Origin of the sequence: Streptomyces sp. MMG1533 (assembly GCF_001279775.1) — a bacterium.
Taxonomy (GTDB): Bacteria; Actinomycetota; Actinomycetes; order Streptomycetales; family Streptomycetaceae; genus Streptomyces.
The window spans coordinates 56,121-111,575 of record NZ_LGDG01000028.1 but is presented as its reverse complement, the minus strand read 5'-3'; the positions used below and the strand labels follow the sequence as shown (position 1 = coordinate 111,575).

Below are 55,455 nucleotides of genomic sequence, written 5' to 3'. Positions count from 1 at the left end.
TCATCACGGCCCTCCACCAGGTGCTCGACAAGCCGCAGATCCGTCTCTTCGGCAACGTCGACTACCCGGCCGACATCAGCCTCGACGATCTGCGGGCGTTCTACGACGCCGTGATCTTCTCCACGGGCGCGACGGCCGACCGCGAACTGTCCATCCCCGGCATCGAGCTCGACGGCTCGTACGGCGCGGCGGACTTCGTCTCCTGGTACGACGGTCACCCGGACGTGCCGCGCACCTGGCCGCTGGAGGCCGAGAAGGTCGCCGTGCTCGGCGTGGGGAACGTCGCGCTCGACGTGGCGCGCATCCTCGCCAAGACCGCGGACGAGCTGCTGCCGACGGAGATACCGCCGAACGTCCACGAGGGTCTGAAGGCCAACAAGGCCCTGGAGGTCCACGTGTTCGGCCGCCGTGGCCCGGCGCAGGCGAAGTTCAGCCCGATGGAGCTGCGGGAGCTGGACCACTCCCCCAACATCGAGGTCATAGTCGACCCCGAGGACATCGACTACGACGCGGGCTCGATCGAGACCCGACGCGGCAACAAGCAGGCCGACATGGTCGCCAAGACCCTGGAGAACTGGGCGATCCGCGACGTCGGCGACCGACCGCACAAGCTCTTCCTGCACTTCTTCGAGTCTCCTTCGGAGATCCTCGGCGAGGACGGCAAGGTCGTCGGCCTGCGCACCGAGCGCACCACGCTGGACGGCACGGGCAACGTCAAGGGCACCGGCGAGTTCAAGGACTGGGACGTCACCGCGATCTACCGCGCGGTCGGCTACCTCTCCGACAAGCTGCCCAAGCTGCCCTGGGACATCGACTCGGGCACGGTTCCGGACGCGGGCGGCCGGGTCCTTGAGGAGAGCGGCGAGCACCTGCAGTCCACGTACGTCACCGGCTGGATCCGGCGCGGCCCGGTGGGTCTGATCGGCCACACCAAGGGCGACGCCAACGAGACGGTGTCCAACCTGCTGGACGACTTCGCGAACGACCGTCTGCAGACGCCGGGTTCGCCCGAGCCCGAGGCGGTGGACGCGTTCCTCGCCGAGCGGGAGGTCCGCTTCACCACCTGGGAGGGCTGGTACAAGCTGGACGCCGCCGAGAAGGCGCTGGGCGAGCCGCAGGGCCGCGAGCGCGTGAAGCTCGTCGAGCGTGAGGACATGCTCAAGGCGAGCGGCGCGTAGTACGACGGCGACGGCCTCGACGGTGCCGGATTCCCTCCGGTCCGTCGAGGCCGTTTTCCGTCCTACGACGGCCGGGCGGGAGTAGGGGCGGGCCCGCTCTCAGCGCGTGGTCAGGTCGCGGCCGCCCACTACGGCCAGCGCCGCGACCAGCACTGCGAGCACTCCCGTCTGGCCGAGGACTCCGCCGAGGTACCCGTCAGTCATGGAGACGTCGAGCCACGGGTACACCGCGGCGACGCGGACAGCGAGGATCAGCAGACCCAGTACGGCGAGGGCGACCCCGCCGCACGCGGTGCTCCGGTCCGTGCGGCGGCTGCGCCACAGGAGCCAGCCGAGCGCTCCGACCGCGAAGCAGGTGGCCGGTGCCCAGACCGCGTCGGCCGCGATGGGCAGCAGCACAACGGAGCCACCCATCACCACACAGCAGGCCGTGAAGACGAGCCCGGGCGCACCGGCGGGCAGGGCGGCGGGCGGGGCGTCGCGGTGGTGGCCCGCACAGAGCGCCAGCGCCGGCAGCCACGCGAAGAGCGCGGTGGCGGTGGCGTACAGCGGCTCCGGCGGGACCGCCTCACTCATCAGGGGGCCGACGAGCGGCCACAGCGTGGGCAGCGCGGCGAGCAGTACGGCCGCCCGGGCGAGGCGTCGGCGGTCGTGCAGGAGCGCGAAGTAGCCGGCCGTCCACAGCAGGGGCAGGATCCACTCGGCGCCGGCGACGACTGCGGCGGGCAGTCCGCGCGTGGTGAACTCCGAGAGGAACATGTTCCACTGGGCGGGGCCATGGGTCGAAGCCCAGGTCAGCGACAGGCTCCGGTCCGCGACCGCCCAGGCCGCCTGGAGCAGCACGGCGAACAGGGCGAAGAGGCGGACGGCCGATCCGAGGCGCTCGTAGGGCCGTGGCACACCGGCGGTGCCCAGCCTGCTGCGCAGCGCGAGGGCGGCGATGCTCGCCACCTCGCCGAGCGTGGGCCGGCTCTGGTCCTGGGTGTCCCGGTCGACGTCCCACAGGTAGATCTCGACCATCTCCTCCTCGCGCTCCCGGCGGTAGTACGCGGGAAGCAACCGGAGGACGGCGCGGTAGCGCGTTTCGAGCAGCGTCGTCATGCGAGGCCTCCCGCGAGTCCCGGTCCGGCGGCGGTTCCGGGGGCGCGGCGGCCCTCGGCGATCCGCTCCCTGGCCGCGCTGGCGCCGGCCGCCATCCGCTCCGCCTCGGCGGCGAGGGCACGGACGCCCTCATCGGTGAGGCGGTAGTAGCGCCGGAGCCGGCCCTCGTGCACCTCCTCGCGGTCCAGGACGATCAGCCCGTCCGCGGTGAGCCGGTCCAGCACTCCGTACAGCGTGCCGACGCGCAGTTGTACGGTGCCGTCGGACAGATCCTCGACCTCCCGCAGGATCCCGTACCCGTGCCGCGGCTGGTCGGCCAGGGCGGTGAGGACGAAGAACGCCGCCTGGGTCATGCTCCTCATTGCCATGCAGCCAGGATATATCGGCTCCCGATATATCCTGGCTGCATGAGTAGGCGCGGGCGTGTCCGTGTGTCACGGCCGCCGACACGGGCTCCGGGGACAACGTCCCGGGCGGGGGCCTGAATGGGAACCATGGGCGTTCGGCAGGGACGACAGGTTCGGCGGGCTTCGGGACGTTCACCCGCCGGCCGCCGTGCCGTGGTGAACAGGGCCCGCCCCAATGCGGATGGTGGGCGGGCCCTGTTCGGGGAGCCATTGTGGTGGGCCTGCCATGGGCGGGGCAGGAGTGAACGACTGTCGATCGGTGCGGACGATTCGCGCCCCGAGTGCGCTCGCTACGGGAGGATCGAGTCCACGTAGCCGCCGTCCACGCGGACGGCGCCGCCGGTGGTCGCGGAGGCCTGCTCGGAGCTCAGGCAGACCACCATGTTGGCGATCTCCTCGGGCTCGATCAGGCGTTGGAGCAGCGACTGGGGGCGGTGGTCGCGCATGAACACGCGCTGCGCCTGCTCCCAGGGCAGGTCGCGGTCGACGAGTTCGTACACGAAGTCCTCGACACCCTCCGTGTGGGTGGGCCCGGCGATCACGGAGTTGACGGTGACGCCGCTGCCGGCCGCCTCCTTGGCGAAACCGCGGCCGACCGCGAGCAGTGCGGCCTTCGACATGCCGTAGTGGATCATCTCGGCCGGGACGACGACGGCCGAGTCGCTCGCGATGTACAGGACGCGGCCCCAGCCCCGGTCCCTCATCCGGGGGAGATACGCGCGGGTCAGCCAGACGCCTGCCAGGACGTTGATCTCGAAGTAGCGGCGCCATTCGTCGTCGCTGATCTCCAGTGCGGGCCTGGGGCCGAAGATGCCGAGGTTGTTGACCAGGATGTCGACGTCGGGGAGCGCGTCGACCGCCCGGGCGGCGCCCTCCTCGGTGCCCAGGTCCGCCGCGACGGGCACGAACTCCCCGTCCGGCACCTGCGACCGCAGCTCGTCGACGCTCTCGTCCAGCCGGTCTGCACGGCGTCCGTTGACGCCCACGCGCGCCCCTGCGCGGGCGAGACCTGCGGCGATCGCCGCGCCGATGCCCTGGGAGGGGCCCGTCACCAGCGCGGTGCGCCCCGTCAGGTCGAGGTGCATGAGGGCGCTCCTTCTCGCGCGGTACGGTCGGCCGTTGTGCTCCTGCCCACGGTCGCCGACGATCCACGTCACCGCAGGCGGGAACATCACCGCCGGACACGCGCCCGTCCACGGGCCGGACCCCCGGTTGATCTCCACCCGCCTGCGGTGACGATACTGAGACTCGCACCCGCCCCCACTCACAGATGGATCCATGCCAAGCACCCCCAACGACCGCCCGACCACTCCCCCCACGATCTGGCCGGCCCGCGGCCGCCATCTCGGTCCGGACGCGGACGACGTGCTCCGGCGCCGACTGCGGCGTCTCAAGGAGGACCAGGTCCTCGACGACTTCCTGGCACCGCCCGCGACCGAGGACGCCCCGGAGCGGATCTTCGAGGCCCGATGGCGGGTCACGGGTGAGGTGACCGTACGCGCCCGGCTGACGCTCGCCCCCGGAGCGGGCGACGGGTCCGAGTGGACGCTGGTGGCAGAGGCGGAAGAGCCGTGGCACCCGTCGTGGCCCTCTCCCGCCACCATGTTCTGGCCGGACACGCCGGACGCCGCCTGGGACCACGAGGCCGCCACCGGCCTGCCCTGCCGGGACCTCAGCCTCCTGCCCTCGGACGACAAGGTCATACGGCGCCTGTTCAAGGACGCCGTGCGCGGCTGGGCGGTCCACGTCGTCGTCCACGAGGCCATGACCACCGACGAACGCGGCCGCCGCCCGCTGACCCGACTGCTGCCGCCGAGTCTGCGGCACCGGGTGGTCGAGCACCGGGCGGCCCCGCACCAGCTGCGGGTCGTGAACTGGGCCCTGCGGGATCTCGGAGTGGAAGTGCCGCGCGGCGGGGCCGTGGTCCTGCCCGGGCACCCGGTGCCGCCCGGCTACGGCGACGGCGACTTCTCCGTCCGCAGCGTCTTCCTCGACGGCTCGGAACCGACCGAGCTGATCGAGACCGTGACCCGTTACGCCGCGCTGCCGCAGCCTCTGCCGGCCGGTGCCGACGAGGCGATCACCGCGCTGCGGGAGCAGTGGCAGCTTTTGACCCTGGAGGAGGAACTCGCCCGCGAGCGCGGTCTGGTGGCCATGTACGCCGAGGCGCTGGAGGCCATGACCAAGTCCCGGGACCTGTACCGGGAGGCCGCCGAGCGGGCCAACGAGGCGCTGGCCGCCTTCCGCGAGTCCGCGCCCGGCCCGGCGTACGACGAGTCGACCGGTGCGCCCGCCGGATCGCCGTTCCAGCAGCTGACCCGGACGTTCGAACGTCTCAAGGTCTCCACCAAGGCGCTGCGCCCCGCCCGTGCGGACAGCGACGGCGAGGGCCCGGCGGACACGTCCGGGCGCGAGGTCAGCTGAAGAGCGGGAGACGCTCTGCGTCAGGCCCCAGAGCGAGGCGTTCCGCCACCGTGAGGGGTGCGCGGCCGGTGGCGGCGCGAGCGTAGTGCTCGTCGCCCCACTCCAGCGGGACGGGCCGCCCCAGCAGGCCGTCCAGCGTGGCGCGTACGGCGGCCAGGCCCGTCGGCGCCGGCCCCGGGGCCGTGGGCAGCCGCGTGACGAGGTCTAGGTGGTGGATGCTCGCCTCGACGGCGAGCGTGAGCATCAGGTCCCCGGCGGTCAGGACGTGGCCCTGCGTGGTGACGCGGCCGTCGGACCGGGCCGCCGCCGCGGCCGTCACGGTGGCCGCCGTGGTCTCCAGGTACAGCTCCTTCAGCTGACGGAAGTCGAGGAACATACTGGCGCCGACCCGGTTCCAGCGCCGCCCGTTGGCCGCGCCGACCGGATCCGGTGCCCAGTCCTGCCAGTAGGTGACGGCATCGCGGTCGGCCGGCTCGGAGGCGGGCGTGTGCAGCGCCACGAGGGCGCGCTGGGCGTCCCCGGCACAGTGGAACACCAGATCACGGACCGCCCAGCCCGCGCAGTCCGTGGGCAGCCAGGACTCCTCGTCCCCGAGGGGACGGACCACGGCCGCGAAGGCCTCGTAGGCGGCTCGCAGCACCTCGGCCGGGTGGGAACGGGTCACGTGATCCGCAGTCATGACGGCAGCCTAGGCAGGCGGCGTCGGGGCACGCAGCGGGGTTTCAGTCGGCGATGCCGTTCGCCTCGGCCCTCGGCCGTTCCGCCGCGCCCCTGTCCGGTGGCTGCGGCAAAGCCAGGTGTGCCAGCAGGGCGGTGAGGGCGGCCGAGGACGCGCAGACGGCGGCCGCACCGACGAGCCAGTCCGGGGCGAGGGAGAGGTCCATGGCCCGGGAAAGCCCCGCCGAGTGGAACCGGCTCTCGAACAACTGGGCCGCGGCCGGCATCGCCGGCACCAGCACCGCCGCCACGAGCACCGGCATGGCGGGCAGCCGCACCGTCAAGAGCAGCCCCAGGGCGAGGCACAGGACCGACACGCCGAGGGCGAGCCCGTAGACGCGCACGGACGCGCCCTCCCGGTACGGCGGGAAGCAGAGCAGTCCGCAGACGACGAGGGCAAGGGCGACGACCCGGCCCGGCCAGAACCCGGGCTCGACCTGCTGCCCCCGGGCACGGCCGGACAGCGGGTCGGCGATGTGGTCCGGCCGGGCACCGCCCTCGGCGGATGCGGCGTCCCCGTCGGCTGCTCCCCGGCCCGGCCCGGCCTGTACCGACACCGGCGAGCAGAGGTCCGCCGGCCGCTCCACGGCGAGCCGCCCGATGAGATCCACGAGTTCCTCGACGGGCCGGCCGGTGGCGACCGCCCGGACCGTCTCCTGGCCGCAGTGCGGTTCCGGCGGCGTCCGGTGCAGCCGCGCCACCAGCCGGGTCACATCCTCCGGCGGACGGCACTCGGCCGCCGCGTGGATCGCCTCGTCCGCGCTTTCGGCGTCGCGCGGCGGCCGGGCCAGCAGGGCCGCCAACCGGGTGACGTCCTCCTCGGACCGGTCGACGCCGACCGCGCGCAGTGCGGCGGCGGTGGCCTGTGCGTACTCCGGCGATCGTTCGAGCAGCGTGACGAGGTGGACGATGTCCTCCAGGGACCGGTCGGCCACGGCGGCACGGACGAGTTCGCCGACCGGATCGCCGTACGACGACGCGACGGCGGGGCCGGCCGGTTCGGCGCAGGGTATGCCGGCTTCGTTCGAGGGGGCTTCTGACGGACGGGGCGTCATCTCGGCTCCAGGGGAAGGCTGCGGTCGCTCCTGCACCCCCGATGTGCGACAGGCGACGTTACGGTGACCATTACTAAGCGCCCCCGCCGAGGCGTGCCACTCGGGTGACCCACAGGTATGAGCGCCGGTTCGGCAGGCCATACCGGGGCCGTAACCGGGAATCCGACATGTGACGGGCGCTCGGTGCCGCCCGCCGGAGGAGGAGGGGGCGGGCCGTGGATTCCACCACAACGGTGATCGTCGTCGCCGCGGTGCTCGCGGTACTGGTACTGGCCGTCGCCGTGCTGCTGCTGGTGCGGCTCGTGCGGGCCCGGCGCAGTCTGCGGCGGGCGGGCCTGCCGACCGGGCCGCGCTGGGTCTTCTGGGGTGCCTTGCTGTACTTCGTGCTGCCGACCGACCTGCTGCCCGATCCGGTGTACCTGGACGACATCGGCGTACTCCTTCTGGCGCTGCGCACCATGCGCGCCTCCCCCGAAGCACCCGAGCGCGGTGCACCGAACGGGCCATGACTACGCACTGTAAGGAAACCAATCACCCGTTCGATTCGTATAAGTCTCTGGAAGCCCGAGGAAGTCGGCGGACCGAGCGAGGCCGCAGGGTGACCGTCGTTTGATCGAGCAGCACCGGCGAGGGAGAGACGATGCAACCGTTCGCGCTCAACTACGCACGTCCGGCAGCGGAGTTGGAAGCCACCACTCCGTACGTCTATGACTCCGGACTGCAGTTGAACGTGCTCTTCGACGGGCGGATCGCCGCCCGCGACCACGGCCTGATGAGGGAACTGGGGACCACGACATCCACCGCGGGCTCCAAGACCCACTTCGACGACTGAACACGGCGCGGCCGAAATGACCGTGTTGATTCTGACCTGCGAAGAGGACGTGACCGCCGACATGGTGGTCGCGCACCTCAACGCGACGGGGGTTCCGGTGGTCCGGCTCGACCCCGCCGACCTGACCGGCGGGGTGGCGCTGTCCGGCGAGTTCGTGCACGGCACCTTTCGGGGCCATCTGTCGTCCGGGGGGCGCCTGGTGAGCATCGGCGGGCTGCGGTCCGTCTGGGTGCGCAGGCCGGGGATCCCGGCCGCGCGGGCGGCCGCGCCCTCCGCCTGGCTGACCGAGGAGGCCTCACAGGCGCTCTACGGACTGCTCCGCGGCTGCGGCGCGCGCTGGATGAACCATCCCGACGCGGCGCGCCGGGCCCGCCACAAGCCCTGGCAGCTCCGGCTCGCCCAGCGGTGCGGTCTGCCCGTGCCGGCCACCCTCATCACGACGTTTCCGCAGGCCGCCCGCGAGTTCGCGGACCGCTACCCGGACCTGGTGGTCAAGCCGGTCTCCGGCGCGCATCCGCAGGACCCGCCCCGGGCGGTGCCGACCAGCCGCGTCGCCCCGGACACCGACTTCGCTGCCGTCGCGTTCGGCCCGACGCTGCTGCAACGGCGGGTCGCCAAGCGGGCCGACATCCGCCTGACCGTCGTGGGCGAGCGGATGCTGGCCGCCCGCAAGGCGGTCCCCGACGACGCCGACCCCGGCGAGGTGGACGTCCGCTTCACGCCCAGCACCGTGCCCTGGTGCCCCGTCGAGGTGCCGCCGCGTGTCGCCTCGGCGGTGCAGGCATACGTCCGGGACGGCGAACTGGCCTACGGCGCCTTCGACTTCGCGGAGGACGCGGACGGGACCTGGTGGTTCCTGGAGTGCAACCAGTCGGGGCAGTTCGGCTTCGTCGAGGTGGACACCGGCCAGCCGATAGCGCACAGCGTCGCCGAGTGGCTGGCCCGACCGGGCCCGCAGCCGCAGGCCCACGTCAACGGCGCCGACTCGGCGATGCGCTGAGTTCGGGTCAGTAGGGGCGCGGGCCGGGCAGGGCCGCACGCTGCCAGCCCGCGCCCGGGGCGGCCTGACGGTCGTTGGGGAGGGAGGGGGAGCCGAGGGAAGGGCCGAGGGAGGACTGCAGCGGTCGCATGACGTATTCCAGCTCCCTGCTCACCCGCTCGGCCTCCCTGCGTACCTGGGCGGGAACGTCGCCGCGCTCCGCGACGAGTCGGTCGTAGATGGGGGAATCCTGGAACACCCGTCAACGCGCCTTTCGTGTCACTGCCCATGCACTTGGGCACGACTGTCGAGTGTAGGCGCCCCCGCACACCGACACGCACATTCCGGCGGAGGGCTTGACGTCAACGCCGGTTGCCGTTAGCGCTCAGGCCCCGGTCGTGGAGCCCGGACGGACGATCATGAGAACGGTGACGGTCGCCCACAGCAGGTTGAAGATGCCGGTGAACATGGCGAGTTGCACCGTGCCGCTGCGCTCCACGCTCTTGTGCTCGGCGAGCTCACCGAGGAGTTCCTCCTGTCGGGGCAGCACGAAGGCGACCAGGACGCCGGCGGCCGCTGCGGTCAGGGCCATGGACGTGGTGAGCCAGCCGTCGCCCAGGACGCCCATCGCGGCCGCGGTGGCGAATCCGAGGACGGGGACCGCAAGGCCGATGGCGGAGTACACGCGGCAGATGCGGTGCAGGAGCCGTACGGTGCCGATCCCCGCCGTGTCGGGTCCGTCCGCGTCGACGGGGACGCGTCTCACGGCGGGCGGAAACATGCTGGCCGCGACGGTGACGGGGCCGACGGCCACGATGGCGGCCAGGACGTGCAGGGTCAGCAGGAACTTGGTCATCGGGTGGCGTGTCCTTCGGTGCTGCGAGCGACGGTGCCCGCCCAACCTAGGAAACGCGCGGGTGATCACACAGGGGCAGAAACGACAGGTTCCAACGGGTTCTCGCCAATGCCCTGGGCAGGGGCTTCACTCCCAACGCCCACCAGCAGACAGGGTTTACGGCCCTGGCGGGAACCCGCCTATCGTGACGGTCATGCACACAGTGGCGATCCTTGCTCTCGATCACGTGGTGCCGTTCGACATGGCGGCGCCCATGACGGTGTTCGACTGGACGCGGCTGCCCGACGGGCGCCGTCCGTACCGGGTGCGGCTGTGCGCGGAGTCGCCGGAGGTGCGCTCGGACGGTGGTTTCGGCCTACGGGTCGAGTGGGGTCTGGAGGCGCTGGCGGACGCCGACACGATCATCGTGCCGGGCTGCTCCGAGGATGCCGGGCCGCCTTCCCCCGCGGTGGTGGCGGCGCTGCGGCGGGCCGCCGAGTCGGGGACGCGGATCGCGTCCGTGTGCGTGGGCGCCTTCGTCCTGGCGGAGGCCGGACTGCTGGACGGGCTCGGTGCCACCACGCACTGGGTGGCCGCCGATGTGCTGGCCCGCCGTTTTCCGCAGGTCGACGTGCGGCCGGACGTGCTGTACGTCGACAACGGGCAGATCCTGACGTCGGCCGGGGCCGCCGCGGCCATGGACATGTGCCTGCACATGATCCGGCGGGATCTGGGCTCGGCCGTCGCCGCGCACTCCGCCCGGATGTCCGTCATGCCGCTGGAACGGGAGGGTGGGCAGGCCCAGTTCATCGTGCACGAGTTCCCGCCCGTACCGCAGGGCTCGACCCTCGAACCGCTCATGGAGTGGATCGAGGACCACCTGGCCGACGAGATCACCCTGGCGGGGATGGCGGCCCGCTCGGGCATGAGCGAGCGCACCTTCAGCCGTCGCTTCCGGGAGCAGACGGGCACCACGCCGTTGCAGTGGCTGCTGCGGGCGCGGGTGCGGCGTGCCCAGTTTCTGCTGGAGAACAGCGACCACCCGGTGGAACGGATCGCCCGGCAGGCGGGGTTCGGTTCGCCCACCGCGTTCCGCGAGCGCTTCCGCCGGGTGGTCGGCACCACCCCGCAGGCCTACCGCGCCGCGTTCCACGCGAAGACGGATGCCGTCCCGGCGGCACGCTCCTAGCCCTTCGGCCGCCGGGACGGTACGGCGTCACACGGCCAGCCGCAGACCGTTCTCCCCGTCCGGGTCGGTGGTGGCGGCCGGCGCGCGCCCGGCGCCGGCGAGCAGGGCGTCCGCCCTGCCGACCGCGTCGCGGATGTCGCTGGTCCCCATCATCACGCACAGCGTGTAGCTGACGTCCTCCAGTTCACGTGCCGTGGCCTCCCTTTCCCGCTCCGCCTGAGCGATCCGCAGCGATGCGTAGCGAGTCAGCAGCTTCCTGACGACCTTCGGGTCCGGAACGAGCACGTAGCGCCCCTCTCTCGATTTTTCGCTCCGTATGCCCGAACCGCGGAAGACCATTCATGTTCAGCACCTTCGGGGGCGCATTTGGCGCATTTTCGCTACGTTCCGACCTGCGCCCCACGTGCGCGGCAGCCCGCGGCTCGTACGCCCTCAGGCCACCTGTCCGCTGTGCAGTGCCGTGTACGCCCCTCCCCTGCGCAGGAGTTCCTCGTGTGTGCCGATCTCCTCGATGCGGCCGTCGCCCATCACCACGATGCGGTCCGCGCCGCGCACGGTCGACAGGCGGTGCGCGACCACGAACGTGGTGCGGCCGTGCAGCAGCCGGGCCAGCGCCTCCTGCACCAGCGCCTCCGACCTGGTGTCCAGCGCCGAGGTCGCCTCGTCGAGGATCAGGACCCGGGGGTCGCGGATCAGGGCACGGGCGATGGCCAGACGCTGGCGCTGCCCGCCGGAGAGCCGGGCCCCTCGTTCGCCGACCAGTGTGTCCAGTCCTTGCGGCAGCCGGTCGACGAACTCCAGCGCGTTGGCGTCGCGCAGAGCGGCCCGCACCGTCTCCGCGTCCGCGTCGGCGTCGTCCATGCCGTAGGCGACGTTCTCGCGGATCGTGCCGTCGAAGAGGATCGACTCCTGCGGCACCACCGACACGAACCGCCGGTACGTGCGCAGGTCCAGGGTGTTCATGTCGGCCCCGTCGAGCAGCAGCCGTCCCGAGGTCGGCCGGATGAAGCCGATGACGAGGTTGAGGACGGTGGACTTGCCCGCGCCGGACGCGCCGACCAGGGCGATGGTCTCGCCCGGTGCGACGGACAGGGTGAAGTCCCGTACGGCGGGCCGGCCGCTGTCGTACGCGTGGCCGACGCCTTCGAAGGTCACGGCGCCGCGCAGCGCGGTGAGGTGGGCCTTGCCCTCGTTGTCCTCCAGTTCGGGGGCCTGGAGGACCTCGCCGACCGAGCGGACGGACTCCAGGCCCTTGGTGATGACCGGGGCGAGGCCTGCCAACGTTGTCGTGGAGTTGGTGAGGGTGGTCAGGAAGGCGCTGAGCATGACGACGTCGCCGGCGGTGACGCCCCAGACGTCGTAGTACGACACCAGCGCCGCGCCGGCGAGGACGAGCACGCCCACGACGTTCAGGACGACCCAGGCCAGCGAGCCGAAGCGGCCGTTGACGAGGTCGAGGCGCATCCCGGACGTCAGGACCCGGTGCAGGGTGCCGTCCATGCGGCGCAGCGCCTTGCCCTCCAGGCCGTGGGCGCGGGTGACCGGGATGAGCCGGGTCATCTCCGTGACCCGGGAGGAAAGGGTTTCGACCTCGTGGCGGAAGTGCTCGTTGTGCGTGCGCAGCCGGGTCCTGAGGCGGGCGACGACGAGGGCGGCGGCGGGCACGACGACGAGGAAGACGGGGACGAACTCCGGTGTGCGGACGGCGATGATGACGAGGCCGCCGACGAGCACAGTGGTGGCGCCGAGCCCGGTCTCCGCGGTCTGCTGCACCATCTGCTCGACCGTCTCGACGTCGCGCACCACCTTCGCCTGCAGCACACCGGCGCTGACACGGGAGTGGTAGCCGATGGAAAGCTGCTGCATGCGCGTGCACAGCGCGGACCGCAGACCCGTGCCCATGCGGCGCACGCTGCCGTACAGGAGACGGACGTAGAGGATGTGCAGCGGGTAGTTGACCAGCAGGATGAACAGGATGATCCCGGTGCTCGTCCAGAGCTCGGAGATCGGCCGACGCTGGACGACAGTGTCGATGATGGACGCGGTGATCAGCGGCAGCAGCCACACGGGACTGTGTTTGACCGTGAAGATGCCCACCGCCGCGGCCAGGCGGTGTCGGTCGGCGTGGAACAGGTAGGCGAGGGTGCGTATCGGGTGTTCGCCTCGGTAGCGATGGTCGAGGGGTCTCTCGAGCGACGACGCCATCGGCGGTGGTCCTTCCCGGTTGCCGTCTTGGGGCAAGCGTTGCGAGGAAAGCACTGTGGGGCAAGCGCTTTCTCCCCCTGTGGACCATGACTACACCAGGCAGGGGAAGGCGTTTCCGGGAGGGAGGCGGCCGCGTGGTGGCGGGCCGCCGCTCGTCACTCGCCGAGCGTGCGGGCCAGTTCCGTGGTCGCCCGGGCGATCTCGGTGTCCTCCTCGGCCATCAGCCGCCGCAGGGCGCCACGCCGCTCGTGGACGGCCTGCCGCGCCTCGCGCTCCCACACCACGGGGTTCTCGCGGTGGTTGAGCAGCTTGGGGTAGACGGCGGCCGTGCTCTCCCACTGCCGGGCGTCGGCGATGCTCCGGAGCAGTTGGATGATCTCCGCGCGGCAGGTCACGTGCGGAAGCTGGGCGAGTTCCCACAGGAAGGGGACCGTGGCGGCGGTCGCCTGCTCCACCACGAAGCCGTACTGACAGATGCGCCGCCGCAGGTCGGCCAGGGCGGCCCGGGCGGTTTCGGCATCGCCCCAGGCGACGCTGCCCAGCAGCAGGGGGATGGCGGCCGCGCAGCCGGTGGAGTCCTTGATGTCCCGCCACGGCACCCGTTCCAACGCCATGAGGGGCGTGGTCCTGGCCACTCCGGTCGGCGGCAGGTGGCGGTCGGTGCGCTCGGTGCTCGGTTGGTGCGTCGGAGCGGTGCGCATGGCGTGGGGCCTTTCCGCGGCGGTCATGTCAGGAGGTGATCTCAGGGGGGAGGGCAGGTCGACAGCCTGGCCCAGACGGTCTTGCCGGCCGGGGGTCTGAGGGTCCAGCCCCATTCCTCGGCCAGGGCATCGACGATGCACAGACCTCGGCCGTGCTCCCGCAGGTCGGCGGCCTCGGCGCCGGTGAACTCGGGCGCGTTGTCGCCCGGGTCGGAGACGGTGAGCACCACATGGCCGGGGTCGAGCAGGAGCCCCAGCCACACCTCCGCCTCGCCCGCCGGCGCCCGGGGGACCGCGTGCGCCACAGCGTTGGCGGCGAGTTCGGTGATCACGAGGACGGCGTCGTCGCTGTGGTGATCCAGGGACCAGCCGCGCAAGGTCTCACGGGTGAAGGTGCGGGCCAGGGCGAACCCTTCCCCGCTGCATCTGATGCGCAGCGCGGCGGAGTCCGTGGCGTCGGCGGGCGGCGCGGGCATCAGGGGCGGCTGCTCACCGGAGTCCACCGATCGCGGTCCCGGCGGAAGGCCGGTCATGTCCGCTCCACCCGCTCCCGGCGCAGCCCGACTCGGCTCCCTGAGCACGTGGTTCACAGGTGACGACACGGCATCTCCCTGATGCGACGTCAAGACGGGGCGCCTCCACGGGGGTTGACGCCGCAGCTATTATCCACGCTGGAAGCGCCCGCGTGCAATTGCACGAGAAATTGCACGAAAGATTGGGTGGGGCGGGAGGGGCCGGTGACACCCGGCCCGGCCCTCCCGGGCAGCCGGACACAACGCTCGGCGAGGAACGTGTACAGCAAGGAGAATGCGGTGCCACCAGTGCAGAACGGTGTGCGGGCGAGTTCGTTGGACGCCCGCTGGATCAAGAGCCGGCGCAGCAACGCCGAGGGCAACTGTGTCGAAGTGGCCACTCTGGTCGACGGGGGCATCGCGGTGCGCAACTCCCGTTTCCCCGACGGGCCCGCGCTCGTGTACACCCCGGCCGAGGTGGCCGCCTTCGTCGCGGGTGCCAAGGAGGGCGAGTTCGACCATCTGCTCTGAACTCACCCTGCTCTGAGCTCACCCTGCTGTGAGCTCTCCCTGACGTGAGTTCACCCTGCTCTGAGCCCTCCGGCCGGGCGTGGGTCAACTCCCTTGCGTGTACGGATGGATGCGCTGCGAGACGGTGAGTGCGATAGTGTAAGTCGCCTCTATGCCGGTTCATTGGGAGTCTGGATGTCCGCCGATTCGCAGCGCATCTCCCGACTGCAGCCGTACCTGGACCGGCCCGAGCCGGCCCCGACCTTGCTGAAGATGCTGGTCGGCGTGCAGTTGGCGGGTTTCCGTGAGGACGCCGGGTTCGCTCAGGAGCAGGCGGCGCGGAAGCTCGGGTTCAGTGCGGCAAAACTGTCCCGCATCGAGTCGGGCAAGGGCCGCCGGCCGCCGGCGGAGAGCGACGTCCGCGCGCTGCTGGAGTTGTACGGCACCGAGGAGTACGAGGCCTCGGTGCTGCTGAAGTTGCTGCAGCGTGCCGGTGAGCCGGGCTGGTGGCAGCGTTACGACAAGCGGTTGATGCCCGAGTGGTTCGACCGGCTGGTCGGCCTTCAGGAGGCGGCCGCCGCGATCCGTACGTTCGAGATCCAGTACGTTCCCGGCCTGTTGCAGACCCCGGACTACACGCGGGCGGTGGTGGAGCGTGGTCTGCCCACCGCGGCCCCCGCCGAGGTCCGGCGGCGCGTGGAACTGCGCACCCGGCGCGCGGAGTTGCTGCTGCGCGCGGACGCCCCGCAGCTGTGGGCGGTGATCGACGAGTCGGTCCTGCTGCGTGTCCTGGGCAGCAAGGACGTGATGCGTGCGCAGCTGGAGCACCTCGTCGAGATGGCCCAGCGGCCCAACGTGACCGTACAGATCGTGCCGTTGGACGTCACGAACGCCTCGGCGCCGTCCATCCCGATCACGTATCTCCGCTTCGGCGGCCTGGACCTGCCCGACGTCGTCTACCTCGAGCACATCAAGAGCGCGAACTTCCTCGAGGACCAGGACGAGACCGAGGAGTACCGGCTGGCGCTGGACCGGCTGGCCGACGATGCGCTCGAACCGCGGGATTCGCTGGAGCTGCTGCGGGAGACGATGAAGCAGCGCTACGGCGGATGAGGCCCGGCATCGCATGACAACGCCCCTCACGAAGAGATCCCGTGAGGGGCGTTCCCGTGTCCTGCCGGACAGGCCCTAGCGGATGCGGCCCACGCCGCCGAACTCGATCCACTCATGGGTGAGCTGACGGGGCGCCACCTCGGAGTCCGGACGCCAGGTGGAGACCTCGACCAGGCCCGGGTCGAGGACGTCCAGGCCCTCGAACCACTCGGCGACGTCCTTCTCCTCACGCACCCGGCCCCAGTGGCCCTGGGTCGCCTGGTCCATGAAGTTGGTGACGAAGTCACGGACCTCGGGGTCCTCGCTGACCAGCTGACACATCACCATGTAGCTGCCGGGCACCAGCCGTTCGGCCACGCGGCGTGCGACAGCCAGGGGCCCGTCCGTCTCGCTGTCGGGGATGCAGTGCATCACCGAGTTGAAGAGCACGGCGACCGGCTGGTCGAAGTCGATCAGGCGCTGCGTCTCGGCGTGCGAGAAGATCGCGTCCGTTTCCCGCATGTCCGCGTGGATGACGGCGGTCCGCTCGTCCTGCTCCAGCAGGGCGCGGCCGTGGACCAGCACCATCGGGTCGTTGTCGACGTAGACGACGTGCGTGTCCGGGTCGATGTGCTGGGCGACCTGGTGGACGTTGTCCTGCGTGGGCAGGCCGGAGCCGTGGTCCAGGAACTGCCGGATGCCGTGCTCCGCCGCCAGTGTCCTGACGACCCGCTGGAGGAAACGCCTGTTGTTCACGGCCAGCCGGCGCGTGCTGGGAACGACCTTGTCGAGTTCCTCGCACGCCGCCCGGTCGGCCGCATAGTTGTCCTTGCCGCCCAGGTAGTGGTCGTACATGCGCGCGGCCGTGGGCACCGTCGCGTCGATCGACGTGGACAGCTTGTTACCGGTCTCCATCTTTCCCCCAGCTTCGTGCCACGCCAACTGGCCCGGCAGGACAGGGAGTCCATCCTAGGGACCCGACGTTTGCCGATGCCAGTCCACGCCGCCTTCGGTCTCAGACGGCGTCCAGCTCGGCGAGTTCGCCGGCGGTGAGGACGAGGTCCACGGCGGCGGCCGAGTCGCGGATCGTGCCGGGGCGGCTCGCGCCCGGGATCGGTACGACGACCGGCGACTTGGCGAGCATCCAGGCCAGGCACACCCGCTGCGGGCTCACCCCGCGGGCTTCGGCGATCCTCGCGAACGGGGCGTGGGCGGAGCCCAGTTCACCGGCCCGGGAGATGCCGCCGAGCGGGCTCCAGGGCAGGAAGGCGATGCCGAGTTCGTCGCACAGGCGCAGTTCCGGCTCGCTGGAGCGGAAGGCCGGGGAGAACTGGTTCTGTACGGAGACCAGCCGGCCGCCGAGGATCTCGTTGGCCAGCCCGATCCGGGCCGGGTCGGCGTTGGAGATCCCCGCCATGCGGATCTTCCCCTCGTCGAGGAGGTCCCGGATCGCGCCGAGGGACTCCGCGTAGGGCACCCTCGGGTCGGGGCGGTGGAACTGATAGAGCCCGATGGCCTCCACGCCGAGCCGGCGCAGCGAGGCCTCGCAGGCGTCCTTGAGGTGGCGGGGGGTGCCGTCCAGGGTCCAGCTCCCGTCGCCGGGGCGCAGATGCCCGCCCTTGGTGGCGACCAGGACGTCCCCGCCCCGGTCGTGGGAGGCGAGGGCCTTGGCGATGAGGGTCTCGTTGTGTCCGACGTCGTCGGCGTCGCGATGGTAGGCGTCCGCGGTGTCGATCAGCGTCACGCCGGTGTCGAGTGCGGCGTGGATCGTGGCCAGGGAGCGGGCCTCGTCCGGCCGGCCCTCGATGGACATGGGCATGGCGCCCAGGCCGATCGCGCTGACTTCGATGTCACCGATGCGGCGAGTGTGCATGGGCTCGTGACCTCTTTCGGCTGTCGCGCGGTACCGATGGCGTCCGACGCGCCGGACGGGGGTTCGCGGCGGCGCCGGACGCCCTCCAGCCTCGCCGGACCGGCCCCCAAAGGTCCAATAGAAGAACGAGAACGGATTCAGCAGCCGGGCCGCTGAATCCCTTCTCGGTCCTCGGTCAGGAACTGTTCGACGTCAGGAACCGCCCGACGTCAGGAACCGCTCGACGCCAGGTACTCCTCGACTCCGGGGGCACGGTGCGCGTCCTCCACACCCACCAGCCCGCCGACCGCCTTCGGGTCGGGCCGCAACACATGGGTGGACAGGCTTGCGGGCCGTGTCACGTCGGAGAAGTCCTGCGGTGAGCCGAGACCGGTGTCGGCGTTCTTCTGGGCGCGGTGCGCCTTGACCACGTCCTCCCTGGCCAGGCTGCCCGCCGCGCAGGCCTTCTTCAGGTCGGCGCCCAGCAGTTGGGCCGCGTTGTACCCGGACAGCACACCGGAGTCGACCGGGGAGCCGGGGTACTTCTTCTCGTACGCGGCGACCATGCGGCGCACCCCGGGCAGGTCGGAGCTCACGGCCGGAGCCGCACTCACCACGTGCAGCATGGCCTCCAGCGCGGCCGAAGCCGGCGTCTTCATGAGCTGGGGTGCGAAGCCCGGCGCGCTGCTGACGATCGGCACGCGCAGTCCTCGGGAGGCCGCCACCCCGGTCAGGGAGGCGGTCTGAGCCGGCCCCGCACTGATCAGGACCGCCTTCACGCCCGCCTTGCGCAGCGCGGACACCTGCGCGGACAGGTCCGTGTCGGTCGCCTTGATCTTCTGGCCGACGACCTTCAGGCCCGCCCGCGCCGCCGCCCAGCGGGAGCCTTCCAGCGCGTTGTTCCCGTAGTCGCCCTCGAAGTACACGTGGCCGATGGTGTCGCCCTTGCCCAGTCCCTTCTTACGGGTGAGGAAGTCGACGGCCGCGATCATGTCGACGTCGTACGTGGTGCCCAGGACCTGAACGGCGTCCTTGCCGAGGAGGGAGGCAGCCCAGGCCTGCGGGAAGGTCAGCAGCCGGTCGCGCTCGATGTCGTCGAGGAGCGCGGCGACGACGGGCGACCCGATGACCTGGGGCAGCGCCACCACGTCAGCCGAGATGTCGGCGTATGCGGTGACGGCCTTCTGCACGTCGTAGCCGTGGTCCTTGACGACGATCTCGACCTTCCGGCCGCAGATGCCGTCCTTGGCGTTGGTCTCGTCGGCCCACATCTTCTGGGCCTGCACGATGCTCTTGCCGAGGGTGGCGTAGGGGCCGGTCAGGTCGGTCAGGGCGCCCAGCCTGAGGGTGCTGTCGGTGACGCCGGGGCCCGTCTTCACGCCGTCGGCGCCGTCGCCGGTGCTCTGGCCGCCCGCTTTGGAGCTGCAGCCCGCCATCAGCAGGGCGAAGGCCGCGGCGGCGGCTATCCCGGTGAGGCGGTTCCTGTGGTGCTTGACGTTCACGGGGTGGGCTCCTTGGCTCGTACGGCTGGGGTGGATTCGGGGGACGAAGTCGCGGTGGCGGGTGGACGTTCGAGGGGGCGTCGGGTGCGCAGGCGCCGGGTCAGCCCGCGCAGTCCGTCGGGCGTGTACAGCAGGACCAGGACGATCGCCGCGCCGTAGAGGTAGCGGGCCGCCTCGGTCGGGCCGACCACGCCGTCCGTCGTTCCCGGCGCCGCCACCAGGGGCAGCTGATCGGCGTAGCGCGTCATCAGCAGCGGAAGCGCGGTGACGAAGACGGCTCCCGCGGTGGCTCCGGCCACGGAGCCCAGGCCGCCGACGACGATCATCGCGAGGTAGTCGACGGACAGCGCCAGGGCGAAGTAGTCGGGCACGACACGGCGGAAGGCGAGTGCCAGCAGCACTCCGGCCAGGCCCGCGTACATCGAGGACACGACGAAGGCCGCCGAGCGGTACCGGGACACGTGCACGCCCATCACCGCGGCCGCCGTCTCGCTGTCGCGCAGCGCCGCCAGCGCACGGCCGGGGCGCCCGCGCAGCAGGCCGCGCGCCGTGAACCAGGTGAGGGCGAACAGCGCCAGGCCGAGGTACCACAGCCGTTCCGCGGCACCGAACGGCACGCCCAGCAGGACCAGTTGGGGATCCCCGTCGGTGAAGCCCGGCAGCGGCGGGACCGAGCGTCCGTTGAAGCCGCCGGTGACGGAGTCCGCGGTGAGCAGGACGTGGTGGCCCAGGAAGACGAGCGCGAGCGTGGCGACGCCCAGGTAGATGCCGCGCACCCGGCCGGCGACGGGGCTGAACAGTCCGCCCGCCGCTCCGGCGAGGAGCACCGCCAGGACGAGGGCGAGCGCGGGCGGGAGCCCCGGTCCGGGCTCGCCCGCCAGCCAGACGTATCCGTACGCCCCCACAGCCAGGAAGAAGGCGTGGCCGAGGGAGAGTTGTCCCGCGGTGCCGGTCAGCAGGCCGAGCCCGACGGCGCCGATGGCGGCCGCCAGGGAGAACAGGCCGATGCGCAGCCAGAAGGCGTCCAGGTAGAAGGGCAGGACGCACAGCAGGACGACGGGAAGGCCTCTCCTCCCCCAGTGCAGCGCCCGGGTGCGGACAGTGGGTTCAGACACGTGCCGCTCCCTTCGCGCCGAACAGTCCGGTGGGCCGTACGAGGAGCACCAGCACCATCACGGCGTACGGGGCGACGTCGCCGAACCCCTCGCCCAGGACGTGCAGTTCGGACTGGTAACCCACGACGAAGGCCTCGGTCAGACCGATCACCACGCTGCCGGCGAGGGCACCGCCCGGCGAGGTCATGCCGCCGAGGATCGCGGCCGGGAAGGCCTTGAGGGCGATCTGGCCGGTGGTGCGCTCCAGTCCGGGCGCCGGGAACGCGACGAAGAAGACCGCGGCGAGGGCGGCGAGGGCGCCCGCCAGGCACCAGGCGAGGGTGCGCACCCGTACCAGCCGTACGCCCATGAGGGCGGCCGCCTCCAGGTCCTCGGCCGCCGCCCGCAGGGACAGTCCCCAGGCGGTGAACCGGAAGAGGGCGAAGACCGCGCCGATGACCACGGCGGACACGACGATCGCGGCCAGCCTGCTGTCGGCGACGGTCACCGGGCCCAGGTCGTGCACCGAGTCGCCCCAGGGGTCGCCCAGGGACAGCAGGTCGCCGCCGATGCGCCGGGACAGGTCGGTGACGAGCACGATGTCGACGCCGATGGTCACGATGGTCTGCACATGGGCGGCGTGCGGATCGGGCTCGCCGCGCTGCAGCAGGAAGCGGTCGAGTGCTCCTGCGACTGCCGCCGTCACCAGCACGGAGAGGGCCAGGGCGCCGGCGAAGCCGAGGTCGTCGTGCAGGACGGCGGTGAGGTAGCCGCCGAGCAGGAGCAGGGAGCCGTGGGCGAAGTTCAGCACGCCCGACGCCTTGAAGATGACGACGAAGCCGAGGGCCACGAGGGCGTAGACCGAGCCGAGGGCCAGGCCGCTGAGGAGGTTGTCGAGGAGTCCGGTCATGCCATGTCTTTCTGTGGGGCTTCGGTGCCGAGGTAGGCGCGCAGCACCTCGGGGTCGCTGCGGACCTCGTCGGGCGTTCCGTGGGCGATGCGGCGGCCGAAGTCGAGCACGGTGACCTCGTCGGCGAGGCGCATGACCAGGCCCATGTCGTGCTCCACGAGGACGACGGACAGGCCGAGCTCGGCACGGACGTCCCGGACGGTCTCGGCGGTGCGGGCGCGTTCGGCGGCGTTCATGCCGGCCACGGGTTCGTCGAGCAGCAGCACGCTCGGCTCCAGGCACAGGGCGCGGGCGAACTCCACCCGCTTGCGGTCGCCGTACGACAGCAGTGCGACCGGTGTGTCGAAGTGGCCTTCCAGGCCGGTGAGTTCGGCGATCTCGCGGGCCTTGGCGAGGTGCTCGCGCTGTTCGCGCACGGCCCGCGGCAGGCGCAGGGCGCTGGCCGTGAAGCCGGCGCGGGAGTGCACGTGCCGACCGAGCATGAGGTTGTCGGCGACGGTTCCCTCGGTGGTGACGATGTTCTGGAACGTCCGTGCCACGCCGAGGGCGGCGATGCGGTGCAGGGCGAGCCGGGTCAGTTCCGCGTCGCCGAGCCGGACGGTGCCGGCGGCGGGCCGGCACAGGCCGGACAGGACGTTGAAGCAGGTGGACTTGCCGGCCCCGTTGGGTCCGATGAGCGCGTGCACCGACCCGGGGGCGACGGTGAAGGACACGTTGTCGAGCGCGGTGAGTCCGGCGAAGCGCACGGTGACGTCCCGTACCCGCAGCTCGGGCGGCTCGGCGGCCTCGCGGTGCTGGGCGGAGGTGCTCACGCGACCCCCTGGCCGGCGCTTGACGGGCGGTCGGTTCCGGTCTCTTCGCCGAGGTAGAGGCGGCGCACCGCGTCGGTGCGGGCGAGTTCGTCCGCCGGCCCGGACAGCCGGATCTCTCCCACCTCCAGGACGTGGGCGTGGTCCGCGAGCGACAGGGCCATGCCGGCGTTCTGCTCGACCAGCAGGACGGCCGTGCCCTGGGCGTTGATCTCGCGGACCACCTCGGCGATCCGGTACACCATCTTCGGGGCGAGGCCCAGCGAGGGTTCGTCGAGCAGAAGCAGACGGGGGGCCGCCATCAGGGCGCGGCCGATGGCCAGCATCTGCTGTTCTCCCCCGGACAACAGACCGGCGGCCTGCCGGGTGCGTTCGGCGAGCCGGGGAAAGAGGGCGAACACCCGGTCCCGGCCCTCGCGGACGAGTACCGGGCTGCGCCGGCCGAGGCCGAGGCCGCCGCTGCGCAGGTTCTCGTCGACGGTGAGTCCGGCGAACACGCGCCTGCCCTCGGGTACCTGGACGACCCCGGCGCGGACCGCGGCGACGGGGTCCCGGCCGTCGAGCTCGGTGTCGCCGTAGCGGATCCGGCCGCCGATGATCGCTCCGCGGTGCAGCCGCAGGGTCCCCGACACGGCGCGCAGCAGGGTCGTCTTGCCGGCGCCGTTGGCGCCGAGCAGGGTGACGACGCCGCCGTGCGGCACGGTCAGTGACACCGAGCGGAGGGCGGACAGGGCCCGGCCGTAGGCGACGTCGAGAGCCTCGACGTGCAGGGCGGGTTCCTCGTCCGGTGGGCTTGCGGGCATCGCGGCTCCTCGTATCCGTGCCGGGCGGCACGGGCTGCGGGGGAAGGGGAGCTCACGACAGCACGGGCGTCGGCCGCCGGTACAGGGCTCGGGGCGCGGTCGCTGCGCCGTCCCAGTGCCCGCCCGGTGAGCCTGTGCGGATGCCCAGGAGGTACGGGGACGGCGGATGTCCTCAGTCGCGCAGCAGCCGGCCTGCGGTGAGGGCGAGGCTGATCTCCACCACGTCCGTGGGGCGGGCCAGCGAACGTCCCGTCAGATGCTCACAGCGGCGCAGCCGGTTCAGCACGGTGTTGCGGTGGCAGTAGAGCCGCTCGCCGGCCCGCTGCGCGGAGCCGTCGCAGGCCAGCCAGGTGACCAGGGTCTCCAGCAGCACTTCCCGGTCCCCCGGCTCCAGGCGCAGCAGCGGGCCGAGTACCCGTTCGGCGAGAGCCCTGCCGAGCTCCGGACTGGAGAGGACGAGGGCGGCGGGGAGATGTTCGGTCAGCCGGATCGCGCCGCCGTCCGCGGGACAGATGCCGAGCGCGGTGTCGGCCTGTCCGCGGGCGTCGCCGACGCCGGCCAGCCCCTCGACGACGCCGCCGACGCCGATCCTCGCCCGCGCCGCGGGACCGTCCGGCCGGGGCGCCGGCTCCGGCGGTTCGCCGCTGCCGACCAGGACGATTCCGTAGTCCGCCTCCACGCCGGTGTGCCAGTGGACGCGCAGGCCGTCCGGTACGGCCGCGGCCCGGGCGGCGGCACATCCGGTGGGGTCCTCACCGGCGACGGCGACGACGGCGTACCGCCCGTGTTCGGGCAGGTCCAGCACCTGGGCGGTCTCGGGCAGGTCGGCGATGCGGCTGGTGCCGTCGAGCAGGGCGGCGGCCAGCAGCCGTACCCGGTTCTCGCGCCGCCAGGTCAGCTGCCGCTCGACCTGCCGGTAGGCGTCCGCGACGAGGCTGCAGTGCTCGTCGACGAAGTTCCAGACGTCGGACGCCACATGGACGAGGAGGCGTACGTCCTCGGGAGCGGTCCGGGAGGTTTCCTCCACCAGCCCCTGCCACACCAGCGATCCGCCGAGGCGGAAGGCGTGCAACAGGGCGTCCAGCGGCAGCCCCTGTTCGGCTCGGGTGGCGCCGATCTTCCAGGAGCAGCGGCGGGCCGCGTCCCTGGCGCTGCGCGGGTCCAGCAGCGAGGTCACGCTGTGCCGCAGCGACCGGTGCACCTCCTGCCAGGTCCCGACGGGGTCGCCCTCCAGTGCGGCCCGGTAGGCCGGCTCCTGGTCCTGCAGGACGGCCACCAGCCGGTCGGTCAGGTCGGGCAGGTCGTCCAGCAGCACCCGGGCGGCGCGGTGCAGGACGTGCAGGGCGTCGGCGTCGATCAACGACCGCACGCGACGCGTCCGCGGCTGTGGAGCGGCCGGCACCGGTCCTGGGCGGAGCGCTGTTCGTGGCCGTAGGGCGTGGTGCATCACGGTCCTCCCGCACGTTCGGCGGCGTGGCACCGCGCCCGGGGCGGACCCACTGCCGGTCCACGGCCCGTCCCGCGACGCCTGCCACCCGAGTCGTCCTGCCTCGAAGGATGACATACCGTCCGGTCGGTCCCTAGGGTCGTGCACCAGTCTGTTCCGTCCGGTCGACCATGCGCGCCAGTTCGACCCGGGAGCGCAGGCCGAGGGCGGCGAAGACGTTGCGCAGGTGGTAGTCGACCGTGCGGGTGCTCACGGCCAGCCGCAGCGCCACCTCCCGGTTGGTGGCACCCTCGGCCACATGGCGCGCGATGCGCAGCTGCTGCGGTGTCAGGCGGGACAGGGCGTCGGTCCCGGTCGGACAGGGCGCCGTCCCGTTCGCCCGTAACTCCGCGCCGGTCTGCTGCGCCCACACCCGGGCACCGCAGCGGTCGAACCCGACGAGGGCGGCCCCGAGGCGGTCGCGCGCCTCGCGCAGTCGGCGGCGTCGGCGCAGCCATTTCCCGTACAGAAGATCGGTCCGGGCCCGTTCGAAGTCGCCGCCGGCCTCGTCGTGCAGGGTCAGGGCCCGGCGGTAGAGCGCGTCGGCCCCTCCGGCACGGCGAGCAGGGCGCGGCAGCGGGCCAGCTGGGCGGGGGCCTGCGGATCGGCGCCGAAGGCCGCCCACAGGGCGAACTCCTCGACGACCGTCCGGGTGTCGTCGGGGCGCCCGGCGAGCACGGTGGCCTCCACGTAACAGGGCACGGCGAGCATCCACACCGCGAAGTGGCCGCGCCGGGGGCCTGGATGCACCAGCGGGCCGAGCCGGTCGGCAGCGTCGAGCGGGCGGCCGCGTCCGAGGTCGGCGCGGGCTGCCGCCCACTGGACCACGGTGGCCGCCTGGGCCAGTCCGTGCCGACGGGCGGTCGTCAGCGCGGCCGTAACATGCCCGGCGACCGTGGTCGTGTCCCCTTCGATCGACGCGGCCAGGGCAAGCACGGCGTGGTGGTGGGCCGCGGTGTTGCGCTGTCCCGCCCGAAGAGCGGCGCGCAGACCTTGTCCGGCGTGCGTGCGGGCCTGGGCGTGCCGTCCCGCGCGCAGTTCGGCGTAGGCAGGCGCGCAGACCTTGTCCGGCGTGCGTGCGGGCCTGGGCGTGCCGTCCCGCGCGCAGTTCGGCGTAGGCCAGGTACTCCAGGGCCTGCGGCACGAGCGCCACCGCGCCCCGGTTCCGGGCCGCGGCCAGGGCCCGGGCGCCGGCCCGGCGGGCCGCGGCCGGGTCTCCGAGCAGGAGTGCCGCGGCCGCAGACCGCAGCAGTCCGTCCGGCTTCCCGCCGGTGCGGGCGTTCTCCACCACCCGTCGCAGCGGTACGGCCGCCCGGTCCAGGCGTGCCTCCAGTACGGCGCGCAGGCCGAGGGCATGGTCGTGCACCGGGTCGTACGCGCCGCGCCCCTGTGGCACAGCCGCGCTCGCCGGCGGGAGGACCCGGGTGGTGTCGCCGTCGGCGGCCTCGTATGCGAGCGCCCTGAGGCAGGCCGTCCGGTCGCCCGCCGCCCACGCCGCGTCCGCGGCGGCGAGAGAGGCACGGGCGGACCGCTCGGGCGCGTCGGTGCCGAACAGGGCGGCGGCCAGCAGGAGGGACGCGTGGGCGTCACCGACGGGGCCGTCGTGCAACTGGACCAGCCCTCGCACCAGCTCGGTGCGGCCGCGCAGCGCGGCCGGTGCCGCGGCGCCGCCCGTCGCGGCGAGGAGCCGGAGCGCCTGGTGCGGGCGGCCGGCGAGCAGCGCCTGCTCGGCCGCGGCGGTGCACCGCTCCGCCCGGTTCGGTCCGTCCGTCGTCGGCACGGTCCTGGGTCCGGTCATTCCCGCGACGTTACTCAGCCGTAATGAGAGGCGGAAGCCGCACGTCCGAACGGGTGGACGGCTTGTGCCGGTGCCCAGCGTTCCGGGCTGGGGCCCGTGCACCGGCACAATGCCGTCGGCGCCGTCAGGTGCCGTGCGGGCAGTTGCCGCGGTACTCCTCGATCGTCAGGCTCGGCCGGGGCAGCGGGCACAGGAACTGCTCTTGACTTCCGCTCCCCGGGCTAAAGCCCGGGGATTCCTACCACGGTCGGCTGACCGTCTCGGTGGGTTCCTGCTTCACCGCGCTGGGCCGGTACGAGTACCGGTCTTACCTGCACGCTACTGCAGTTGGTTTATGGCTGAGCATCAGAGCATCCGTACTGGTCGGCACTGTGCTTTCGTCCTTCACGCCCACTTGGTTTTCGTGACGAGGTACCGGCACAAGGTTTGCAAGGACGCCCACCTGACGCGCATGGAAGAGATCATGCGGGCCGTCTGCGCCGGCTTCGAATGCGAGCTGGTCGACTTCAACGGCGAGAACAACCACGTCCACCTGCTCGTGAACTTCCCGCCGAAAGTTGCCGACTGGTGGTCGTGCCACTGTCGGCGGGCGCCCCTGGAGCGGGGACCGGCAATGTCACCGGTCTCGTGACGCCGCCCCGGCCCACCGTCATGCCGGGCCTCGGGGGGCTTGCGCGTCCGCCCGGTCGGTGTGACACGCTCACACCCGACCGGGCGGCCATCCGGCACCGGTCGTCACCAGGTGGTACGGCGTTGAGAGGCGGCGGCATGCGCATCGGACTGCTCGGTACCGGTCCCTGGGCCCGGATGGCCCACGCCCCCGCTCTCGGCGGGCACGACGGGCTGGACTTCGTCGGGGTGTGGGGCCGTCGCACGGACGCGGCCAAGGAGCTGGCCGACCTGTACGGCACGCGTGCCTACGACGATGTCGACGCGCTGTTCACCGACGTGGACGCCGTGGCCGTGGCCCTGCCCCCGGCCGTACAGGCGGAGCTCGCGGTGCGGGCCGCGCGGGCCGGGTGTCATCTGCTGCTGGACAAGCCGCTCGCCGCGACCGTGGACGAGGGTCGGGCCGTGGTCGAGGCCGTCGAGGCGGCCGGTGTCGCCTCGGTCGTCTTCTTCACCACGCGCTTCCAGTCGGAGACCGAGACGTGGATCGCCGAACAGGCGGGCGCGGAGGGCTGGTTCACCGGACGGGCCGAGTGGCTGGGCTCGGTGTTCACCGGTGACAGCCCCTTCGCCGACTCGCCGTGGCGGCGTGAGAAGGGCGCCCTGTGGGACGTGGGCCCGCATGCGCTGTCGGTGCTGTTGCCGGTGCTCGGCGACGTCAGGCGGGTGGCGGCGGCCGCGCACGGCCCGGGTGACACCGTGCACCTGGTCCTCGACCACGTGGGCGGCGCGTCGAGCACACTGACGCTGAGCCTCACCGCACCGCCCGCGGCGGCGGGAGCCGTCGTGGAGCTGAGGGGCGAGGCCGGGGTGACGCTGTTTCCGGAGAGCTCCGAGGGAGTCCTCACCGCCTTCTCCCGTGCTGCGGACGCCCTGCTCGAATCCGCCCGCACCGGCCGTCCGCACGCCTGCGACGCCCGCTTCGGACTGCGGGTCACCGAGATCCTCGCGGCGGCCGAGAGCCTGGTGGACGCCGGCTGACCCACCCCCGGGCCTCTCGCTCACCCCTCGTCGTCGAACGGCTCGTCGCTCCACCGGAACCAGGCCCGGTCGCCCTCGATGTGCAGCAGGAACTCGGGGACCGGGCCGTCTGGCGCGGACAGCGACACGCGGCGCCGGACCTCGTCGTAGGCCGCCTCCCACTCCTTCCAGTGGTCCTCGTCGTCCCGGTCCGCCAGGGCGAGTTCGCGGGCGAACAGCTCCTGGACCGCGGCGTACGCCGGACCGGCCGTGAACCGGCCCGCGAGCCACGGAAAGTCGACGTCGTCGATCACGATCTCCCCGACCGCCACGTCGCCGCTGCGCACCCGCCAGACCTCGCCGTCGAACCCCACCGCGCCTCCGTCGCCCACTGCCGATCCACCCGGCGATCAGCATGCCACCCGGCACTGACAGACGGCCCGAACCGTCTGCCGGCGCCGGGAAGACCTCAACCGGTTCAACCAGTTCAACCAGTTCAGCCGGTTCAACCGATGCGGGGCGCCTGGAAGTTGATGCGTTCCCGTACGACGGGGTAGTTCGCCTTGGCGAAGTTGGCGGCCATCGGGAAGTTGCCCTGGTCCGTGGCGGCCGTGACGAACTCCGCGCCCCGCTCGACCAGGAAGTGGGTGCACTCCGCCAGGAGGTCGTAGGCGTAGCCCCGTCCTCGCTGCTCCGGCAGGACCCCGATGAAGCCGATGCAGGGGCCCGACGGGTTGTGCGTCGGAATGTGGATGCCCACCGGGTCTCCCTGCCGGGTGTAAGCCACCTGCCACCACTCCCGAGGCGACGGGCACCAGTGGAAGAAGTCGAGTTCCTCCTGGGCCGCCTGGTCGACTCCGCCCTCCTCGATGGCCCGCAGGGCGTGGACGTCCAGGGTGACGGAGTGGATGCGGCGCAGGGCGTCGCGGAAGACCTCGTCGTCCGGTTCGGGGCGGAAGACGAGACGGCCGGGCCGTTCGGGCAGGCCGCACTCCGGTGTCCACCGGTACAGGAAGCGTTCCACCAGGAGTTCGTATCCGGCCTTGCGGGCGGCGGTGAAGCGGGTTTCGGCGGCGGCGCGCAGGGCGGGTGCCTCGCGCCAGCCCCCGGGCAGGTTCAGTTCGAGTTCGACCTGCCAGGGGGCGGTGCGCAGGAGTTCGGCGCCTGCCTCCTCCTCGCCTTCGGCCACGTCGAACCAGTTGATGTTGAGGGGTTCGGGGTCGTCGGGTCCGCCCCACCAGGCGCCGCGCGCCACGACCGCGCCGTCGCGCAGGGCGACCCGCTTCCAGTCGGGGCGGTGCCGGGTGGTCCGGTGTCCCTCACGTGCGCCGAGCGGGTCGGGCAGGGCGTCGAAGAGCTGGGCGTCGCGCTCGTCGAGCGCGCGGATGACCGGATCGGTCATGGGTGTGTCCTCCGGGATGCATGCTGCGTGGAGCGCTCCCGGTCAGGCGAAGCACGCCGGGGCAACGGAAAGGGAGCGCTGGGTGGTTGTGCACTGCACGGCACTCGCCTCCTTCCGTCGGTCTCCGGGCGTGGCGCCTCACGGTACACCGATTAAGCGGCCCTTAAGAGCGAATTAAACGCTCTCCGTGCCCTGGGCCCGGACGGCCGCCGTCCGTAGCATCGGGCCCGGCCACGGCATGAGAGCGCTCTCAGCACCAGGTGCGGGAACGCCCACGCACATGCCCAAGTACCAGAGGGGAACCCCCACATGACACCTCGTCACCAGCGCGACCTCGGCCGCCGCAAGCTCCTCGTCGCCCTCGGCGGAGCCGCGGTGGCCGCTCCCGCCGTCGCCGCGATGGGCCCTTACGCCCTCGCGGACACTCCCGCCGAAACAGCCGCCGGCGCCCTCCCGTTGACGATCGTCAACAGCAGCGGTTCCTTCGGCAACACGAACGTCCACGTCTACATCGTGGGCAACCTGGACGGCCGGCAGGTGCGCGTCACCCCCGAGGGGACGGTCGCTCCGATCGCCCTGTCCGACAACGGCGCCGACGGCTACACCGACTACGCGATCAGCCTGGCCGGCAGCGGCGAGACCCGGCTGTCGCTCCCCTACCTGTCCGGCCGCATCTATGTGTCGCTCGGCGAGAAGCTGAAGTTCAAGGCCGTCACGGACGGAGCCGGCAACGCCGCGCTGCAGTATCCGGCCGGCTGGGTGACCTCGGACCCCAACTACCCGGTGCTGCACGACTGTGCCGAGTTCACGCACAACTCCTCCGGCATGTTCTGCAACACCACGATGGTGGACATGTTCAGCGTGCCGATGAGCATCCGCCTGACCGGCGCCAAGGACCAGACGACCGGCACGCTGCGGTCCGCGGGACGCGCGGACGCCTTCGCGGCCGTACGGCAGGTGGCGGAGTTCGCGCCGCTGGTCGTGGACGACCGGCGGGTCATCGCACCCGGTCACGGACTGGACGCCGGCCTGTTCCCCGAGAACTACCTCGCGCCGTACATCGACGAGGTGTGGAGCACGTACACGGGCAGAGACCTCACGGTCACCACGAACGCCGGCGCCTTCACCGGCCGGGTGCGCGGCGACCGGCTGACCTTCGAGGGGCCCGCATCCGTCTCCTTCGCCAGGCCGTCCACCCGGGACGTGCTGTTCTGCGACGGGAACCTCGCCGCGCCGAACGACGGCACCACCGGCCCGGTCGCCGCCGTGCTCGGCGCCGGGTTCAACCGCTCGACCCTGCTGAGCGCGGCAGCCCAGCCGACGACCGACGCCGCCGCGTTCTACCGCACCGCGCTCACCAACCACTACGCGAAGGCGCTGCACGCGGTCACCGAGGACGGCAGGGCGTACGGCTTCGCCTTCGACGACGTGGCCGACTTCGCCTCGTACATCCAGGACACGGCACCCACGGGGATACGGCTGACGCTCACGCCGTTCTAGGGCCTGTCCGACGACAACGCCGCAGATCGGCGTGCGAGCCCCGCGTCTGCGGCATGCTCCGCCGGACAGGCCCCGGGCCGGGCATGGGCACGACCGTCGGCCCCCGCATGCGGTGCGGGGGCCGACGTAGGAGCGTTGGGGTGTGAGCACAGTGCGCGGCCGGATGTCGCGCCCCGACCGGGACCGGCGTGGCTGGCTGCGGGGCGCGCCTCCGCCGCGCTGGGTGCGGGTGCTGCCGGCCGCTCTGCTGGCGGGGGTGTGCGGGGCGACCCTGGTCAGTTCCGAGCCGCTGGACATCGGGTTCATGCTGGGGGCCATCCCGCCGCTCGCCGTTCTGTCGTACGGGCCGGCGGCGACGGCAGTGCTCGGCGCTCTGGTCGTGGCGGTGCTGTTCGTGCCGGCCTTTCACCTGAACGATCCCGGCAGCACCGATCTGCTCACCGTCTGCTTCGTGGCGGCGCTGAGCGTGTTCGTGTCGTTCGTCCGCAGTCATCGGGACGCCCAGCTGGTCACCGAGCGGGCGGTGGCTCAGGCCGCGCAGCACGCCGTGATGCCGCCGCTGCCGCCGTGTGTGGGGCCCGTGCGGTGTGCGGGCCTGTATCGGGCGGCGCAGCGCGGGACGCTGGTCGGGGGCGATTTCTTCGACGTGCGGGAGGGGCCCTTCGGCGTACGGGCGGTCATGGGTGATGTGCAGGGGCACGGGCTGTCGGCCGTCGCGACGGTCGCCGCACTGCTGGGGGCGTTCCGGGAGGCGGTGCTCGACCAGCCGGACCCGGAGGCGGTGGCCGCCCGGCTGGACCGCAGACTCGAGCTGGACTCGGCGGGCGAACGGCACTCCGAGCTGTTCGCGACGGCCGTGCTGCTGGAGTTCGCCACGGACGGGCGGGCGGTGCGGATCGTGGCGTGCGGGCATCCCACGCCCCTGCTGCTGCGGGACGGGCGGGTCGTCGAGCTGGACGTCCCGGCCGGCAGCCCGCTCGGTCTCGGACTGTCCGACGCCGTGCCGCCGGTCGGCCGCACGGTGCCGCTGCGGCCCGGCGACCGGCTCTTCCTCGCCTCCGACGGGGTCAGCGAGGCCAGGGACGCGGCCGGCGTCTTCTATCCGCTGAGCGAGCGCCTCACGGACCTCGACCACGACGATCCGGGCGCCCTTGCGGTGGGCGTGTGGGCGGACCTCGTCCGGTACAGCAGGGCCCTCAACGACGACGTCACGATGCTCGTCCTCGCGCCCAGGCGTCCGGAGGCTCACTGACGCTCTCCTGTTCGCCCTCGGTGTCGATGTGCGGGAGGAACCGGTCCAGCAGGCGGGGTGTCCACCAGGCGTGCCGTCCCAGCAGGGTCATCACCGCGGGGACCATCAGCAGCCGTACGACGGTGGCGTCGATGAGCACGCTCACCGCCAGGCCCAGCCCCAGCATCTTCACCACGATGTTGTCGCTGACGATGAAGGCCGCGAAGACGCTCACCATGATCAGCGCGGCGCAGGTGATGACCCGCGCGGTGATCTCCAGGGCGTGGGCGACCGATGCCTTGGCGTCCGCGGTGCGCAGCCAGGCCTCGTGGACGCGGGAGAGCAGGAAGATCTCGTAGTCCATGCTGAGCCCGAAGATGATCGCGAACATCATCATCGGCACGTAGCTCTCGATGGGCACCTTGCCGGAGACGCCGAGCGCTGGCCCGCCCCAGCCCCACTGGAAGACGGCGACGACGACGCCGTACGAGGCGGAGATCGAGAGCACGTTGAGGACGGCCGCCTTGAGCGCGACGAGCAGACCGCGGAAGACGATGAGGATGATCAGGAAGGACAGGGCGACGACGACACCGATGATGAGGGGCAGCCGGCTCGCGACGATGTCCCGGAAGTCGACCTGGGCCGCGGTCGTCCCGGTGACATAACCCTTGGCGTCCGTACCGGAGACCGCGTCGGGCAGGGTGTCGTCGACCAGACGGTTGGTCAGGTCGGTGGTCGTGGCGCTCTGCGGGGACTCCTTCGAGTAGACCGTGGCGAGGAGGACGTCACCGTCCTGGGTGGGTGTCAGCTGGGTGACCGTGGAGGCGCCGGCGACCGAGTCGAGGGTCTTCTGCGCCTGGGAGGTGAGGGTGTCGCGTTGTGACGCCGATGCGGAGGTCTGGTCGATGACGACGGTGAGGGGGCCGTTGGAGCCCGGCCCGAAGGCGTCGGTCATCAGGTCGTAGGCCCGCCGGTCGGTGAAGGACGTGGGGTCGGCACCGTCGCCGATGTGGCCGAGCTGGATGGACAGGACCGGGATGGCGAGGATGACGACGGTCGTGACGCCCGCGGCCAGGAAGCGCCACGGCCGCCGCGCGACCCGCTGGGCGTAGCGGTGCCAGGTGCCCTGGGACGCGGCGCCCGCGGCGGCGTCGGTCTCGGCGACCGGGTGCTTCACCCGGTACCGGTCGATGCGGGTGCCGATGAGGCCCAGCAGCGCCGGAACCAAGGTCAACGCGCCCAGCACGGCCGAGACGACCGTCACGGCGGCGGCCACCCCGAGTTTGCTGATGAAGGACACCCCGGACGCGGACAACCCGGCGAGGGCGACGATCACCGTGCAGCCGGAGACCAGGACGGCGCGGCCGCTGGTGGCGGCGGCCTGCCCCGCGGAGCGGACGGGATCCTTGCCGTCCATGAGGTTCTGCCGGTGACGGGTGATCAGGAACAGGGCGTAGTCGATGCCGACGCCGAGCCCGATCATCGTGGCCAGGGTGGGTGAGACGGTGGCGAAGGTGAAGGCGGCGGCGAGCAGACCGAGGCAGGCCAGCCCGCCGATGACGCTGATCAGGGCGGTCAGCAGGGGCAGCCCGGCCGCGATGACGCTGCCGAAGCCGACCAGCAGGACGACGATCGCCACCGCGAAGCCGATCAGTTCGCTCACCCGGTCGTCGGCTGCGGGCCTGGCCAGTTCGCCGAGCGGACCGCCGTACTCGACCTCGGCACCGGCCGTGCGGAGCGGCTTGACGGCGTCGTCCACGCCGTCCAGGTAGTCGTCGCCGAGGGTGGAGGGCTGTACGTCGAACCGGACCGTGATGTACGCCGTCTTTCCGTCCGACGTGATCGGGCCGACCTTCGACGCCTGGCCGGACAACGGGTTCTGGACGGCCAGGACGTGCGGCAGCTTCTGCAGGTCGCCGACGGTCGTGGACATCTGCGAGCTCAGCGAGGTCAGGGCTTTCTGCCCGTCGTGCAGGACGATCTGGCTGCTGTAGCCGCCCGCCGCCGGGTCGTGCTGCTTCAGGACGTCGAGGCCCTCCTGGGACTGCACGCCGGGGAGGGAGAAGTTGTCGGAGTAGGTGCCGCCGTATGAGTGGTTCAGGGCCTGCAGCGCCCCCAGGGCCACGAGCCAGGCCACGATGACGATCACGAAGTGCCGCGCGCACCACTCCCCCAGCCGCCGCAGTACCCCCGGAGCGGCGGTTTCCCCTCCTTCTTCGCTGGTGTCTGTGGGTGACATGGGCCTGGTCTTCCTGGTCGGCCGAGCCTTCGGTACCCCCATTAGACGCCGGGGTGATCGCCCGGGCATCCCGAGCCGGGCGGGGTGCCGACCGGTCCGTCACGACGACTCCGCGGTCCCTCGGGATGCAGGGTGCGCCCGGGCGTTGAATGGTGATAGCGGGACCGGTGAGGGAAAGCCGGGACCGAGGAACGATCCGGATCCGAGGAGCAGACATCATGCCGACGTCACAACCCGACGCGACCGGGCCGTCCGAGGACCGTGCCACCCCGGACGCCCTGCTCCACGCCCGCACCGGTACGGACGTGTCACCCGAGGACGTGGTGCTCGCCTCGGGCAAGGACCTCACCCCGCGCAACCTGGAATGGGCCCGGCGCAAGCTGGAGGCGGAGGGCCCGGCCGCGCTGGACAAGCTGCTGCCTTAGGGCCCGTCCGGCGGATCATGCCGCAGACGCGGGGCCTGGCGCGCCGATCTGCGGCGTCGACGAGGCACCGCCGATTTCCTGCGGCCTGATCCGCCGGACAGGCCTTGGCGGGCACGCGGCACCGGACGCCTGCGGGAGGCGAGCCGTCCTACGGTCGACCGCCCCGCGGTGATCACAACTGTCGCCCTCCCGCCAGGACTTCACCCGCTCCTCCGTGGTCCCCCCGTGCGGCAGGACAGTTGGCCGTTCGCTCTTTCGAAGCGGACACCGGGACTGCCAGACTCCGGGGGTGCCCGACTTCGACATGCTCGTCATCGGATCCGGTCCCGGCGGCCAGAAGGCCGCCATCGCCGCGGCCAAGCTGGGCCGCCGGGTGGCCGTCGTCGACCGCCCCGACATGGTCGGCGGGGTCTCCATCCACACCGGCACCATCCCCTCCAAGACCCTGCGCGAGGCGGTGCTCTATCTCACCGGTCTCACCCAGCGCGATCTGTACGGCCAGAGCTACCGGCTGAAGGAGGACATCACCGTCGGCGACCTGACCGCCCGCACCCAGCACGTGGTCAGCCGTGAGGTGGACGTCATCCGCAGCCAGCTGTCCCGCAACAACGTCGCCCTGTATGCCGGCACCGCCCGTTTCGTCGACGCCCACACCGTCGCCCTGCGCGAGGTCACCGGCCACGAACGGCTGGTCGGTGCCGAGCACTTCGTGATCGCCACCGGCACCCGTCCCGCGCGGCCGGACAGCGTCGAGTTCGACGGGCGGACGATCATGGACTCGGACAACGTGCTCGCCGTGGAGCGGGTGCCGCGCTCCATGGTCATCGTCGGTGCCGGTGTCATCGGCATGGAGTACGCGTCCATGTTCGCGGCGCTCGGCAGCAAGATCACCGTCGTCGAGAAGCGTGCCGGGATGCTCGACATGTGCGACGTAGAGGTGATCGAGTCGCTCAAGTACCACCTGCGGGACCTGGCGGTGACGTTCCGTTTCGGGGAGACGGTGGCCGCCGTCGAGCGCCACCCCCGGGGCACGCTCACCACCCTGGAGAGCGGCAAGAAGATCCCGGCCGACGCGGTGATGTACTCGGCGGGCCGGCAGGGCCTCACCGACGACCTGGACCTCGACAAGGCGGGGCTGTCGGCGGACGCGCGGGGCCGGATCACGGTGGACGAGCACTACCGCACCGAGGTGCCGCACATCTATGCCGTCGGGGACGTCATCGGTTTCCCCGCGCTGGCGGCGACCTCGATGGAGCAGGGGCGGGCCGCGGCGTACCACGCGTGCGGGGAACCCGTCGCCCGGATGCACAACCTCCAGCCGATCGGCATCTACACCATCCCCGAGATCAGCTTCGTGGGCCGGACCGAGGACCAGCTCACGGAGGACCGGGTGCCGTTCGAGGTCGGCATCTCCCGCTACCGGGAACTGGCCCGCGGTCAGATCATGGGCGACTCGCACGGCATGCTGAAGCTGCTGGTCTCCTCCGAGGACCGCACCCTGCTCGGCGTGCACTGCTTCGGCACCGGCGCCACCGAGCTCATCCACATCGGACAGTCCGTGATGGGCTGCGGCGGCACCGTCGACTACCTGGTCGACGCCGTGTTCAACTACCCGACGCTCGCGGAGTCCTACAAGGTCGCCGCCCTGGACGCCACCAACAAGCTCCGTCTCATCGACCGGATCGGGGACTGAGCGTCCCGCTCAGGTCTCCTCGTCGTACGGAAGTTCGTCCTGCGGTCCGTCGGGAAGGATCGTGTCGTCCTCGACGACATGGACGGCGGCCTCCTCCGCACCGGCGGCCCCCGCGTCGATGCCGACGTCGGAGGCGACGGCCTCCTTGGTGGTGTCGGCGTGGGCCCCCTCGTCGGGGGCGACGAGGCGTCCGGCGCGGTCGGTGCCCGCCTCCGGGTCGACCGGTTCGCCCTCTCCGTCCGGGGCGTCGCCGATACCGTCACCGACAGGCCCGGGCTCGTCGGGAACCTCCTGGGCGAGGCGCTGGTCGAGACTCTCGCCGTCGTGCTGTTCGGCGGCGGTGGTGCCGTACTTGGTGACGCCGAGCGGCTTCTGAGGCGGTGAGTAGCCCTCCGCGAGGGTCTCGTCGTACGTCCGCTCGTCGACGGCGTCCTGCAGGTCCAGCGGGGCCGCGTCCCCCTGCTCCTCGTTGGTTCCGGTGGGCTGATACGCGTCGTCAGCCATCGGTTCGGGGTTCGTCCGCTCCGTGTCCATCGCCGCCTCCCTCGCGCGTCGCGCTCGTCTCGATCGGATGTCCCGATCCGCGTTTCCCGCTACGGGATCTCCAACCTCAAAAGAGGTACGGGAGTGGGGCTTTCGACGGCCTCGGGAGGTTACTTCCCGGTCAATCTTGAAAGCTCAATGAGTGCCGCTATCATCACACGCACACACGGTGTGACCGTCTGACAACGCAGCGACCTCGCGGTATCCGCCACCCTTTCATCTCCTCACCGCCCCTGACCCGAGGCCATCCCTCTCCGGTCCGGGGCGGAGCCACCCCCCACCACCTTTACGCCGCCTGGGCCCCGCCGTCCTCGCGTCGTGCACGACGGAAAGCAGCGCAACCATGAGCAATTTCAGGGGCAGAGGGCTGCAGGCCAATGCCCTCGGTACGTTCGACACGGTGGTGATGGCCGTGGCAGGCAGCGCCCCGGCCTACTCGCTGGCCGCGACCACCGCGGTCCTGGTCTCCGCGGTGGGCCTGGCGAGCCCCGCGGCCCTGCTGTACTGCGCGATCCCCATGCTCGGCATCGCGCTGGCGTTCAGCTATCTCGGCCGGATCGACGTGAACGCGGGCGCCAGTTACTCGTGGGTGGGGCGCACCCTCCATCCCTTTCTGGGGTTCATCAGCGGCTGGGCGCTGGTGGTCTCGGCGACCATCTTCATGGTGGCGGGTTCGCTGCCCGCCGGTTCGATGACGCTGTCCCTTTTCGACGAGAAACTCGCGGAGAACACCGCGCTGTCCACGGCGGTCGGCGCTGCCTGGTTCGTGGCCATGCTGCTGGTCGTGCTCGGCGGGGCCCGGCTCACCGTCCGCGCACAGCTCGTCATGTCCGGGGTGGAGCTGGCCGTTCTGGCCCTGTTCGCGGCCCTCGCCGTCTTCCACACCGGCAGCGCCCGCGCCTTCGACTGGTCGTGGCTCGGCTTCGGCCACTTCGACGGGGTGTCGGGCTTCGCGTCCGGCGCGCTCATCGCCGCGTTCTACTACTGGGGCTGGGACGTCACCAGCAACCTGAGCGAGGAGACCCGCAACAGCCGTCGTACGACGGGACTCGCGGGCCTCATCGGTGTCGGCATCGTCTTCCTGCTGTTCGAGGCGTTCACCATCGCGGTGAACGTCATCCTCTCCGCGCGGCAGATCGAGGAGAACGACGCCAACGTTCTGGCCGTGCTCGGCGAGGAGGTCTGGCCGGGCTGGGGCGGCAAGCTGCTCGTCGTGGCGGTGATGCTGTCCACCATCGCCACGCTGGAGACCACCCTCATCCAGGTCACGCGCTCGCTGTTCGCGATGGGCCGCGACCGTACGATGCCGTCCGCGCTCGGCCGGGTCCATCCCCGCTGGAACACCCCGTGGGTCGCGATCCTGGTCGTCGGCACGGTGGCGCTGGTGATGCTGATCGCCTCCAACGCCCTGGGCACGGTCGGCGACATCCTCTCCGACGCCATCTCGGCGATCGGTCTCCAGATCGCCGTCTACTACGGGCTGGCCGGCCTCGCGGTGGTCGTCGCCTATCGCAGGATGCTGCTGAAGTCGGCGGCGAACTTCGTCTTCGGCGGGCTGTGGCCGCTGCTGGGTGCCCTGTTCATGTTCTGGGTGTTCGTCGAGTCGCTGAGCGGCCTGAGCACCGCCGCGGTCGCGATCGGCATCGGCGGACTGGCCGTGGGTCTGGTCCCGATGCTCTGGTACTGGCGGCAGGGCAGCGACTACTACCGGCCGGAGAGGCTCGACGCCACCCGTACCGTCGAGACGGACTACGTCCCCGACGACCGCGTCGGCGCGCACGCCCGTGTCCACGAGGGTCTGCCCACCGACTTCTGAGGGAGACCCCGATGGCGCGAGACCGCTTCACTCCCGACTTCGATCCCGACTACGGGGACACCGCCCTCACCTCCGCCAAGCACGACATCGTCATCGGCCGCTGGCAGGGACTGCGCGAACTGCTGCGCGCCACCGGCCCGGAATGGCTCGCCCGCGGCCATCGCGTCCGGCTGCTCGCGCAGGCCTGCGCCGCCAGTTCGACGGCGGAGTCGTGGCTGGCCGCAGAGCCGAACGGCGCCGACGCTCGGGTGCTGTACGCGGCGACCGAGACGGCCCGGGCCTTCAACCTGGCCATCGCCGCGGGCCGGGGCGTGCCGATCGACCGGCGTCGCGTGGACAGCGCGGTCATGGCCTGCCTGCAGGCCGCCGAGGCGTACCCGGACGACCCCACACCGTGGATCTCGCTGATCTCCGTGGCACGGCTGTACCCGTCGGGGGTGCGCCGGCAGGAACTGGCCCGCTGGTGGGACGAGTTGCACGGGCGGGACCAGTACAGCGTGGAGGGGCACCTCCAGGTGCTGCACTACTACTCGTCCCGCTGGCACGGCTCGCACGGCCTGATGTACGACTTCGCCCGCGACGCGGCGGGCGTGGGACCACCCGGCTGCGCGCTGCCGGTGCTGGTGCAGTACGCGCGGGTCGAGGAGTACCGGCACTCCCTGGACGCGGCGCAGGACGGCAGAACGTCCGTGCACCTCGGCCAGCACTGGAACAACGACGGCGCGATCAGCGACATACGGCGCACCTGGCAGCGCTGGATCACGGGCCGGGCGGACAGCGCGATGGCGCCTGGCGAGCTGCGCGACGTCAACTACCTGACCCACGCGGCCTGTTGCGCGGGACTCCAGGACGTCGGCGCGTCGCTGCTGCAGATGCTGGGGCGCCGGGCCACGCGTACGCCGTGGTCGTACACCGGCGACCCGGAGAAGCAGCTCGTCAAGTGGCGCAAGGAGTTCAGGCTGCGTTCCTGAGCGGGCCGGAAAACACGGAAAACACGGAGTGCTCCGTACCACCCGGGGGCCGGGCGGTACGGAGCACTGCCGGGGGGGGACTGCTCGTCAGCAGGTACGGCCGACGTAGTGGGCACCGCTGATCTTGCTCGCGGACCCGAGCCAGGACCTGCCGGGTCCGACACATCGCTCGTAGTCGGGCGCCAGAGCGACCTCCACCTTGATGACGACCTGTGAACCGTCGGACGTGCAGTGGTTGTAGAAGGCGTCCGAGCCGGTCTCGTAGAACCCGCACGGGTCGGCGGCCGCGGGGCTCGCGGTGGTGGTCACCACGCCCATGGAGGCGAACACGAGGGCGGCGGAACCGAGGGCGCTGGTCACCATACGACGAACACGCAAGGGGGTCTCCTGGTCGGTGGAGGGGTCGGATTGCCGCCCCAGCATGACCGGTTCAGCCACCGCGGTTGATCGTCTGCGGCCGCCTTTCACCTGGTGAATCGTTCTGTCGCTACGCCACTGGAGTGAGGGCGGCCGGTTCTCCCATCAGGGGTCTCAGGAAGCCTTCGTCCGATGGAGGTCGGCCGGAGACCCGCCCGCGCTCTCCAGCATCCGGGGGCGCTCCTGTCCGCCGGGAAGGCTGCCTTGCCTCTCTCACTCGGCTCCCCGCTCCGCCGTCCACTTCTCCTCGATCCGGCCGACCTTCCACACCACCAGGGCGACGATCCACGTGGCGACGAACAGGCCGACGATGACGAAGCCGAGGACGTTCAGGTCGAGGCCGGTGATCCAGTTCCAGAAGCTGCCGTGGAGGTGGAGTTGCTCCGCCAGGAGGCCGAGGAGTTCGACGGTGCCGATGAGGAGGGCCACGGCGACGGACAGGCCGGTGACGGTGAGGTTGTAGTAGACCTTGCGGACCGGTTCGGAGAAGGCCCAGCCGTAGGCGAAGTTCATGAAGGTGCCGTCGATCGTGTCGAGGAGGGACATCCCGGCGGCGAACAGGACGGGCAGGCACAGGATCGCGTACCAGGGCAGGCCGGAGGCGGCGCCCGAGCCGGCCAGGACGAGCAGGGCGATCTCGGTGGCGGTGTCGAACCCGAGGCCGAAGAGCAGGCCGAGCGGGTACATCTGCCCGGGGCTGCTGATCGACTTCATGACGCGGCCGAGGAGACGGTTCATGAAGCCGCGGTTGTTCAGATGTTCTTCCAGGTCGGCCTCGTCGTAGCGGCCCGAGCGCATCCGGCGGAACACCTTCCAGATGCCGGCCAGGACGACCAGGTTGATCGCCGCGATGACGTAGAGGAAGGTCCCGGAGACGGTCGTACCGATCAGGCCGGTGACGTCGTGGAGCCCGGAGCCGTCGTCGCGGACCGGTCCGGCGAGGGTCTTCACACCGAGCGAGAGCAGCAGTGCGAGGGCGAAGACGACGCTGGAGTGGCCGAGCGAGAACCAGAAGCCGACCGACAGCGGCCGCTGCCCCTCGCCCATCAGCTTGCGGGTGGTGTTGTCGATCGCCGCGATGTGGTCGGCGTCGAAGGCGTGCCGCATGCCGAGCGTGTACGCCGTCACACCGATCCCGATGCCGAAGGACTTCTCGCCGATGCTGTAGTGGTGCGGGGCCACGATCGCGACCAGCGTGAACCAGCCGATCACGTGCAGGGCCACCACCACGGCGGCCATCCCGCCCACCCTGATCCACTCCTGCCGCGTCATGGAGCCGCGGACGCGGTGCCGGGCCGGGCCCCTCTCGGGGGCGGTCGCGGGGAGGAGGGGCGGAGCGGAGTCAGGGGCGGCCGTCATCGGGAGGAGGATCTTTCTTTCGGTCGTACGGCCGCATCGAGCAGCCTTGTGCCATCCTCCGGCAGCTGCAAGTCATGTGCAGTAAAGCCCGTGACAGGTCTTCACCACGAGTGGGGAAAGCTCCCTGTCAGGCGCTGCCGCGGGTCACGGCGTCGCGTTGGGTCCGTCAGGCCGACTGCTGCGCTGTTCGACCATCTCCCGGCTCAGTTCCTCGGTCTCCGGTTCGGTCAGCCGCTCGAAGCCGTCCTCGGTGATGACCGACACGATGGGGAAGATCCGGCGGCTGATGTCGGGGCCGCCGGTCGCGGAGTCGTCGTCGGCCGCGTCGTACAGCGCCTGGAGCGCGGCCAGGGCGGCCTCGCGCCGCTCCATGCCCTTGTGGAACAGCTTCTTCAACGCGCCCCGGGCGTAAGGCGATCCGGAGCCCTCGGCGTGGAAGTCGGTCTTCTCGTACAGGCCACCGGCGACATCGAAGCTGAAGATGCGGCCCCGCTCCCCCTCGGGGGCGGAAGGGTCGTAGCCGGTGAGGAGCGGTACGACGGCGAGGCCCTGCATGGCCTGGCCGAGGTTCTGCCGGATCATGCCGGCCAGGCGGCGCGCCTTCGCGTTGAGGGTCATCGGCGTGCCCTCGATCTTCTCGAAGTGCGTCAGCTCGACCTGGTACAGCTTCACCATGTCCAGCGCGAGTCCGACGGTGCCGGCGAAGGCGACCGCCGAGTAGTCGTCCGCGGGGTGCACCTTCTCCAGGTCGCGCTGGGCGATGAGGTTGCCCATGGTGGCCCGGCGGTCGCCGGCGATCATCACGCCGTCGCGGTAGGCGAGGGCGAGCACGGTGGTGCCGTGCGGAACCTGGTCGGGTGCGGCGACCACGCCGTCCGGGAGGACGCGGCGGGTGCTCAGAAGTTCCGGGCGGTGCGCGGCCAGGAACTCGGCGAAGGACGACGACCCGGGAGTGAAGAACTCCTCCCCCAACCGCCCGTCGTTCTCGTTCCACGTCATGGCATTCCCCCTCGTCTCCGGCCGACAATCGGACTCCTACCAGATGCGGGCGGACGGGAAACGCCGGTCGCCTCACAGCGCCTTGCGCCGGATCAGGATCCCGAGCACGAGCAGTCCCGGGACCAGCGGGAGCCACACGGTCAGGAGGCGGTAGCCGAGCACGGCGGAGGCGGCCGCGGCCGGCGGTGCTCCGGCGGCGGCGAGGCCGAGGCCGAGCGCGGCGTCGAGGGAGCCGAGGCCGCCCGGGGTGGGCAGCAGGGCGGCGGCGCAGCTCGCGGCGAGGTAGAGCAGGGCCACCAGGGCCGGGGCCAGCGGCAGCGCGACGGCTCGGGTGACGGCGATCAGCACGAGGGCGTGCAGCAGGGCGAACGCCAGTGAGCCGCCCCACAGGGCCGCCGCCCGCCGCGGTAGCGCGTGGACGGCCCTGATGTCCGTCACCACCATGCCGAGGGCGCGCCGGCATCGCGGCCACAGCCGGATGCCCAGCAGGACGGTGGCGCCGAGAACCGTGCCGACGACGGCCGCCCATCCGCCCCAGCCGGGCGGGATCCGCAGGACGCCCGGGCAGGCGGTGGCGAGTACGGCGATCAGGGCGCCCCGCGCGATCCCGCCGGCGGCGGCCTTGACCACGACCGCGGTCACCGAGCGGCCGGCCGTCATCCCGCAGCGCATGAGGAAGCGCAGGCTCACCGCGCCCGCGCCGAGCCCGGCGGGCAGGACGTGGTTGGCGGCGGAGGCGGCGAACTGCGTGGCCACGAGAGGTCCCGGGGGCAACCGCCGGGTCACGGCGCCCTGTTGGGCGAGCGCCGCACACAGCCAGGTCGCGCCCGCCGCCGTGGCACCGACCAGCAGCCAGCCCCGGTCGGCCACGGCGAGCCGCAGGGCGCCGCTCTCCAGCAGGACCCGGTGACGCAGGGCCAGACAGACGGCCACCACCAGCACTGTGACGGCGAGAACGGTGTGCCGGCAGGCGCGTCTTCGGGTGGGTGCGAGGGCGGTCTGCTCGGACGTCGTACGGGTCCGTCCCGGCGGTCCGGCGCCGGCGATCTGCTCGGACGTCATGCGGGCCCGTCCCGGCGGTCCGGCGCCGGCGCGATGTGCAGGTCCAGTCCCGCGGATCGGTGCGTCTCCCAGTCGCGGGCGTACGAGGGCGGCGTGCCGCCGGGCCGGGTGAGGACGGCGGTCGGCATGCGGCTGGCGGTGCGCCGGATGTCCGCCCGGGTGCTGTTGGCGTTGGGGCCGCGTGTCGCCGCCGAGGAGCAGCCGGTGTAGTAGCCGACGGGGAGGGCCTCCAGGCCGGTGAGCAGGCAGGGCGGGCGGACGCCCAGCCGGTGCAGGTCGGCGGCGGTGCGGGCCCAGTCGCGGTGGTCGGCGGTGGTGCGGTCCACGGTGTGGTCCAGGACCGCGTACTGCACCGCCAGATGCCCGGCCAGCCCGACTGCGACCAGCGCCGCCGCCACCGGACGCCACCGGCCGGCCGGCGTGGTGACCAGGTGGAACAGGGCGTCGGCGACCGGGATCGCGAGCAGCGCGTAGGCGGGCAGCAGAAAGCGGGGGGCCGCGTATCCGATCATGAACAGGTACGGCACGGCGGCCGTCGTGGCACAGACCAGCGGCAGCAGCGTGGGCGCGGTGCGGCGGGCCCGTACCGCGCCCACCAGGCCGACGGCGGCGAGCAGGGGCAGGACGAACCACCAGGACATGACCGCCGGGTTGGGCATCGGTCCGGTGCACGGACGGCACAGGGTCCGTCCGATCAGGCTGCGCAGTTGGTCGTCGACGGCGAGATGCCATCCGAGTCCGCCCTGGATGTCGGAGGCCTCGGACAGCCGTCGGCCCAGGCCGCCGAAGCCGGCGTACGCCTCGATCACCCACTCCGCCGCGCCCGCGACGAGGCCGCCGAGGAGCGCGACCGCGAGCCGCCACCGGCGGGCCGCCGCCACGAGGACGAGCAGCGGCAGCGTGACCCACACGGCGTCGGTGGGCCGCATCCACGCCATGAGCGCGGCGCCCGCGGCCACGCCCCACAGTGCTGCCCGGTCGAGGCGGTCGGCGCGGGCGCGCAGGAAGCAGCCGGTGCCGACCAGGGCGCCGATCGCGACCCAGTAGTTGGGCATGGCCTGCGGACCGTAGAAGAGCGTGATCCACAAGGAGGCGAAGAGCGCGCCGGCCAGGGCCAGGACCCGGGCCGGGAACAGGCCGCGCCACACGCGCAGGGCCAGGTAGAGGCCCAGGCCGGAGAGCAGGGCGAGGTAGACGCGCAGCAGTTCCGTGGAGGTCGACCAGGACGCGATCGGCGCGACCAGCAGGGAGACGCCCCGGGCGCGCGGTGCGCTGAAGAAGGTCGCCGGCGCCTGGGTGCCGACCTGGCTGACGTACACCGTCTCGTCCCAGCCGAGGCCCATGCCCGGGCGGACGAGGAGCAGTTGGGCGAGTGTGAAGGCTGCGGCCACGGCCGCGAGCAGCCACTCGCCGCGCGTGCGCCAGGACGCCCCGGGCACGGGCGCCGGTTCGCCGCGTCGCGTACCGGCGAGCATGGCGTTCGTGCCGTGGGCCATCGTCCACCCTTCACCCCTGCATGGAACATGGAAAACCTTGAAAACATGGCCAAACTAACCTTCTTCGGACCGGTGTGCAGGATCAAGTTCGGCCAGGTGCCTGAAGCTCCCTCCCCCGCGGGTCGGTCGGCCGTCCTGCGGGCCACGAACAGTGCGCCCGCCGGCCCCTCGGCGGCGGGCGTCGCGGCGAACGCGGTCGTCGCCGCGGACAGCCCCACCGCGCCACTGAGGCGGCCGACCGCGACGGGCAGCACGCCGGCGGGGACGTGCGAGCCGATGAGGTCAGACCGCCCAGCCGGCCGAGGCCCCGGCCGGCGCCGGCCGGGGTCCGGCTGGTCGTGTCGCGCACCTCGGCGAGCAGGGAGAGCCCCCAGGGACGGCACGAACGACGTGAAGGTGATGCCGGGCGCGGGCAGCGCCGGGTGTGGCGGATGCCGCTCGACCGTCCGGTTGGACTCCCGTGCGGTCAGCGGGTGTTGGGGCTGCGGTGCGGGGGCTGTTCGGGGGCGGGGCGCGTCTTCTGGAAGGGGACGGGGCGGACCACGGGGCCGTCGCCGTTCACGGTCAGGGAGTTGCCGTGGTGGCGGATCGTCAGGGGGTCGCCGGAGACCAGGGTGTACGTGGCCTTGTCCGGGCCGATCTCCACACGCAGGCGGCGGCCCAGGAGTTGGACCGTGAAGGCCAGGCGGCTGAACCTGTCGGGCAGGCGTGGCGCGAACCGGAGCGAGTCGCCGTCGCGGCGCAGGCCGCCGAACCCGGCGACCAGGGCCGTCCACGTACCGGCGAGGGAGGCGATGTGCAGTCCGTCGCGGGTGTTCTGCTCCAGGTCGGCGAGGTCCATGAGCGCCGCCTCGGCGGTGTACTCGTAGGCGAGGCCGAGATGGCCGGCCTGGGCGGCGACGACCGCCTGGCAGCATGCCGAGAGCGAGGAGTCCCGTACGGTCAGCGGCTCGTAGTAGGCGAAGTTGCGGGCGATCTGCTCCTCGTCGTTGAACTCCTCGAACCAACCGCTGCACATGTACATCGCCAGGACCAGGTCCGCCTGCTTGACGACCTGCTTGCGGTAGAGGTCGAAGTAGGGGAAGTGCAGGAGCAGCGGGTACTGGTCGGCGCTCGTGCCGGCGAAGTCCCAGCGCTGGTACCGGGTGAAACCGGCATGCTGTTCGTGGACGCCGAGTTCGTCGTTGTAGGGAATGTGGACGGCATCGGCGGCGTCCCGCCAGGCGGCGCTCTCCTCCTCGTCGACACCGAGGCGGGCCGCCTCTTCCGGGTGGCGTTCGCAGGCCTCGGCGGCGGACAGGAGGTTCGCCCGGGCCATGAGGTTGGTGTACAGGTTGTCGTCGGCGACCGCGCTGTACTCGTCGGGGCCGGTGACGCCGTCGATGTGGAAGACGCCGTGATGGTCGTGATGGCCGAGCGAGCGCCACAGGCGTGCCGTCTCCACCAGGAGTTCGAGGCCGGTGTCGCGTTCGAAGCGGGAGTCGCCGGTGGCCTCCGTGTAGCGCACCACGGCGTCGGCTATGGCGGCGTTCACGTGGAAGGCGGCGGTGCCGGCGGGCCAGTACGCGGACCCTTCCGAGCCCTCGATGGTCCGCCAGGGGAACGCCGCGCCGCCGAGGCCGAGTTGGGCCGCACGCTCCCGGGCGGCGGGCAGGGTGCTCTGCCGCCAGCGCAACGCCTCGGCGACGGAGTCGGGCGCGGTGTACGTGAGCAGCGGCAGGACGAAGGTCTCGGTGTCCCAGAAGGCATGGCCGTCATAGCCGGAGCCGGTCAACCCCTTGGCGGGGATGGCCCGTTGTTCGGCGCGGGCGCCGGCCTGCAGGACGTGGAAGAGGGCGAAGCGGACGGCCTGCTGGATCTCCTCGTCGCCGTCCACCTCGACGTCGGCACGGGCCCAGAAGTCGTCGAGGTGGGCCCGCTGTTCGTCCAGCAGGCCCTGCCAGCCGCTGTGCGCGGCGGCCGCCAGCGCCGCCTCGACCTGGTCGCTCATCGCGGGCCGGGAGCGGGCGCCGGACCAGCCGTGGGCGACGAGCTTCTCGACGCGCAGCCGCTGTCCGGGTTCCAGGACGGAGGTGACGGTCAGCCGGGACACGTCCACGTTGCTCTCGCTGTCCGTCGTGGTCCGCTCGGGTCCGTCGATGACGTGGTCGGCGGCCACGGCCACCCGGAAGCCGCTGCGGCGGGTCCGGTGCACCAGGCGCAGCCGGGAGCCGACGGCGAAGTCCTCCTCGGGTTCCAGCGGCGACTTCAGGGCCCGGGCGGCACGCGGGTCGCCGTTCGGCTCGGGCAGGCTCTCGTTGGCGACGAGTTCCGACTGGATCACCACGCGCGTCCGGCTGTCGACGGGCTCCACCTCGTATGCCACGGCCGCGATCGCCCGCTGGGTGAGGGAGACCAGCCGCGTCGAGCGCACCCGTACCCGGGACCCGGCCGGGGAGATCCACTCGCAGGTGCGCTCCAGCACCCCCCGGCGCAGGTCCAGAGTTCGTTCGTGGGCGACGAGCCGGCCGTAGCGCAGGTCGAACGGTTCGTCGTCGACCAGCAGCCGCAGCACCTTGCCGTTGGTGACGTTGATGACGGTCTGGCCGGATTCCGGGTAGCCGTAGCCGGCCTCGGCGTAGGGCAGTGGGTGCAGTTCGTGCACGCCGTTGAGGTAGGAGCCGGGCAGGCCGTGCGGTTCGCCCTCGTCGAGGTTGCCGCGCCAGCCGACATGGCCGTTGGACAGTGCGAACACGGACTCGCTCTGGGCGAGGACGTCGAGGTTGAGGGCGGTCTCGCGCACGGCCCAGGGTTCGACGGTGTACGCCCTGTGGGTGATCACGCCTTGCCTCCCAGTTCGGCCAGGTCCTTCACGACGAGGTTCGCTCCGTGCGCGTACAGGGCGTCGGTCTGTCCGACCCGGTCGACGCCGACGACGTATCCGAAGTGACCGGAGCGGCCCGCGTCCATGCCGGCCAGGGCGTCCTCGAAGACGGCACAGCGCGAGGGCTCGACGCCCAGGTCGTGGGCGGCGGCCAGGAAGGTGTCGGGGTGCGGCTTGCCCGGCAGTTTCCGCTCGGCGGCCACCACGCCGTCGACGCGCACGTCGAAGAAGTCCTCGGCGTCGATGGCGCGCAGAACGTCGCGGCAGTTGGCACTGGAGGAGACGATCGCCGTGCGCAGGCCCTGCGCGCGGACCGCCTCGAGGTAGCGCAGCGTGCCGTCGTAGGCCTCGACGCCGTCGGTGCGGATCTTCTCCAGCACCAGACCGTTCTTGCGGTTGCCCAGGCCATTGACCGTCAGGGCGTCCGGTGGGTCGCCCCAGTCGCCTTCGGGCAGTTCGATGCCGCGGGAGGCGAGGAAGGTGCGGACGCCGTCGGCTCGGGGGCGTCCGTCGACGTACTCGTCGTAGTCGGCGTCGCCGAACGGCCGGAAGTGCTCGCCCTCGCGTGCGCGCAGGAACGCGTCGAAGATCTCCTTCCAGGCGGCCGCGTGCACGACGGCCGTCTTGGTGACCACACCGTCGAGGTCGAAGAGGCAGGCCTGGATGTCTGCGGGAAGACCGAGCTCCGTCATACAGGACACGGTTCCCCGGGAGAGGGCTTCCAGCGGGTGGGGCACGCCACACTGGGCGCGTTTCACGTCACATTCTCACGCCCTCCTGCGCGCCGGAGGTCAGTCGTGCGGGAAGGAGTGGTGTTCGTGGGCGACCAGCCAGCGGCCCCGCTCCTTGCGCAGGCCGAAGCTCAGCCTCAGGCGCACGGTGGGGTGCTCGGCGAGTTCCTCCGGTGAGGCGCATCGCAGCAGCGCGTGGGCGTAGGCGACGTCGGTGCCGGCGGTGACGTCGAGGGTCTCGATGTCGAAGCAGGCGCCCTGGGCCTGCCACTCGAAGAACGGCGGCCAGGTCGCGCTGTAGGCCGCGAGGCCGTGGATGCCCTCGTGGGGTGGCGGTACGTCGAACATCACGAGGTCCTCGGCATGGTCGGCGAGGACGCCGTCGAGGTCGCCCCGGTGGACGGCTTCGGCCCAGTTGGTGATCAAGGTGCGGATCTGCGCCTGGTCGTCGGACATGGTCGGCTCCCTCCTCTCCTCCCGACCAGAGTGCCCTGCGTACCTGAAGTCATCGACTCGGCGCCGGGTGACACACTCGGACGCGTGCCGCTGACCTTCGACGACCTCCTCACCCGCGCCCACGCCCTCACCCGCCACGGACGCCGGGCGCTGCTCGGCATCGCGGGCAGTCCGGGCGCGGGCAAGACGACGCTCGCCGAGCAGCTCGTAAGGGCGCTCAACGGAGCCGCCGACCCGTGGGTGGCGCACGTCCCCATGGACGGCTTCCACCTCGCCGACGTCGAACTCGACCGGCTCGGCCGACGCGACCGCAAGGGTGCGCCCGACACCTTCGACGCGGCGGGGTACGCGGCGCTGCTGCGGCGGCTGCGCTCCCCGGAGTCCGACGACGAGATCGTGTACGCGCCCGGCTTCGAACGGGTGCTGGAGCAGCCGGTCGCGGCGGCGATCCCGGTGCCGCCCGCCGCCCGGCTGGTGGTGACGGAGGGCAACTACCTGCTGCTGGACACGGGCGCGTGGGCGCGTGTCCGGGCCGAGCTGGACGAGGTGTGGTTCTGCGAGCTCGACGAGGAGGAGCGCGTACGACGACTGGTCGCCCGGCACGAGGAGTTCGGCAAGGGCCACGAGGAGGCGGTGGCGTGGGTGCTGCGCAGCGACGAGCGCAACGCCGAGCTGGTCGCGACGACGCGGGAGCGGGCGGATCTCGTGGTGCGGGGCGTCGTAGGGTGGCCGGATGGGGTTGGACATCACCGTTCTGGCGGTGGACTGGGGGCAGTTGGAGCGGACGCCGGCGGATGAGCGGGAGAGCCTCCTGTACGAGGCCATGGACCCCGGCGACGATCCCGGTCTGCGACCGGAGCCCGAGGCGGGCTGGGTGTTTCCCGCCTCGCCGAGGGTGCCGTGGAGCGGGCGGTACGAGTTCCGCGACACCCTTGGCTCGTACAAGCCGCATTTCTGGGCGGCGGACGGCTGGGACAAGGCCCGGGAGTTCGCGGATCCCGCGCTGCGCGAGCCCCTGGACGGCTTCCTCGAGGGCCTGATCTGGTGGGGACCTGGCCTTGACGACGAGGACGACGAGTCGGACGGCCGCCTCTTCCCCTCGGATGCCGAACCCTCCGGTCCACGTCGGCTGCTCACCTGCCCGCCGTCCGCGGCGCAGGCGCTCGCCGCCCACTGGGCGCGGGCCGAACCCCTGCTGGAAGGGCTCCGCGAGGCCTACGACGCCCATGCCTCGCACCCGAGCGGGTGGATCCCGGACTTCGACGCGTTCGACGCTCTGGTGCGCCAATGGGCCGAGGTGGTCGACGAGACCGCGCGGCGCGGGTGGGGAGTGCTCGGGCTGACCTTCTGACGTCCGGCCCCTCGGTCAGCGCCGCAGCGTCAGCTCCGGCTCCGCGTGGGCGTCCCCGGCTACGTCCCCGATCACGGCGGTGAAGGCGTCCGTCCGTACGATCAGCCCTTCCTCGCCCCGCTCGACCGACACCGCGAACGGCTCCTCGGTTCCGTACCGCACCGCGAAGACATGCAGGTCGTCCGGCGCGTCCGGGATCGGGCCGGCCTCCAGGGCCGTGGAGCTGACCAGGTGCCGCCAGCCCAGGTCCGGATTGCCGTAGCCGCGCGGGTCTTCCGCGAGGGCGAAGGCGGCCTGCTCCTGGGTGAGGTCCGCGCGGGCGTCGAAGTGCTCCGCACCCTGCGCGTCGGGGTGGGTCAGACGCAGGGTGCCCGCCGAGGACACGGCCGCGCGGGCCGTACGGCGGACCCGGTCGCCGTCGTCCTCGGCGTACGGCAGGCCGGCCAGCAGGTACGGCGTCCCGTCGAGGCGTTCGACGGCGACCGTCGTCCACAGGGTCGTGCCGTCGGTGACGTACAGGGAGCGCACGTGGCGCAGGACGTGGTCGCGGCCGACGACCGGCTTGGTGACCAGCTTGGCCGTCAGGCCGTCGGCGCGGACGTCGCGGACGCGGACCTCGCCCATGGGGCGGCAGAGCAGGAAGCCGCCGGTGACGGGGCCGAAGCCGTGCTGGCGGTTGACGGCGGCGGGCAGGCAGTACGTGCCGCCCGCCTCGACCACCGCCGGGGTCATCCGGTCGTCGAAGGCCACCGAGACCGTGCCCGCGCGCAGTTGGTGCCGTGCGGGCGACTGTGACGGCTCGCGGTGCCAGCGCGTGGTGTCCTGAATCTGCCAGACCAGCATCCACGCGAAGTGGCCGTCGACCCCGCCGTCCGCCTGCGCCGCATGCCGGGCCCAGCGGCTGTCGCCCCGGTAGCGGCCCAGGTCGGCGCCGATCCGGGCGCCGAAGTAGCGCAGGCCGAGCACGGACTCGAAGGCGGAGTGCTGCTCGCTGTAGCGGGGGCCGCCGTTGTCGAAGCCTCCGCCCGTGAGGCGGGCGTCGATGTAGCGGGCGAGGGCGTCGCCGTCCTCGGCGAAGACCTCCTCGCCGCTGACCAGGTGGGCCTGGGCCAGGAAGGACAGGGAGATCGGGCCGTAGTTGTTGTCGTAGGCGCCGCCGTGCTCGGGAGGCAGCAGGGCACCCCGGTCGCGGACCCGGTGGGCGCGGATCTCGTCGGTGTACAGCTCCAGCGCCCGTGCGCGGACCGCCTCTCCCCCGGAGGGCAGACCGCGCGCCAGCATGAGGCCGCCCACCACGCAGCCGATCGCCTGGTTGCCCGCCTCCTGCGGGTTGAAGAAGGTGGCCTCGGTCAGCCAGCGCCAGTAGCCGTGCCCCAACTCGGCCAGCTCGAAGCGCAGTTCGTCGTCGAGGAGGCCGTCGGCCACCTCGAGCACGTTGACCAGCTGCAGCAGCGCCCAGACCGTGCTGGGCCAGTCGCCGATGGGGTGCGCACCCGGCGCGAGGGTGTAACGGGCGTACGGCAGCCCGGAGTCGCGCACCCTCAGGTTGGGGTAGCCGGGGTTGTCCTCGGTGTACACCCGCTCGCGGAGGTGGAAGGCGAGGCTGCGGCGCACCGCCTCCGGCAGCCGTGGGTCCTTGGTGCGCTGCCAGGCGAGCGCGAGCAGGGAGGTGATGCCGAGGGAGGTGTCACCGATGTCGTCGACGCAGTCGGGGTGTTCGAGGTTGCCCTCCGCCGTGAGCCGGGCCAGTGCCTGCTCGGTGACGTCGGCGAGGACCGCGTCGTACGCCTCCGGGGTGTCCGGGAGGTCGTGCAGCGGGCCGCGCTGGTGCGGGAGGTGCACGACGAGGTGCGGGAGGTGCACGGGGATCAGCCCTTCATGCCTGAGGTGGCCATGCCGTGGGTTGTCGGGATCACACGACGGGTGCGGGCCCGGCCGCCGGCGGGGCGGCCGGCCGGTCGTCCGCGCCGGCCGCCGCGCGGACGAACTCGTGGTCGAGCGGGGTGGGCAAGGTCAATCCTTCAGTCCGGCGTTGATGTCGGCGTTCATGACGTAACGCTGGAACACCAGGAAGACGACGATCAGCGGCACCATGGAGATGACCGATCCGCCGAGCAGCACCGACCAGTTGATGTTCTGCGCCCCGACGAGGCTCTGGATGCCGATCTGCACGGTGAACTTCTCGGGGTCGTTCAGCATCAGCAGCGGCCAGATGTAGTCGTTCCACCTCCACTGGAACGACAGGATGGCGAGCGTCAGCATGATGGGCCGGGAGAGCGGCACCATGATCCGCATGAAGATCGACAGCTCACGCGCGCCGTCGATGCGGGCGGCCTCGATGAGCTCGTCGGGGACCGTCAGGAAGAACTGGCGGAACATGAAGCAGCCGGTCGCGGTGAGCAGGGCCGGGAGGATGATGCCGGAGAGCGAGTTGTAGAAGCCGAGGTCGCGGACCACCAGGAACAGCGGGGCGAGCATGACCTCGGCCGGCAGCATCGTGGTGGCCAGGATGCAGAGGAAGAAGGCCTTGAGCCACTTGTTGTCGTACTTGGCCAGCGCGTACCCGGTGCAGCAGCTGACTCCCACCGTGAGGATCGTCGCGATCACACACACGATGGTCGTGTTGATGAAGTACTCGGAGAAGTTGGCGCTCGCCCACGCTTCCTTGTAACCCGACACGGTCGGGTCGTCGGGGAACACCGTCAGCGGAAGGGAGAACAGGTCTCCCGCCGGTTTGAGGGAGCTGAGGACGAACCACAGCACCGGCAGCCCGTAGAGGGCCGCGAGGACCCACAGCAGAGTCGTCGCGGGAATCGCGCGCCGAAGCCCGCCGCTCGCCGCGCCGCGGCGCCGCTTCCTGGGGACGGCCGGCACGGAGTCGGCGTCGGCCTTGCGCACTGTGTCTGTGGTTGTCATCGGTTCTCCACCCGCCGGTTGACCATCATCTGGATGATCGCGACGGCCATCAGGATGAGCATGAGCACGAACGACGCGGCGCTCGCGTAGCCGATCTGGCCCGACTTGAACCCCGTCTGGTAGATGTACTGGACCAGCAGGTTGTTCGACGTTCCGGGTCCACCGTTGTTGAGGGAGGCGAACACCGCGTATTCCTTCATCGCGTGGATCGTGTTGAGCAGGATGACGATGAAGGACGTGGGGGCGATGCTCGGAAGGGTGATACTGAAGAACTGGCGCCACGGACCGGCGCCGTCGAGCGCGGCCGCCTCGTAGTACGACGTCGGGACGTTCTTGATCGCCGCGATGAACAGCAGCATGGAGAAGCCCGTCCAGGCCCAGGCCGCCGCCACCACGACCACGATCAGTGACAGGTCCGCGTTCGACTGCCAGGGAACGGCGCTTCCGCCGACCTTCTCGATGAAGTAGTTGACCAGTCCGAAGTTCTCACCGAACAGCCACCGCCACAGGACACCCACGATGATGGGCGACAGCAGCCACGGGATGAAGAAGAAGATGCGGGCGACCGACGCGCCCTTGGCGTTCTTGCTCACCAGCACGTTGGCGATGAGCAGCGACAACACGAAGTTCAGCGGAACGAAGAGCACGGTGTACAGCAGCGTGCGGGTCGTCGCGGCGTAGAAGGTCGAGTCCCCGAGCAGCTTCTGGTAGTTGTCCAGTCCGACGAACTGGAACGCCCCCACGCCCGTGTAGTTCGTGAAGGAGTAGACGAGCCCGATCACCGCCGGCCAGACGAAGAACAGCGCGAAGAGCACGACGTTGCCCGAGATGAGGACGAGCGGGGCGAGGGTGTACTTGCTTCGTCTCCTGGGCGGGCTCACGGACACGTCCGAAGCTCGTTTTGTCATCTTCCTGACTCCGTGCTGGTGGAATGGGTTCCTGTGGGCTCAGGCCATGAGCCCGGCATCACGTGGGGTCCACGGGCCCGGGCGGCGGGGCCGAGACACCGCCGCCCGGGCCTGTCGGCCTGCGCTCAGCCGCCGACCTGCGTGTTGTAGCCGTCGACGATGTTCTGCAGGGCCTTGTCGGCCGACTGCTCGCCGTTGATCGCCTTGCCGAGCTCCGCCTTGGTCGGGTCGTCGGCGAGGCTCTTGCCCTTCAGCACCCAGTTCGTCTGCGCGCCGTTGAAGTAGCCGGAGATCGGGTCGTAGAGCGGGATGGACTCGTTGTAGAGCTTGAACGCCGCCTGCGCCGCCTCGGACTTGAAGGGGTACTCCGGGTTCAGACCGCTCTCGACCGGCAGGAAGCCGGAGGTCTCGCACAGCGTCTTGTAGTGGTCGGGCTCGTACAGCCAGGACAGGAACTTCTTCGCGGCGGCGGCCGCGTCGGCGTTGTTGTTGAAGCCCACCGTCATGCCGCCGCTGTTGACGTCACTGGCCTGCACCGGCTGGGCGGGAGTCGGGACGCTCGCCCACTCGAACTTCGTGATGCTCTCCGAGTAGGCGGCGACCTGCCACACACCGGACCAGTAGGCGACGACGTCACCGCTCTGGAACATGGCCGACGGGTCGGCGCCGCTGGTCCACACCGACTTCGGCATGGTCTTGTCGTCGTTCCATCCGACGAAGGTCTTCACGGCCTTCTTGGTCGCGTCGTCCACCGAGAACTTGCCGGCGTCGTCGGCGTGGACGTACTTGCCGCCCATCTCGTACACCATGGCGCGCAGCCGGGACGGCGACTGGTCGAAGGTCAGGGAGTACTTGGCGTCGGTCTTCTCCCGGACCTCGTTCGCCGCCTTGATGAACTCGTCCCAGGTCCAGGTCTTGTCGGGCGAGGTCGGGTAGTCGACACCGGCCTTCTCGAAGAGCGACTTGTTGATGAACATGCCGGACGCGGTGACGTCCGAGGGGATGGACAGCACCTTCCCGGCCGAGTCCTTGGCGACGAAGTTGGCGTTGATCTCGTTGGTCTTGTTGTTGGCGATGGAGCTGAGGTCGATCAGCTTGTTCGACCAGATCGGGTCCAGCGCCGGCACTGCCGCCACGTCGGGCAGCGAGTTCGCCTGCGCGGAGTTGCGCAGCTTCGTCGCGTAGCCGTCGTAGGGGATGTTGACGAGCTTGACCTTGACGCCGGTCTCCTTCTCGTACTGCGCCACCATCTTCTTCCAGCCCGCGTCCTGCCCCGGAACCGTGGAGATCCAGAACGTCAGCGACTTGGAGGTCCCGCCCGAGTCGGATCCCCCTCCGCAGGCGGAGAGCAGCAGTGCACCTGCCGTGGCAACGGCAGCGAGGGGAGCCAGGCGGCGCATACCGCCGCGGCCGAGTCGGCGGGAGCGCCGCACACCCAAAGTGGTCATCTTCGATCC

At 71.5% G+C, this 55,455-nt stretch carries 52 protein-coding genes and 2 pseudogenes (1 of these 54 cut by a window edge); 18 read left to right on the top strand and 36 right to left on the bottom strand.

Features of this window, described 5'->3' with window-relative positions:
• Positions 1-1,178 carry the 3' portion of an FAD-dependent oxidoreductase gene (locus ADK57_RS06270; protein ID WP_053748332.1) on the top strand. It extends 187 nt beyond the left edge of the window, so 1,178 of the gene's 1,365 nt are visible here — the last part of the coding sequence; its start codon lies off the left edge, out of view; its stop codon occupies positions 1,176-1,178.
• Positions 1,179-1,277: 99 nt separating this feature from the next.
• Here the strand turns inward: ADK57_RS06270 and ADK57_RS06265 are convergent, their stop codons facing one another.
• The 3 genes from ADK57_RS06265 to ADK57_RS06255 all read right to left on the bottom strand — a co-directional run bounded on the left by ADK57_RS06265 (position 1,278) and on the right by ADK57_RS06255 (position 3,771).
• A complete protein-coding gene (locus ADK57_RS06265) occupies positions 1,278-2,279 on the bottom strand; it encodes a hypothetical protein (protein ID WP_053748331.1) in 1,002 nt (333 codons plus the stop codon).
• Entirely contained in the window at positions 2,276-2,632 is a 357-nt protein-coding gene (locus ADK57_RS06260; protein ID WP_053748330.1) for a PadR family transcriptional regulator, read from the bottom strand. The genes ADK57_RS06265 and ADK57_RS06260 overlap by 4 nt, the downstream gene beginning before the upstream one ends.
• Positions 2,633-2,976: 344 nt before the next feature.
• Entirely contained in the window at positions 2,977-3,771 is a 795-nt protein-coding gene (locus tag ADK57_RS06255) for an SDR family NAD(P)-dependent oxidoreductase (protein WP_053748329.1), read from the bottom strand.
• Between the two features lie 193 nt (positions 3,772-3,964).
• Between ADK57_RS06255 and ADK57_RS06250 the strand changes: the two genes are divergently transcribed.
• On the top strand, positions 3,965-5,110 hold the full coding sequence (locus ADK57_RS06250; RefSeq protein ID WP_053748328.1) for a hypothetical protein: 1,146 nt from the start codon (positions 3,965-3,967) through the stop codon (positions 5,108-5,110).
• Here the strand turns inward: ADK57_RS06250 and ADK57_RS06245 are convergent.
• Both ADK57_RS06245 and ADK57_RS06240 read right to left on the bottom strand, forming a co-directional pair.
• Entirely contained in the window at positions 5,103-5,789 is a 687-nt protein-coding gene (locus tag ADK57_RS06245; RefSeq protein WP_053748327.1) for a maleylpyruvate isomerase N-terminal domain-containing protein, read from the bottom strand. The genes ADK57_RS06250 and ADK57_RS06245 overlap by 8 nt on opposite strands.
• Positions 5,790-5,832: 43 nt before the next feature.
• The gene (locus tag ADK57_RS06240; RefSeq protein ID WP_234389995.1) at positions 5,833-6,882 is read right to left on the bottom strand and encodes a hypothetical protein; all 1,050 of its coding nucleotides are present in this window, start codon (positions 6,880-6,882) and stop codon (positions 5,833-5,835) included.
• 215 nt (positions 6,883-7,097) lie between these two features.
• On the opposite strand from ADK57_RS06240, the gene ADK57_RS06235 reads away from it, so the two are divergent.
• The 3 genes from ADK57_RS06235 to tgmB all read left to right on the top strand — a co-directional run bounded on the left by ADK57_RS06235 (position 7,098) and on the right by tgmB (position 8,714).
• Positions 7,098-7,391: a YkvA family protein gene (locus ADK57_RS06235; protein ID WP_053748326.1), complete on the top strand. Its 294-nt coding sequence runs from the start codon at positions 7,098-7,100 to the stop codon at positions 7,389-7,391.
• Between the two features lie 131 nt (positions 7,392-7,522).
• The gene (gene tgmA, locus ADK57_RS06230) at positions 7,523-7,714 is read left to right on the top strand and encodes a putative ATP-grasp-modified RiPP (RefSeq protein WP_053748325.1); all 192 of its coding nucleotides are present in this window, start codon (positions 7,523-7,525) and stop codon (positions 7,712-7,714) included.
• A 16-nt stretch (positions 7,715-7,730) separates the two neighbouring features.
• Entirely contained in the window at positions 7,731-8,714 is a 984-nt protein-coding gene (gene tgmB / locus ADK57_RS06225; protein ID WP_053748324.1) for an ATP-grasp ribosomal peptide maturase, read from the top strand.
• A gap of 7 nt (positions 8,715-8,721) precedes the next feature.
• Here the strand turns inward: tgmB and ADK57_RS06220 are convergent, their stop codons facing one another.
• Together ADK57_RS06220 and ADK57_RS06215 are read right to left on the bottom strand one after the other, a co-directional pair.
• On the bottom strand, positions 8,722-8,952 hold the full coding sequence (locus ADK57_RS06220) for a hypothetical protein (RefSeq protein WP_053748323.1): 231 nt from the start codon (positions 8,950-8,952) through the stop codon (positions 8,722-8,724).
• Between the two features lie 126 nt (positions 8,953-9,078).
• Complete coding sequence (locus ADK57_RS06215; RefSeq protein WP_053748322.1) at positions 9,079-9,549, bottom strand: hypothetical protein; 471 nt, start codon at positions 9,547-9,549, stop codon at positions 9,079-9,081.
• Positions 9,550-9,742: 193 nt separating this feature from the next.
• On the opposite strand from ADK57_RS06215, the gene ADK57_RS06210 reads away from it, so the two are divergent.
• A complete protein-coding gene (locus ADK57_RS06210; protein WP_053748369.1) occupies positions 9,743-10,717 on the top strand; it encodes a GlxA family transcriptional regulator in 975 nt (324 codons plus the stop codon).
• Between the two features lie 27 nt (positions 10,718-10,744).
• Here ADK57_RS06210 and ADK57_RS06205 read toward each other — a convergent pair whose 3' ends face one another.
• From ADK57_RS06205 to ADK57_RS06190, 4 genes are all read right to left on the bottom strand, one after another.
• Positions 10,745-11,002 carry a DUF5133 domain-containing protein gene (locus ADK57_RS06205; protein ID WP_053748321.1) on the bottom strand — a complete coding sequence of 86 codons (258 nt, stop codon included), beginning with the start codon at positions 11,000-11,002 and terminating at the stop codon, positions 10,745-10,747.
• 147 nt (positions 11,003-11,149) lie between these two features.
• On the bottom strand, positions 11,150-12,922 hold the full coding sequence (locus ADK57_RS06200) for an ABC transporter ATP-binding protein (RefSeq protein ID WP_053748320.1): 1,773 nt from the start codon (positions 12,920-12,922) through the stop codon (positions 11,150-11,152).
• A 155-nt stretch (positions 12,923-13,077) separates the two neighbouring features.
• Positions 13,078-13,623: a hypothetical protein gene (locus ADK57_RS06195; RefSeq protein WP_053748319.1), complete on the bottom strand. Its 546-nt coding sequence runs from the start codon at positions 13,621-13,623 to the stop codon at positions 13,078-13,080.
• Between the two features lie 41 nt (positions 13,624-13,664).
• Positions 13,665-14,156, bottom strand: a complete 492-nt coding sequence (locus tag ADK57_RS06190) for an ATP-binding protein (RefSeq protein ID WP_078972979.1) — start codon at positions 14,154-14,156, stop codon at positions 13,665-13,667.
• Positions 14,157-14,435: 279 nt separating this feature from the next.
• On the opposite strand from ADK57_RS06190, the gene ADK57_RS06185 reads away from it, so the two are divergent.
• Together ADK57_RS06185 and ADK57_RS06180 are read left to right on the top strand one after the other, a co-directional pair.
• Entirely contained in the window at positions 14,436-14,666 is a 231-nt protein-coding gene (locus ADK57_RS06185) for a DUF397 domain-containing protein (RefSeq protein WP_053748367.1), read from the top strand.
• Positions 14,667-14,840: 174 nt separating this feature from the next.
• Positions 14,841-15,758 carry a helix-turn-helix domain-containing protein gene (locus tag ADK57_RS06180; RefSeq protein WP_053748318.1) on the top strand — a complete coding sequence of 306 codons (918 nt, stop codon included), beginning with the start codon at positions 14,841-14,843 and terminating at the stop codon, positions 15,756-15,758.
• A gap of 75 nt (positions 15,759-15,833) precedes the next feature.
• Here the strand turns inward: ADK57_RS06180 and ADK57_RS06175 are convergent, their stop codons facing one another.
• The 9 genes and pseudogenes from ADK57_RS06175 to ADK57_RS51950 form a co-directional block, all read right to left on the bottom strand.
• Complete coding sequence (locus ADK57_RS06175) at positions 15,834-16,652, bottom strand: SAM-dependent methyltransferase (protein WP_053748317.1); 819 nt, start codon at positions 16,650-16,652, stop codon at positions 15,834-15,836.
• Between the two features lie 100 nt (positions 16,653-16,752).
• Positions 16,753-17,610, bottom strand: a complete 858-nt coding sequence (locus ADK57_RS06170) for an aldo/keto reductase (protein ID WP_053748316.1) — start codon at positions 17,608-17,610, stop codon at positions 16,753-16,755.
• Between the two features lie 209 nt (positions 17,611-17,819).
• On the bottom strand, positions 17,820-19,091 hold the full coding sequence (locus ADK57_RS06165; protein WP_053748315.1) for an ABC transporter substrate-binding protein: 1,272 nt from the start codon (positions 19,089-19,091) through the stop codon (positions 17,820-17,822).
• Positions 19,088-20,206 (bottom strand): branched-chain amino acid ABC transporter permease, encoded by a 1,119-nt coding sequence (locus tag ADK57_RS06160; protein WP_053748314.1) that lies wholly within the window; start codon positions 20,204-20,206, stop codon positions 19,088-19,090. The genes ADK57_RS06165 and ADK57_RS06160 overlap by 4 nt, the downstream gene beginning before the upstream one ends.
• Positions 20,199-21,095 carry a branched-chain amino acid ABC transporter permease gene (locus ADK57_RS06155; protein ID WP_053748313.1) on the bottom strand — a complete coding sequence of 299 codons (897 nt, stop codon included), beginning with the start codon at positions 21,093-21,095 and terminating at the stop codon, positions 20,199-20,201. Before ADK57_RS06155 ends, ADK57_RS06160 begins: the two co-directional genes overlap by 8 nt.
• Positions 21,092-21,907: an ABC transporter ATP-binding protein gene (locus ADK57_RS06150; RefSeq protein ID WP_053748312.1), complete on the bottom strand. Its 816-nt coding sequence runs from the start codon at positions 21,905-21,907 to the stop codon at positions 21,092-21,094. The genes ADK57_RS06155 and ADK57_RS06150 overlap by 4 nt, the downstream gene beginning before the upstream one ends.
• Positions 21,904-22,707, bottom strand: coding sequence for an ABC transporter ATP-binding protein (locus ADK57_RS06145; RefSeq protein ID WP_053748311.1), 804 nt, complete (start codon positions 22,705-22,707; stop codon positions 21,904-21,906). The genes ADK57_RS06150 and ADK57_RS06145 overlap by 4 nt, the downstream gene beginning before the upstream one ends.
• A gap of 172 nt (positions 22,708-22,879) precedes the next feature.
• Positions 22,880-24,154, bottom strand: coding sequence for a PucR family transcriptional regulator (locus ADK57_RS06140; RefSeq protein ID WP_053748310.1), 1,275 nt, complete (start codon positions 24,152-24,154; stop codon positions 22,880-22,882).
• 133 nt (positions 24,155-24,287) lie between these two features.
• Positions 24,288-25,820: pseudogene (locus ADK57_RS51950) on the bottom strand (helix-turn-helix transcriptional regulator).
• A gap of 505 nt (positions 25,821-26,325) precedes the next feature.
• Here ADK57_RS51950 and tnpA point away from each other — a divergent pair.
• Both tnpA and ADK57_RS06115 read left to right on the top strand, forming a co-directional pair.
• Positions 26,326-26,553: pseudogene (tnpA, locus tag ADK57_RS06120) on the top strand (IS200/IS605 family transposase); the annotation flags it as partial.
• Between the two features lie 206 nt (positions 26,554-26,759).
• Complete coding sequence (locus ADK57_RS06115) at positions 26,760-27,641, top strand: Gfo/Idh/MocA family protein (protein WP_053748306.1); 882 nt, start codon at positions 26,760-26,762, stop codon at positions 27,639-27,641.
• Between the two features lie 20 nt (positions 27,642-27,661).
• Here ADK57_RS06115 and ADK57_RS06110 read toward each other — a convergent pair whose 3' ends face one another.
• Entirely contained in the window at positions 27,662-27,994 is a 333-nt protein-coding gene (locus ADK57_RS06110; protein ID WP_053748305.1) for a hypothetical protein, read from the bottom strand.
• Positions 27,995-28,125: 131 nt separating this feature from the next.
• Positions 28,126-29,022, bottom strand: a complete 897-nt coding sequence (locus ADK57_RS06105; RefSeq protein WP_053748304.1) for a GNAT family N-acetyltransferase — start codon at positions 29,020-29,022, stop codon at positions 28,126-28,128.
• Between the two features lie 309 nt (positions 29,023-29,331).
• On the opposite strand from ADK57_RS06105, the gene ADK57_RS06100 reads away from it, so the two are divergent.
• Together ADK57_RS06100 and ADK57_RS06095 are read left to right on the top strand one after the other, a co-directional pair.
• Positions 29,332-30,522, top strand: coding sequence for a glycoside hydrolase family 64 protein (locus tag ADK57_RS06100; protein WP_053748303.1), 1,191 nt, complete (start codon positions 29,332-29,334; stop codon positions 30,520-30,522).
• Positions 30,523-30,685: 163 nt separating this feature from the next.
• Positions 30,686-31,774 (top strand): PP2C family protein-serine/threonine phosphatase, encoded by a 1,089-nt coding sequence (locus ADK57_RS06095; RefSeq protein WP_053748302.1) that lies wholly within the window; start codon positions 30,686-30,688, stop codon positions 31,772-31,774.
• On the opposite strand, the gene ADK57_RS06090 is transcribed toward ADK57_RS06095, so the two are convergent.
• The gene (locus ADK57_RS06090; RefSeq protein WP_053748301.1) at positions 31,731-33,992 is read right to left on the bottom strand and encodes an MMPL family transporter; all 2,262 of its coding nucleotides are present in this window, start codon (positions 33,990-33,992) and stop codon (positions 31,731-31,733) included. The two genes, ADK57_RS06095 and ADK57_RS06090, sit on opposite strands and share 44 nt — an antisense overlap.
• A gap of 218 nt (positions 33,993-34,210) precedes the next feature.
• Between ADK57_RS06090 and ADK57_RS06085 the strand changes: the two genes are divergently transcribed.
• Together ADK57_RS06085 and sthA are read left to right on the top strand one after the other, a co-directional pair.
• Positions 34,211-34,417 (top strand): hypothetical protein, encoded by a 207-nt coding sequence (locus ADK57_RS06085; RefSeq protein WP_053748300.1) that lies wholly within the window; start codon positions 34,211-34,213, stop codon positions 34,415-34,417.
• 289 nt (positions 34,418-34,706) lie between these two features.
• A complete protein-coding gene (gene sthA / locus ADK57_RS06080; RefSeq protein WP_053748299.1) occupies positions 34,707-36,110 on the top strand; it encodes a Si-specific NAD(P)(+) transhydrogenase in 1,404 nt (467 codons plus the stop codon).
• Between the two features lie 9 nt (positions 36,111-36,119).
• Here sthA and ADK57_RS06075 read toward each other — a convergent pair whose 3' ends face one another.
• Positions 36,120-36,644, bottom strand: a complete 525-nt coding sequence (locus tag ADK57_RS06075; protein ID WP_053748298.1) for a DUF5709 domain-containing protein — start codon at positions 36,642-36,644, stop codon at positions 36,120-36,122.
• Between the two features lie 352 nt (positions 36,645-36,996).
• Between ADK57_RS06075 and ADK57_RS06070 the strand changes: the two genes are divergently transcribed.
• Both ADK57_RS06070 and ADK57_RS06065 read left to right on the top strand, forming a co-directional pair.
• Positions 36,997-38,469 (top strand): APC family permease, encoded by a 1,473-nt coding sequence (locus tag ADK57_RS06070; protein ID WP_053748297.1) that lies wholly within the window; start codon positions 36,997-36,999, stop codon positions 38,467-38,469.
• An 11-nt stretch (positions 38,470-38,480) separates the two neighbouring features.
• Positions 38,481-39,440, top strand: coding sequence for a hypothetical protein (locus ADK57_RS06065; RefSeq protein WP_053748296.1), 960 nt, complete (start codon positions 38,481-38,483; stop codon positions 39,438-39,440).
• Positions 39,441-39,527: 87 nt separating this feature from the next.
• Here the strand turns inward: ADK57_RS06065 and ADK57_RS06060 are convergent, their stop codons facing one another.
• The 8 genes from ADK57_RS06060 to ADK57_RS06025 all read right to left on the bottom strand — a co-directional run bounded on the left by ADK57_RS06060 (position 39,528) and on the right by ADK57_RS06025 (position 48,823).
• Positions 39,528-39,818 carry a DUF6355 family natural product biosynthesis protein gene (locus ADK57_RS06060; protein ID WP_053748366.1) on the bottom strand — a complete coding sequence of 97 codons (291 nt, stop codon included), beginning with the start codon at positions 39,816-39,818 and terminating at the stop codon, positions 39,528-39,530.
• Between the two features lie 252 nt (positions 39,819-40,070).
• Positions 40,071-41,216: a HoxN/HupN/NixA family nickel/cobalt transporter gene (locus ADK57_RS06055; RefSeq protein ID WP_078972977.1), complete on the bottom strand. Its 1,146-nt coding sequence runs from the start codon at positions 41,214-41,216 to the stop codon at positions 40,071-40,073.
• Between the two features lie 144 nt (positions 41,217-41,360).
• Entirely contained in the window at positions 41,361-42,215 is an 855-nt protein-coding gene (prcB, locus tag ADK57_RS06050; RefSeq protein ID WP_053748294.1) for a proteasome subunit beta, read from the bottom strand.
• Between the two features lie 72 nt (positions 42,216-42,287).
• Positions 42,288-43,277 (bottom strand): lysylphosphatidylglycerol synthase domain-containing protein, encoded by a 990-nt coding sequence (locus ADK57_RS06045; RefSeq protein WP_053748293.1) that lies wholly within the window; start codon positions 43,275-43,277, stop codon positions 42,288-42,290.
• Positions 43,274-44,773, bottom strand: a complete 1,500-nt coding sequence (locus ADK57_RS06040; protein WP_053748292.1) for a hypothetical protein — start codon at positions 44,771-44,773, stop codon at positions 43,274-43,276. The genes ADK57_RS06045 and ADK57_RS06040 overlap by 4 nt, the downstream gene beginning before the upstream one ends.
• Positions 44,774-45,239: 466 nt before the next feature.
• Positions 45,240-47,594: a glycoside hydrolase family 65 protein gene (locus tag ADK57_RS06035; RefSeq protein WP_053748291.1), complete on the bottom strand. Its 2,355-nt coding sequence runs from the start codon at positions 47,592-47,594 to the stop codon at positions 45,240-45,242.
• The gene (locus ADK57_RS06030; protein WP_053748290.1) at positions 47,591-48,328 is read right to left on the bottom strand and encodes a beta-phosphoglucomutase family hydrolase; all 738 of its coding nucleotides are present in this window, start codon (positions 48,326-48,328) and stop codon (positions 47,591-47,593) included. The genes ADK57_RS06035 and ADK57_RS06030 overlap by 4 nt, the downstream gene beginning before the upstream one ends.
• A gap of 99 nt (positions 48,329-48,427) precedes the next feature.
• Entirely contained in the window at positions 48,428-48,823 is a 396-nt protein-coding gene (locus ADK57_RS06025) for a YybH family protein (protein ID WP_053748289.1), read from the bottom strand.
• An 84-nt stretch (positions 48,824-48,907) separates the two neighbouring features.
• On the opposite strand from ADK57_RS06025, the gene ADK57_RS06020 reads away from it, so the two are divergent.
• The gene (locus ADK57_RS06020; RefSeq protein WP_078972976.1) at positions 48,908-49,621 is read left to right on the top strand and encodes a nucleoside/nucleotide kinase family protein; all 714 of its coding nucleotides are present in this window, start codon (positions 48,908-48,910) and stop codon (positions 49,619-49,621) included.
• On the top strand, positions 49,557-50,174 hold the full coding sequence (locus ADK57_RS06015) for a hypothetical protein (protein ID WP_063785930.1): 618 nt from the start codon (positions 49,557-49,559) through the stop codon (positions 50,172-50,174). Before ADK57_RS06020 ends, ADK57_RS06015 begins: the two co-directional genes overlap by 65 nt.
• 15 nt (positions 50,175-50,189) lie before the next feature.
• On the opposite strand, the gene ADK57_RS06010 is transcribed toward ADK57_RS06015, so the two are convergent.
• From ADK57_RS06010 to ADK57_RS05995, 4 genes are all read right to left on the bottom strand, one after another.
• Positions 50,190-52,016, bottom strand: a complete 1,827-nt coding sequence (locus tag ADK57_RS06010; RefSeq protein ID WP_053748365.1) for a hypothetical protein — start codon at positions 52,014-52,016, stop codon at positions 50,190-50,192.
• Positions 52,017-52,187: 171 nt separating this feature from the next.
• Positions 52,188-53,090 (bottom strand): carbohydrate ABC transporter permease, encoded by a 903-nt coding sequence (locus tag ADK57_RS06005; protein WP_053748287.1) that lies wholly within the window; start codon positions 53,088-53,090, stop codon positions 52,188-52,190.
• On the bottom strand, positions 53,087-53,998 hold the full coding sequence (locus tag ADK57_RS06000) for a carbohydrate ABC transporter permease (protein WP_053748286.1): 912 nt from the start codon (positions 53,996-53,998) through the stop codon (positions 53,087-53,089). Before ADK57_RS06000 ends, ADK57_RS06005 begins: the two co-directional genes overlap by 4 nt.
• Before the next feature lie 125 nt (positions 53,999-54,123).
• Positions 54,124-55,446, bottom strand: a complete 1,323-nt coding sequence (locus ADK57_RS05995) for an extracellular solute-binding protein (RefSeq protein WP_053748285.1) — start codon at positions 55,444-55,446, stop codon at positions 54,124-54,126.
• Between the last annotated feature and the right edge of the window lie 9 nt (positions 55,447-55,455).

Coding starts and splice junctions, on each gene's coding strand:
- ADK57_RS06030 (WP_053748290.1), bottom strand. CDS start 48,328: ATGACGGAGCTCGGTCTTCCCGCAGACATCCAGGCCTGCCTCTTCGAC.
- ADK57_RS06265 (WP_053748331.1), bottom strand. CDS start 2,279: ATGACGACGCTGCTCGAAACGCGCTACCGCGCCGTCCTCCGGTTGCTT.
- ADK57_RS06000 (WP_053748286.1), bottom strand. CDS start 53,998: ATGACAAAACGAGCTTCGGACGTGTCCGTGAGCCCGCCCAGGAGACGA.
- ADK57_RS06180 (WP_053748318.1), top strand. CDS start 14,841: ATGTCCGCCGATTCGCAGCGCATCTCCCGACTGCAGCCGTACCTGGAC.
- tgmA (WP_053748325.1), top strand. CDS start 7,523: ATGCAACCGTTCGCGCTCAACTACGCACGTCCGGCAGCGGAGTTGGAA.
- tgmB (WP_053748324.1), top strand. CDS start 7,731: ATGACCGTGTTGATTCTGACCTGCGAAGAGGACGTGACCGCCGACATG.
- ADK57_RS06090 (WP_053748301.1), bottom strand. CDS start 33,992: ATGTCACCCACAGACACCAGCGAAGAAGGAGGGGAAACCGCCGCTCCG.
- ADK57_RS06115 (WP_053748306.1), top strand. CDS start 26,760: ATGCGCATCGGACTGCTCGGTACCGGTCCCTGGGCCCGGATGGCCCAC.
- ADK57_RS06200 (WP_053748320.1), bottom strand. CDS start 12,922: ATGGCGTCGTCGCTCGAGAGACCCCTCGACCATCGCTACCGAGGCGAA.
- ADK57_RS06100 (WP_053748303.1), top strand. CDS start 29,332: ATGACACCTCGTCACCAGCGCGACCTCGGCCGCCGCAAGCTCCTCGTC.
- ADK57_RS06250 (WP_053748328.1), top strand. CDS start 3,965: ATGCCAAGCACCCCCAACGACCGCCCGACCACTCCCCCCACGATCTGG.
- ADK57_RS06210 (WP_053748369.1), top strand. CDS start 9,743: ATGCACACAGTGGCGATCCTTGCTCTCGATCACGTGGTGCCGTTCGAC.
- ADK57_RS06015 (WP_063785930.1), top strand. CDS start 49,557: ATGGGGTTGGACATCACCGTTCTGGCGGTGGACTGGGGGCAGTTGGAG.
- ADK57_RS06255 (WP_053748329.1), bottom strand. CDS start 3,771: ATGCACCTCGACCTGACGGGGCGCACCGCGCTGGTGACGGGCCCCTCC.
- ADK57_RS06055 (WP_078972977.1), bottom strand. CDS start 41,216: ATGACGGCCGCCCCTGACTCCGCTCCGCCCCTCCTCCCCGCGACCGCC.
- ADK57_RS06025 (WP_053748289.1), bottom strand. CDS start 48,823: ATGTCCGACGACCAGGCGCAGATCCGCACCTTGATCACCAACTGGGCC.
- ADK57_RS06195 (WP_053748319.1), bottom strand. CDS start 13,623: ATGCGCACCGCTCCGACGCACCAACCGAGCACCGAGCGCACCGACCGC.
- ADK57_RS06145 (WP_053748311.1), bottom strand. CDS start 22,707: ATGCCCGCAAGCCCACCGGACGAGGAACCCGCCCTGCACGTCGAGGCT.
- ADK57_RS06045 (WP_053748293.1), bottom strand. CDS start 43,277: ATGACGTCCGAGCAGATCGCCGGCGCCGGACCGCCGGGACGGACCCGT.
- ADK57_RS06070 (WP_053748297.1), top strand. CDS start 36,997: ATGAGCAATTTCAGGGGCAGAGGGCTGCAGGCCAATGCCCTCGGTACG.
- prcB (WP_053748294.1), bottom strand. CDS start 42,215: ATGACGTGGAACGAGAACGACGGGCGGTTGGGGGAGGAGTTCTTCACT.
- ADK57_RS06075 (WP_053748298.1), bottom strand. CDS start 36,644: ATGGACACGGAGCGGACGAACCCCGAACCGATGGCTGACGACGCGTAT.
- ADK57_RS06105 (WP_053748304.1), bottom strand. CDS start 29,022: ATGACCGATCCGGTCATCCGCGCGCTCGACGAGCGCGACGCCCAGCTC.
- ADK57_RS06085 (WP_053748300.1), top strand. CDS start 34,211: ATGCCGACGTCACAACCCGACGCGACCGGGCCGTCCGAGGACCGTGCC.
- ADK57_RS06240 (WP_234389995.1), bottom strand. CDS start 6,882: ATGACGCCCCGTCCGTCAGAAGCCCCCTCGAACGAAGCCGGCATACCC.
- ADK57_RS06170 (WP_053748316.1), bottom strand. CDS start 17,610: ATGCACACTCGCCGCATCGGTGACATCGAAGTCAGCGCGATCGGCCTG.
- ADK57_RS05995 (WP_053748285.1), bottom strand. CDS start 55,446: ATGACCACTTTGGGTGTGCGGCGCTCCCGCCGACTCGGCCGCGGCGGT.
- ADK57_RS06095 (WP_053748302.1), top strand. CDS start 30,686: ATGTCGCGCCCCGACCGGGACCGGCGTGGCTGGCTGCGGGGCGCGCCT.
- ADK57_RS06260 (WP_053748330.1), bottom strand. CDS start 2,632: ATGACCCAGGCGGCGTTCTTCGTCCTCACCGCCCTGGCCGACCAGCCG.
- ADK57_RS06040 (WP_053748292.1), bottom strand. CDS start 44,773: ATGGCCCACGGCACGAACGCCATGCTCGCCGGTACGCGACGCGGCGAA.
- ADK57_RS06175 (WP_053748317.1), bottom strand. CDS start 16,652: ATGGAGACCGGTAACAAGCTGTCCACGTCGATCGACGCGACGGTGCCC.
- ADK57_RS06140 (WP_053748310.1), bottom strand. CDS start 24,154: ATGCACCACGCCCTACGGCCACGAACAGCGCTCCGCCCAGGACCGGTG.
- ADK57_RS06215 (WP_053748322.1), bottom strand. CDS start 9,549: ATGACCAAGTTCCTGCTGACCCTGCACGTCCTGGCCGCCATCGTGGCC.
- ADK57_RS06065 (WP_053748296.1), top strand. CDS start 38,481: ATGGCGCGAGACCGCTTCACTCCCGACTTCGATCCCGACTACGGGGAC.
- ADK57_RS06005 (WP_053748287.1), bottom strand. CDS start 53,090: ATGACAACCACAGACACAGTGCGCAAGGCCGACGCCGACTCCGTGCCG.
- ADK57_RS06155 (WP_053748313.1), bottom strand. CDS start 21,095: ATGACCGGACTCCTCGACAACCTCCTCAGCGGCCTGGCCCTCGGCTCG.
- ADK57_RS06190 (WP_078972979.1), bottom strand. CDS start 14,156: ATGACCGGCCTTCCGCCGGGACCGCGATCGGTGGACTCCGGTGAGCAG.
- ADK57_RS06245 (WP_053748327.1), bottom strand. CDS start 5,789: ATGACTGCGGATCACGTGACCCGTTCCCACCCGGCCGAGGTGCTGCGA.